Below are 55,214 nucleotides of genomic sequence, written 5' to 3' on the forward strand. Positions count from 1 at the left end.
ATGCCACCGGGGCGGGGCAACCTGCTGACCCGCAAGGCGGGCAAACAGCTGATCCAGGTGTCGTGGATCAACCCCGACTGACGACGGCGGCCGGACGCGCTCCCGGCGGGGTGGGTAGGTTCCACCCCGAGGGCGCGCCCGGCCGGCCGGGCGCGGGCGAACATTGCTGTGTTGTCTTCGGGAGCTGCTGGTGACGGTCCGGGTTGCGGTGGACTTCGGGACGTCGAGCACCTGCGTCGTCGCCTCGGTGAACGGGCGCGACCCGCAGGTCGTGGTGATCGACGGCCAGCCGCTGATGTCGTCGGCGGTGTTCGCGGCGGCGGACGGCACGCTGTTCGTCGGCCAGGAGGCCGAGCGGCAGGCGGCCGTCGATCCGTCGCGGTACGAGCCGAACCCGAAGCGCCGGATCGACGAAGGCGAGCTGCTGCTCGGCGACAGCGTCCTGCGCGTCACCGACGTCGTGCACGCCGTGCTGGGCCGCGCGGTCGCCGAGGCGCGCCGGCTGGCCGGCGAGGCCGAGGTCGACCTGCTGGTGCTGACCCACCCCGCGGACTGGGGTGCCATCCGCACCCGGCTGCTGCGGCAGGCGGCGGGCGGGCTGGCGCGCGAGGTCGCGCTGGTGCCCGAGCCGGTCGCGGCGGCGGTCTACCACGCGGCTACGTTCGCGCCGCAGGACGTGACGAACGACCGCACCGTCGAGTTCAGCGGCCGCCCCGGCGACGCGCTCGCGGTGCTGGACCTCGGCGGCGGCACGGTCGACGTCAGCGTCGTGCGGCGGCTGCCGCCGGACGCCGCGCGCGACCGGGCCGGCCGTCCGCAGCGCGGCGGCTTCCAGGTGCTCGCGACCCGGGGCGACCCCGCGTTCGGCGGCGCGGACATCGACCAGGCGCTGCTGGAGCACATCGGCTCGCTCGTGGCCGGTGCGGACCAGGACGCGTGGCGGCAGCTCGTCGAAGGGCGCGAGCTGGTCGACCGGCGCCGCCGCCGCGTCCTGCGCCAGGACGTGCGGGGCGCCAAGGAAACGCTGTCGCGGCACGCCTACACCGACGTGCCGATGCCGCCGCCGTTCGCCGACGCGCACGTCACGCGCGAAGACCTGGAGCGGCTGATCGCGGCGCCGCTCGGCCGCGCGGTGGAGCTGACGGTCGCGGCGATCGGCGACGCCGGGCTGCGGCCGAAGCAGCTCACGGCGATCTTCCTGGTCGGCGGGTCGAGCCGGATCCCGATGATCTCCAGGCTAGTGCACGAACGCACCGGCGTCGTGCCGACGAGCCTCGACCAGCCCGAGACGGTCGTCGCCCGCGGCGCGCTGCGGGCGGTGCTGGTCGATCCGGACCGCACGGGCGCCCTGCCCGGCGAAGCCATGGCACGCCTCGGCGCGGTCCCCGGCGGGGCCCTCAGCCCGGCCGCGCAGCGCACGGAGGTCGTCCGCCCCGGCGACGTCGCCCCGCGCCCCGCGGACCAGCGCCCGGCGCCGCCGCGCACACCGGCCGCCGTGCCGGTCCCGCCCGGGCCGGCCGGGTTCCCGAACCGCGCGGCCCCGCCGTCGCCGCCCCACGGGCAGCCGGCGGCCCGGCCGTGGACCCCGCCCGCCGGCCAGCCCGCCCAAAGCCCGCCGCCCGGCCACCGCCCCGGCGGCGCGACCGCGCAGCCGGAGCAGAAGAGCCGCAAGAAGCTGTGGGTGACCGCCGGCGTCGCCGTGGTCGTCGTGGCCGCGCTCGTCGCCGGTTTCCTGGTGTTCAAGAACTCGGGCGGCCAGGCGGAGACCGGCCGGACGCTTTCGCAGTACGACTTCAAGTTCGTCTCGCCCGAAGACTGGGTGCAGACCGACGACCGGGTCGCCGACCGGCAGGTCGTCGTCCACCCGCAGGAGTCCCGTGACGGCAACGATCTCCTGGTGGCGCAGGAGTTCGTCATGGACTACGACGCGACAGCGGACCCGCAGAAGCTGGTGGACTACCTCCGGAGCGGCGCGGAAAAGAAACCCGACCAGTACAGCGCGTTCAACCCGAGCCTGTCGTACGCGGGCAAGACGGTGATCGGCTACCACGAGGTCAAGGAGGACCGGCCCGACCTCCAGGTCGACTGGTACGTCGTCGCGAAGGGCCGGATCCGCGTCCACGTCGGCTGCCAGTACGCCACGGCGCAGCTGCGCGACCGGGTCGCCGCCGCGTGCACGCAGGCCGTGCGCACGGTCGAGATCCTCGGCTGAGAGAAAGGGGGGCACCCGGTGCCGTCCGAAGAGTTCGACAGCGCCGCGGCCGCCTTCCGGCGCACCGGCGAAGACGCGGTGACGCACGCCCGGCGCGTCGCCGGCACGGCGAAGGCGCGCACCTACCGGCACCACAGCGAAAACGCCGAACTGCTGAAGCGCAGCGGCCGCGGCGCGAAGTCCGGCGACCCGACGCCGGGAACGCTGCGCGCCGCCGCCGAACGGTTCCGCCGCGCCCGCGGGTTGTCGGTGCCGGCGGTTCCCGATCCCGCCGATTCGGTTCCTTCGCGTTCGCAATCCACCGCGCGTGCCCCTCGAACGGGTGACGAGGACGAAGACTTTTCCCAGATGCGAATCATGAAACGCGACGGCTGAACGCCGTCGGCGATTGCTGTGCGTGTGCTAACTCCGCTGGTGGGGAACGCTTTTTCGGGTGATGCTTCGCCGAGTCGGGGAGTTCGCGCAATACCCGTCGCGATCGGTTCCCGGGACGAGCGTTCACGCAAGCAACTACTTGCGGGCAAAGCACGACAAGGGGGAACCGGACGTGGCAGGGTCTGCGTCGTAGGGCCGTACAACGAACAAGACCCGGTACGGACAACCACGCTTACGAAGGGGGTTCCACCATGAGTGGATTCCAGGGAACACCGCAGCAGTTCACCGATGCCGAAGGCCGCGTGACCGAGGTCCGCACCGGCATGGACCAGAACCTCGCGACGCTGCGCGACCGCATCGAGGCCACCCGCGCCGGCTGGCAGGGCGAGGCGCAGAAGGCGTTCGACCACGTGATGATGCGGTTCGACGACGACGCCCGTCAGATGAACCAGGCGCTGCAGCGCATCGCCGACCTGCTCCGCGAGGCCGGTTCGAAGTACGAGCGTTCCGAGCAGCAGCAGCAGGAGACCATCGCGGCCCTGAACAAGGGCTTCGAGGCGCTCGGCTGAGCTCGATCCCTGAACTTTCCTTTCCCACACTCAAACTTTCTCAGCACAGAAGGAGCACATCATGCCTGATGGCGCCGGCATTGTCGTCAATTACGCCACCATCCACGCGGCCGCCGAGGACTGCAAGGCCACCGGCGGCGAGCTGCAGGCCGCTTTCGACCGCCTGAAGGACGACCTGAACCCGCTGGTCACCACCTGGACCGGTAACGCGAAGGAGTCCTACGACCAGGCGCAGCGCACCTGGGACCAGAAGTTCGAGGACCTGAAGCAGGTTCTGGCGCAGATCGCCGCCGCCCTGCCGCAGATCGCCGACGGCTACCAGAGCACGGACAACGCCGTCGAAGGCCTGTTCTGAGCCGGTAGTCCCGGAAACCACGGCGGGCCCGCACTCCGGTGCGGGGCCCGCCGTTTTCTGTTGCGCGGCAACGGAAACTCAGTGCGGCGCGCCGACCTCGTACTCGGGCCGGTCGTTGAGCACCCGCACGGTGACCTTCTTGTCCTGCCCGCCGATCTTCACGGTGCAGTCGAACGTCGTGCCGTTCTCGGCGGCTTCGTTCGCCGGGCACTGCGCGTTCGTCACGTCGGGCTCGCCGTAGCTTTCGTTGAGGACCTTGACCACACCGTCCTCAAGGGACTGTTGCTCGAGCACGTCGCCGCGGAACGCGCCCAGCAACCAGGCCAGCCCGCCGCCGACGGCGAGCACCAGGACCGCGGCGCCGGCGATCAGCAACGGCTTCTTCGACTTCGGCTTCTTCTGCGGCTCCGCCGCGAACGCGCCCAGGCCGCCGTACTGCGCCGGCTGGAACCCGCCGCCGTACTGCTGCTGCGGGAACTGCGCCGGCTGCCCGCCGCCGGGCGTGCCGGGCTGCTGCGGCGTCGGCTGGGAGGGCGGCTGCCACGGCCCGCTGTGCTGCCCCGGCTGCCACGGTCCCGAAAACGACCCGGAACCCTGCTGCGCGGGAGCCCACTGGCCGGTGTAGGAACCGGAAACCGCGCCGGGGTCGGCGTTCTGCTGCCACTGCCCGGCGTGCGGGCCGGTCGCGTGCTGCTGCTCGCCCTCCGGCCGGTTCGACGGGGGCTGCCACCACTGCGGGCCGGGCGGCTGGGTCATCGGAAATCACCTCGGGTCGTGGTCACGCGTCAGCTGCCCTGCGCTTCGCCGAGCCGGCGGTAGAAGTCGTTCATCGCCGCCCGGTCGGGCAGCACCGTGATCTGCGACGCGTCCGGCAGCTTCGGCATGTCCTGCAGGCTCGCCTTGCCGGTGAACCGGAAGTCGTACTTGAGCTCCAGGTTGTGGCCGTCGCCGGAGAACTTGGCGTCCATCACGAACGAGACCAGGCTGCCGTCGGGGTTCAGGGTGATCGTGGTCGGCACCATGGCCTTCTTCAGCTCCGGACCGACCTGGTCGACCAGGCTCTGCGGCAGGATCTCGACCTTGTTCTTCACGAAGATCCCGAACGGCACGTTCACGGTCAGCGCGGTCTTCCCGTCGCCGAGGCTCTTCGCGCCGCGGACCGCGCGCTTGTCCGCCTGGTAGGCGTCCACGGTCGAGTCCGCCATCCGGCACGGGGTCAGCACGCCGCCCCAGACGCACGGCTGGACCAGGCCGGCCTCCGGCTTCGGCATCGACACCCAGGCCGTCGGCGAGACGCCCTTCTGGACGTACACCGGGCCGAGGTAGGTGTACTCGACCGCGCCGTCGGCGGGCGTGTACGTGTCGATGATCTCGTCCGGGTTCTTCTGCGATCGGTGCCGCACCGCCCGGCTCTCCGGGCTGCCGGTGCGAGCCGACGTCACGGTGCTGTGGATCCACTTGTCGTCGAACTTGAAGTAGGCGTCCAGCGAGTTCGTGACGTCGCGGGTGTCGGTGATGGCGTCGCCGAGCTTGCCGATGATCTGCTCGAACTTGGCGCCGACGTAGTCCGCCGCGTCGTCGCCCTTCGGCAGGGCGGTGCCCGCCTTCGCCGTGCCGCAGGCGCTGACCAGGGCCAGGATGGCGCCCAGGACGAAGATCGCCGTCGGTCGTCTGCTCATGCGCGTCCCCTGCTCGGATGGTGCCGCCCGGATCGTCTCATCCTCGCGTGTCGGGGCGACGCGTGCAGGCACTTCGACGGGAAAACCGGGTAGAGTCCGGCTGCGCCCGGGCCGGTCGGAGCCTGAGAGGGGCGCTTCAACCCACCCCCGATGCACGGGTACGGTGGGCGGGCGGGTATCTTTACATGTCGTTGTGCGCTGCGGCGCGTAAGCGCTAGGCCCGCACAGAACCCACACGCAATGTTGACGACGAGGTAGACCCTTGCCCACGTACAGCCCCAAGCCCGGCGATCTCACTCGTGCCTGGCACGTGATCGACGCCGAGGATGTCGTGCTCGGAAGGCTGGCGACCGAGGTCGCCACGCTGCTGCGCGGCAAGCACAAGCCGACCTACGCCCCGCACGTGGACACCGGTGACTTCGTCATCATCGTCAACGCCGAGAAGGTCGCGCTCACCGGTAACAAGCGCGAGCAGAAGTTCGCGTACCGGCACAGCGGTTACCCGGGCGGTCTGCGGAAGCGCTCGTTCGGCGAGCTGCTCGACACCAAGCCCGAGCACCTGGTCGAGAAGGTCGTCAAGGGCATGCTGCCGAAGAACAAGCTCGGCCGCGCCCAGGCGAAGAAGCTGAAGGTGTATGCCGGCCCGCAGCACCCGCACGCCGCGCAGCAGCCGCAGGCGCGCGAGATCACCAAGATCGCGCAGGTCGCGCAGTGAGTGAGGAACAGTCTGTGACCAGCACCGAGACCGAGACCCCCGAGGTCGTCGAGGCCACCGAGGCGACCGAGACCGGCGCCGTCGCGACCAGCGAGACCCCGGTCGCCACCAGCGAGTCCGCTGCCGCGCCGCGCCCGTCGCGGGCCGCCGGCGGCAACGCGCAGACCGTCGGCCGCCGCAAGGAGGCCGTCGTCCGCGTGCGGGTCGTCCCGGGCACCGGCCAGTTCAAGCTCAACGGCCGCACCCTCGAGGAGTACTTCCCGAACAAGGTGCACCAGCAGCTCATCAAGGACCCGCTGGTCCTGGTCGAGAAGCCGGACTCGTTCGACATCTTCGCCAACCTGCACGGTGGCGGCGTCTCGGGTCAGGCGGGCGCGCTGCGCCTGGCGATCGCCCGTGCGCTCATCGAGGTCGACGCCGACGACCGCCCGGCCCTCAAGAAGGCCGGCTTCCTCACCCGTGACGCGCGCGCCACGGAGCGGAAGAAGTACGGCCTCAAGAAGGCCCGCAAGGCCCCGCAGTACAGCAAGCGCTGATCGCGCCTCTGGCGCAACCCACCGGAGCGCCCATCCGTCCATCGGATGGGCGCTCCGGTGTTTTCAAGATCGGGCGTTTTTCCGGGGTCCTGTTCTTTTCCGGGGGCTGTGTCGTATCCCCGCCTGGGAGCGACACTCGGGGGTGGAACAACGCGGTCCGTCAGGGTCGCTAGGTTGTCGTGGCGGTTCCACTGGGTGACCGCACTGAGGAGGTCCATCGATGGCACGCCTGTTCGGTACCGACGGGGTACGTGGCCTGGCCAACGGCGAGCTGACGCCGGAGCTCGCGCTGGCGCTGGCGGCCAGCGCCGCCCGCGTGCTCGCCGCGCACGACCGCTCGCACCGGCCGGTCGCGGTCGTCGGCCGCGACCCGCGCGCCAGCGGCGAGATGCTCGAGGCCGCCGTTGTCGCGGGCCTCACGTCCGCCGGGGCCGACGTCCTGCGCGTCGGCGTCCTGCCGACGCCCGCCGTCGCCTACCTGGTCGGTTCGCTCGAGGCCGACCTGGGCGTGATGATCTCCGCGTCGCACAACCCGATGCCCGACAACGGCATCAAGCTCTTCGCCGCGGGCGGGCACAAGCTCCCCGACGGCATCGAGGACGAGATCGAGGCCGGCCTCGCGGCGGGCAAGGTCCGCCCGACCGGTGCCGGTGTGGGCCGCGTCCACGACGTCGACGACGCCCTGGACCGCTACGCCACCCACCTGCTCGGCGCGACGCCGCACTCGCTCGCCGGGCTGAAGGTCGTCGTCGACTGCGCGAACGGCGCGTCGTCGGCCGCCGCTCCCGAGGTCTACCGCCGCGCCGGTGCCGAGGTCGTCGCGCTGCACGCGGAGCCCGACGGCATCAACATCAACGAGCACTGCGGCTCGAACCACCCCGAGAAGCTGCGCGAGGCGGTCGTCGCGCACGGCGCCGACCTGGGCATCGCCCACGACGGCGACGCCGACCGCTGCGTGGCCGTCGACTCCGCGGGCGAGCTCGTGGACGGCGACCAGATCATGGCCGTGCTGGCCCTCGCGCTGGCCGAGTCCGGCGAGCTGACCAAGGACACGCTGGTCGCGACCGTGATGAGCAACCTCGGCCTGCACCTGGCGATGAAGGCCCACGGCGTGCACGTCGTCACGACGGCGGTGGGCGACCGGTACGTCCTCGAGGAGCTGCGCGCGAGCGGCTACGCGCTGGGCGGCGAGCAGTCCGGCCACGTCGTGCTGCCGGCCCACGCGACCACGGGCGACGGCCTGCTGACGGCGCTGCGCCTGATGAGCCGCATGGCCGAGACGGGCAAGTCGCTGGCGGACCTGGCCGCGGTGATGAACCGGCTGCCGCAGGTCCTGGTGAACGTCCCGGTCGCGGACAAGGCGGCGGTCGCCGGCTCGTCCGAGGTCCGCGACGCGGTCGGCGCGGTCGAGGCCGAGCTGGGCGAGGAGGGCCGGGTGCTGCTGCGCCCGTCCGGCACCGAGCAGCTGGTCCGCGTGATGGTCGAGGCCCCGGCCCAGTCGACGGCCCAGGCCGCGGCCGACCGCCTGGCCGGCGTCGTCTCAGCGGTTTCCTGACCGGGTGACCACGGCCTTCGCCAGGCCGTGGAACACCGGGTGGGTCTTCCACGTCACCTCGCCGACCCCGCAGCCGCCGTCGAGGTGCTCGGCCAACGCCGTGAGCGCGGCCTCGCCCTCGGCCAGCGCGACTCCCGATCCCGGGCAGGCGTGCCGGCCCAGTCCGAACGGCAACCCGTCGGCCAGCGACACCGCGAGCGGCCCGTCCGGCCCGAACCGCAGGACGTACCGGGCCGGGCACACCGTCGTCACCAGGTCACGGACACTCCGCGGCCCCGAAGTCGCGAGTTCGAGACCCGCGCACGCCAGGAAGTTCAACGAGTTCTCGTAGGCCGCGTGCGCCAGCACGACGGCGTTGAGCGCCAGCTCGTCCTCGTCGAGCCGCCCGGCCGCGTGGGCCTCCCGCAACGCCGTCAGCCCGCCCGGCCCGGCCGGGGTCCGGCTCAGCTGCACCGCGAGCCGGAACGCCGCCGCCTGGCCGGCCCGGTCCGCGCCGCCGAAGACGTCGAGGTTCGCCGTCGTCGCCTCCAGGCGGTCCAGGAAGGCGTCGTCCAGGTCGACCCCGAGCACCGCCGACGTCACCAAGCCCGCCACGGGCCGCGCGAAGTCGCGGACGAGGTCGAACGACGGCCCCAGCCCGGCCACCACGGCCTCGATCCCGGCGAGCACCGGCGCCGGCAGGGGCTCCAGCCCGGCGATGATCTCCCGCAGCACCCCGCGGACCCGCGTGTGGCCGTCGCCGTCGCGCAGCAGCACGCTCGGCGAGCCGCCGCCGGGATCCGACGTCAGCTCGGGGGAGCGCAGGGCCCGCGCGCACGCGTCGCGGCCGGAGACCACGCCGATCCCCTGCCGCTCGAAGTCGTCCATCGCTTCGACACGGTAGGGCAGGATGGGCGCGTGCCGCCCGCAGCCGTCCCGGAAGAGGTCCTGACCACCCCGTTCACGGACCACCTGCTCCGCAACGCCGCCGCCGACCGGCCCGCGTTCACGTGCCGCACCTTCCCCGGCCCCGCCGACCACACCCTGACCTGGCCTCAGGTGCTCGCGCGCGTCCGCGGTGTCGCGCGGGAGCTGCGGCGCCGCACGCGGCCGGGCGACCGCGTGGCGATCGTCGCCCGGCAGGACCTCGGGTACGTCGTCGCCTTCCTCGGCACGCTCTACGCGGGGCGGATCGCGGTGCCGCTGTCGGTCCCGACCGGCCGGACCGGCCGCGCGCGGATCGACTCGGCGTTCGCGGACGCCACCCCGGCGGCCTGCCTGACCTCGAAGGACCTCCTGGACAAGCTCCCGCCGGTCACCGCTCTGGTCGTCGAGGACATCGAACCCGACGACGCCGAGCCGCCCGCCGAGGTGGCGATGAGCGACCCGGCGTACCTGCAGTACACGTCGGGCTCGACGAGCCGCCCGGCCGGCGCGGTGATCTCGCACCGCGCGCTGGTGGCCGCCTGCTGGCAGACGACGGAGTGCTACCACGCCGACGCGTCGACCAACCTGGCCGGCTGGGTGCCGTTCTTCCACGACATGGGCCTGGTCCTGCTCATCGGCACCCCGGTCTTCCTGGGCGCGCACTCGGTGTTCTTCACGCCGATGGAGTTCGTGCGCGACCCGCTGCGCTGGATCCGCCTGCTCGCCGAGCACCCCGGCGCGATCACCGCCGCGCCGAACTTCGCCTTCGACCTGACCGCGGAGGCCGCGGGCGAGCTGGCGGACGTCGACCTCTCGCACGTCAACTCCGTGCTCAACGGCAGCGAGCCGATCCGCGCGGCCAGCCTCGACGCCTTCCACCACGCCTTCGCGCGGTTCGGGCTGCCGCGCACCGCGCTCAAGCCGTGCTACGGCCTGGCCGAGGCGACGGTGTTCGTCGCGAGCGCGGGCGACGAGGGCCCGACGGTCACGGCGTTCGACGACGGCGAGCCGCGCGTCTCGGTGGGGCGGCCGTACGGCCAGCGGATCCGCATTGTCGACAAAGAGATCCAGGTGGCCGGCCCGAACGTCGCCGACGGCTACTGGGGCCGGCCGGACCGCGGCGACACCTTCACCGGCGACGGCTGGCTCCGCACCGGCGACCTCGGGTTCGTCCACGATGGACAGCTGTACGTCACCGGGCGGCTGAAGGACCTGATCATCGTCGACGGCCGCAACCACCACCCGCAGGACATCGAGGCCACCGTCGAGGCCGCCCACCCCGCCATCCGGGCGGCGCGCGTCGCCGCGTTCGCCGTGCGGGACGGCGGCGGCGAGGGCGTCGCGGTGGTGGCCGGCTGCACGGCGCCCGGCGCCGACGTCGAGACGGCCGTCCGGCGGGCCGTGTCCGCGGGGCACGACCTGCCGCTGCGCGCCCTCTGGCTGGTCCCGCCGGGCGCGGTGCCGCGGACCTCCAGCGGCAAGGTGTCCCGCGCCGCGGCCCGCGACCGGTGGTGGGGCGAGAATGGGCGCCATGGATGACGCGGGCGCCTACGCCGACGAGATCCGCAAGATCGTCTGCACCGCGCTGGAGATCCCGCCGGAGCGGCTCGGCGACACGACCCCGTTCGACGACATCGGCATGACGTCCCGGCAGCGCGTCCAGCTGCTCGCCCGGGTCGAGGTGCGCTACGGCGTGTCGGTGGACCTGGACGAGCTCGACCGGCTGGTGGACGTCCGCGGCGTCGCCGAAGTGATCTCCGAGGCGGTCGCCGCGCAGCGACCCACCGGCTGAGTGCACTTCGGCGAAGCCCAGGTAGGCCGCTCGACCGAACGCTAGACTCTGTGTGCATCTGCGACGGCACCGAACGGCGGCCGGGCGCGTCACAGTCCGGAAACCCGAACAGGGACTGTGGGATCGAAGGGGGCAGCGACCATGCCAAACGGTTATGAAGCGAGTTCGGAGGCGATGACGCGGGCGCAGGTCCGTCTGGCGGACGCCGCCGACGACCCGGCGACCGAGGCGTCGAAGGTCGCGCCGACCGAGATCATCGCCGGGGACTTCGGTCGCGTGCACCAGGAGAGCTTCGGCAAGTACAAGTCGGGCATCGACCAGATCGGCGCCGGCATGACCGGGCTGTCGAACGCGCTGATGAACCTCAGCTCCGGGATCGGCGCCGCGGGCTCCAAGTACAGCGCGCAGGAGCAGGACGCCGGCGCGCGGGCGAACGCGGCGGGGAGCAAGTAATGGCCGACTGGGCGGAAATCAAGAAGGTCCTCGACGACCCGAACGTCTCCATGGAGACGAAAACGGAGCTCATGGAGGAGTACGACCGCAACACCTTCAACTTCAACGAAGAAGAAGAGAAGTACGCCAAGCAGTACATCGAGAACTACTCCGACGACGGCGGCGACTACCGGGTCTTCGAAAACGACGACACCGACGAAATCCTCGCGCGGGCGAAGCAGGAGTCGGCGGCCAAGGGCAAGGAGCAGCAGGCCCAGACCGACCGCAAGAACCAGGCGAAGAAGAACCTCGACGGCATCGCGACCCCCACCCTGGGCGCCGGCGCGAAGACGTCGGACGAACTGCTCGACCAGGGCAACGTCACGGTCGACTTCCTGGCCCAGTGGACCGACGAGATCTGGAACAAGATCAAGGGCGGGTCGGGCCACATCGACTCGCAGAAGGACATCAAGGACAAGTTCCACGAGAACCGCGGCATCCAGTTCCAGAAGTTCCTCACCGAGGCCGACGACCTGAGCAAGGCCCACAAGGTCGTCGAGGACACGCTGGGCAAGAGCGACACCGAGCTCCAGACCCTCTTCGGGGAGTGGAAGGGCAAGGGCGCGAACGCGGCGGAGATCAAGTACGACGAGACGGTCAAGCCGCACGCCCAGGAGCTGTCGAAGCAGATCGACGGCGCCGCGAAGCTGATTCCGCAGACCGTGACGCACGTCTACGACGCCGTCAAGAAGAAGGTCGACGAGGTCCTGCAGCTGCACCGCACGACCATCGCCCAGGCCGACATCAACATGGCCCGCGACGTCCTCAAGATCGCCAACGGCGAGACCGAGGAGTTCGACGACTTCATGAAGGTCGCCGGCTGGGTCGACGCCGTCAACGCGAAGAACGGCAACCAGACCAACCTCGCCGAGCGGCTGCAGAACGACGACTGCGGCTTCAACGACGAGAACAAGGAGTACGGCCGCAACGTCTGCCGCTACTGGCGCGACGGCGCCTTCACGACCGAGTACCAGGGCCTGATCAACGCCTTCAACGGCTCCTGCAAGTCCGCCAAGGACACGATCGACCAGCAGTTCGGCGCGCTCGCGCGGTTCATGGACGGCTACCGCAACCAGCTCACCGAGGCCAAGAGCGACCCCGGCAAGGGCACCGACGACGGCGGCGGCGACAAGGGCAAGAAGGACGACGGCGGGGGCAAGGGCGGCGGCACGGGCGGCGGCACCGGGGGCGGGACCGGCGGCGGCACGGGCGGTGGCACGGGCGGCGGGGGCAGCACGACGCCGTCGGCGACCGAGCCGCCCAAGACCGAGGACCCGGCGAAGCCCGAGGACGGCAAGAACCCGATCACCGGCAAGCCCCTCGAGGTCGACCCGGACACCGGCAAGCCGTACCCGATCGACCCGACGACCGGCGAGGCCATCAAGGACATGGACGACACCGACACGGTGTCGGTCAAGAAGGGCGACAACACGATCGAGATGTCCGAGCCCGACAAGGAGGGCAAGCAGGACATCTCCGTGGACGACGGCCACGGCCACAAGAAGGACTACCACCTCGACTGGGGTGACGACGACAAGGCCGAGGCGGGCAAGGACGGCAAGGACGCGGCCAAGGACGGCAGCTTCGGCCCGCAGGGCTCGCAGGCGGCGGTCAAGGAGGGCCAGCCCTCCGCCGACGGCAGCTACAAGCCGGGCCCGGACGGCAAGATCCACATCCAGGACGGCAACCTCAAGATCACGGCCGAGCGGCCGGAGGGGCCGGACGGCCCGACGATCGTGACCGTCGACGACGGCAAGGGCGAGCCGACGACGTACACGCTCGACGAGAAGGACGACCCGAAGGCGAGCGACCTCAAGACCGACCCGGCGTCCGACACGGGCAAGCCGGGTGCGGTCGGCGCGGACATCCGGCACGACCGGGGCGCGGAGTCGGCGCTGACGAAGGACCCGGCGCCGGACAACCCCGACCCGGGCTTCACGCGGGGCGCGTCGAGCGAGGGCGGCTTCGTCGCCCCGGGTGGGCAGGACTTCTCCGGCGACTTCGGCGGCAGCGTCGGCGCGGAGCCGGCGGTGGCCACGGCCGACGCGGGTGTCGGCGGCGGCGACTCCGGGGTGGCCGGCGGTGGCGGCGGCGACGCGACGACCACGGCGGGGGCGAGCGACTTCGGGTCCGCCGTCACCGGCGGCGGGTCCGCGGACTTCGCCGGCGCGGTGTCGCTCGACCCGGGCGCGCAGACCGGCAGCGACACGTCAATCCCGATGTCCGACGGCGCCGGGCTGGGTGCGACCCCGGTCGACCCGGGCGCGCACGCCGCGGCCGCGAGCTCGTCGGGCGGCATGAGCGGGATGTCCGGCATGGGGGGCATGGGCATGATGGGTGGCGGCATGGGCGCCGCGCCGGGTGGTGGCGGTGGCGACCAGCAGCGCGGGCCCAGCCAGTACCGCATCGAGGGCGGCGTGTTCGAGACGAGCGGCGCCAAGGGCCGGATCAGCGGCTCGCTCGACGACGAGGGTGACCGTTCGATCCGGTACGACCGGTGACGAGGGCTGAGGAGGGGCGATGACCAGCGCCGAAGACCGGTACCGCGCGGCGATCTCGACGATGGACGCCGCGGCGCGGGAGCAGGACGAGCAGCGGGGCTTGCGCGAACGCCGTGTCGCCGAAGCCGAAACGCAGGCCCGCGAGGGGCTGAAGAACGAGCTGGCGGCCGCGCAGAAGTACGCCGAGCACATGGACGAGCTCAACAAGCGCAAGCAGAGCGCGGGTGGCTGGGCGACGGAGAAGACACTGGCCGACAAGGGCCGCGAGTCCCTGATGGAGTTCGGCGTCGAGGACGAGGAGGCCGACACCGGCCGCACGCCCTACCCGACGCCGAGCTACGGGACCCCGCTCCCGGCCGCGGTGGCACCGCCCGCACCGGAGCCTCCCGCGCCGCCGGCGCCGGAGCCGCCGAAGCGGGGCCGCCACGCGCGTCAGCCCGACGACGAGGACGACTTCTCCAGCACCAGCTGGCTGGTCTGACCCGCGCGCGTCAGTGCGCGGGTTCTTCCTCGCGCTCGATGGGGGCGCGCTTGACGTCCGCTTCGAGGAGGGGCCGGTACTTGTCGGTGCCGGTCAGGTGGGTGAGGAAGAACGCGGTGAACAGGGCCCGCGTGAGCTGTTGGGTCTTGCGGTGCGGCTTGCCGTGCATGATCAGCTGCGACCAGTGCTTGCCCTCGGTGACGCCCAGGTGGGTCGCCTTGCCGAGGGTGCGCAGCTGGACGTCTTCGCCGCCCCAGGCGTCGGTGATGGCCTCGGCGTGCCCGACCTTCGGGGCGACGAGGTCCTCTTCGGCGGCGAGGTGCAGGCCGGGGACGGTGATGGCCTTGGCCGCCTCGGTGGCGGGCGGCATCGTCTGAGCGGCGGTGATGGTGGCGACGGCCTTGATGCGCGGGTTTTCGGCCTGGGCGTCCTGAGCCGCGGCGAGGACGGCGGAGCCACCCCCGGTGGAGTGCCCGGCGAGGCCGAGCTTGGCCGGGTCGACGCTGATGCCGTCCGGCCCGAGCCGCACGGTGGTGACGACGTCGAGGGTGGTCAGCAGATCGGCGGCGAGCAACCGGTGCGACGGCAGCGGGCCTTTTTGCGTGGCCGGAGCGGCGGCGACGATGCCCCAGCTGGCGAGGTGGTGCAGCAGCTGCCGGTACCGATCGGGCGGCTGCAGCCACCCGTGCCCGAAGGCAAGAGCGGGCAACCCGAGCCCGGCGCGTGGTGTGTAGACGACGCCGGGCAGCCCGACCAGGGCAAGGTTGCCCCGCAGGACCTCGTGCGGACCCGGGTGCGTCAACTCCGCGAGCAGCTGCTTGGGCTTGCTGGCCATGCGGGAACCCTAGCGCCCGACCGCTGGTGAGGCGCGCCCGCCGCCCGGCGCGCCGCGGCGGCCCGGCCGGCGAGGTCATGAACGACTCGTTCAGGTCGCCGGACGCCATGAACGACCCTTTCATGACGTTCCGCCCGGGTCGGCTCACGTCGTGCCGGGCCGGGCTGCCGACGCGGTGAACGACCCGTTCATGTCATCGGGCGCGCTGAACGACCCGTTCATGACGTTCCGGCCGGTCACCGCCGCCCGCCCCGGGGGCACTGAGTCCCGAACCCGGTAGCCGGAGAGCGGAACCAGCACTCCACCCAGCCCCCTCCCACCACCCCGATCCGTAGTCACAATCGGGCGCCGGGGTGGCGGGACAACGACCGCGCCACGAACGCCCACGTGTGGGTGACACGGCATTGGTCCGAACCATGTCCACCGCCGTTGACGCAGGTCAAACCCGCTTTCCGGACCCCGTCAACCCGCCGAACATCCCTCGTTAGGCTGGTCCCCGTGTGTGGAATCGTGGGATATGTCGGGCACCGCCCGGCTCTGGACGTCGTCCTCGGCGGGCTCCGGCGCATGGAGTACCGCGGTTACGACTCGGCCGGGATCGCCGTGCTGGACGGTGGCGAACTGACCGTCGAGCGCAAGGCTGGCCGCCTCGCCAACCTGGAAGCCGAGCTCGACGAGGTCGGCCGGGACCGCTTCACCGGCACCGCCGGCATGGGCCACACCCGCTGGGCCACCCACGGCGCGCCGATCGACCGCAACTCGCACCCGCACCGGGACGCCTCGCAGCGCGTCGCCGTCGTGCACAACGGCATCATCGAAAACTTCGCCACCCTCCGCGCCGAGCTGGAAGCCGACGGCGTCGAGATGGCCAGTGACACCGACAGCGAGACCGCCGCCCACCTCGTCGCTCGCGCCTACACCGAAGGCGACTCCAAGGGCGACCTCGCCGCCAGCGTCGCCGCCGTCTGCCGGCGGCTCGAAGGCGCCTTCACCCTCGTCGTGACGCACGCCGACCAGCCGGACACCATCGTCGCCGCGCGGCGGTCGTCGCCGCTGGTCGTCGGGGTCGGGGAGGGCGAGCACTTCGTCGCCTCGGACGTCGCCGCCTTCATCGAGCACACCCGCGAGGCCGTCGAACTGGGCCAGGACCAGCTCGTCGTCATCACGCGCGAGGGCTACGAGGTCACCGACTTCCACGGCGACGCCGCCCAGGCCAAGCCGTTCACCGTCGACTGGGACCTCTCCGCCGCCGAAAAGGGCGGCCACGAGTACTTCATGCTCAAGGAGATCGAGGAGCAGCCGGAGGCGCTGGCCAACACGCTGCGCGGCCACTTCGAGTCCGGCCGGATCATCCTCGACGAGCAGCGCATCTCCGACCAAGACCTGCGCGACGTCGACAAGGTGTTCGTCGTCGCCTGCGGGTCGGCCTACCACTCCGGCCTGGTCGCCAAGTACGCCATCGAGCACTGGACGCGGTTGCCCGTCGAGGTCGAGTTGGCGAGCGAGTTCCGCTACCGCGATCCGGTCCTCGACCGCGACACGCTCGTCGTCGCCGTGAGCCAGTCCGGCGAGACGGCGGACACGCTCGAAGCCGTCCGGCACGCACGGGAGCAGAAAGCGCGCGTCCTGGCCGTCTGCAACACCAACGGCGCGCAGATCCCGCGTGAGTCCGACGCCGTCCTCTACACCCACGCCGGCCCCGAGATCGGCGTCGCGTCGACCAAGGCGTTCCTCGCCCAGATCGCGGCCAACTACCTGGTCGGCCTGGCGCTGGCGCAGGCCCGCGGCACGAAGTATCCGGACGAGGTCGCCCGCGAGTTCGCCGAGCTCGAGGCCATGCCCGCGGCCGTCCAAAAGGTACTGTCCACAGTGGATCAGGTGCGCGACCTCGGCCGCCGGATCGCGGACTCGAAGGCCGTCCTCTTCCTCGGCCGCCACGTCGGCTTCCCGGTCGCCCTCGAAGGCGCGCTGAAGCTCAAGGAACTCGCGTACATGCACGCCGAGGGCTTCGCGGCCGGCGAGCTCAAGCACGGCCCGATCGCGCTGATCGAAGACGGCCTGCCGGTCGTCGTCGTGATGCCGTCGCCCAAGGGGCGCGCGGTGCTGCACTCGAAGCTGGTGTCGAACATCAGCGAGATCCAGGCGCGCGGCGCCCGCACGATCGTGATCGCCGAAGAGGGCGACGAGACGGTCCGGCCGTTCGCCGACGAGCTCATCGAGGTCCCCGCGGTGCCGACGCTGCTGCAGCCGCTGGTCTCCACGGTGCCGCTGCAGGTCCTCGCCGCGGAGATCGCCCGCGCCCGCGGGTACGACGTCGACAAGCCGCGTAACCTGGCGAAGTCCGTGACTGTCGAGTAGCGGGAGGCCTTCGCCGTGCAGGGAATCTGGACCACGGAACGGATTCGCGAGGCGGAGGCCAGGGCGTTCGCCGTCACGCCGGAAGGCGAGCTGATGCGGCGGGCGTCGTTCGGGCTCGCGGTGCACATCGCGGACTTGCTCGAAGACCACACTGGTGGCGTCTCCGGCCACCGGGTCGTGCTGCTGGTCGGCTCCGGCGACAACGGTGGCGACGCCCTGTGGGCCGGGGCGTTCCTGCGCCGCCGCGGAGTGGCCGTCACGGCGATCCTGCTCAAGCCCGAGAAGGCGCACCCCGCGGGCCTGAAGGCCCTGAAGCGAGCGGGCGGCCGGGTCGTGTCCGCCGAGGACGGTCCACAGTGGATCGAACGCGCGGACGTCGTGGTCGACGGCATCGTCGGGATCTCCGGCAAAGGCGCCCTGCGCCCGGACGCCGCCCGGCTCGTCGAGCTGGTCGAGGCACCGATCGTCGCGGTGGACCTGCCGAGCGGCGTCGACCCGGACACCGGCGCGGTCGACGGCCCCGCGGTGCGGGCGGCCAAGACCGTCACCTTCGGCGCGCTGAAGCCGGTGCACGCGCTCGCGCCCGCCCACTGCGGCGAAGTCGTCCTGGTCGACATCGGCCTCGAGCTGGCGGACCCGGACCTGCGCCGGCTCGACATCGTGGACGTCGCCGCGGCGTGGCCGATCCCCGGACCGGAGGACGACAAGTACAGCCAGGGCGTGGTCGGCATCGCGGCGGGCTCGGCGACGTACCCGGGCGCGGCGGTGCTGGCGGCGGGCTCGGCCGTCCGCGCGACGGCGGGCATGGTCCGCTACGCCGGCCACGCGGCCGACGTCGTCCGGGCGCAGTGGCCGGAGATCATCGCGACGGGCACGGTCGCGGACGCGGGCCGCGTCCAGGCGTGGGCGGTCGGCCCGGGCATCGGCACGGGTTCGGAGGGCCGCGACGTCCTGCGGCACGTGCTGGGTCAGGGCGTCCCGGTGTGCGCGGACGCCGACGCGACGACGATCATCGCGAAGTCCCCGGAGGTCCTGGACGCGCGTGACCCGGACACGCCGCTGGTCCTGACCCCGCACGCGGGCGAGTACGAGCGGCTGATGGGCCGCAAGCCGGGCGCGGACCGCGTGACGGCGGCGCGCGAAGCGGCGAAGAAGTACGACGCGGTGGTGCTGCTGAAGGGGCACGTCACGGTGATCGCGGCCCCGGACGGCCGCGTCGCGCTGAACAAGCCGCACGGCGCCTGGCTGGCGACGGCGGGCTCAGGCGACGTGCTCTCAGGCCTGGTCGGCTCCCTCCTGGCCGCGGGCCTGGACCCCTGGCTGGCCGCGGCGGCCGCGGCGCACGTCCACTCCCTGGCGGGCGCGATCGCGGCCCAGAACGCCCCGACCTCGGCCTCGGCCCTGGTCCACGCGATCCCAGAGGCCCTCCGCTCGATCCGCTCCCTCACGCCCTGAACGTCACTTTCTCTACGAAAGTGATCCGGAGTTCCCGCTCCGGGTCCACTTTCGGGTGAAAGTGTTGGCTGGTTGCGAGAAGAGATATCGAGTTTTCTGTTAACTCTGGGCGATAAATCTGGTAAGAATGCCGTGTGAGCGGCGGCACAGCACCCGGAGACCGGAAGACCCGGCCGTCCGACGCCGTCGTCGAACAGCGGCGGCAGGACATCCTCGACCACGTCATCGAGCACGGCGAAGCCCGCATCGACGACCTGACCAGCCGGTTCAAGGTCAGCCTCATGACCATGCACCGCGACCTCGACGACCTCGCCGAGCGTCGCCTCCTGCGCAAGCTGCGCGGCAAGGTCGAGGCCTACCCCGCGCTCACCATCGAGACCGCCGCCCGCTTCCGCGACACCCTCCACCACGACGAGAAGGACGCTCTCGGCGAGGCCGCCGCGAAGCACGTCCAGCCCGGGCAGACCGTCTTCGTCGACGACTCCACGACCCTCCTCCCGTTGGTCAAGCGCCTGGCCGAGATCGACGCCCTCACCGTCGTCACGAACTCGCTGCACGCCGCGCGCCTGCTGGGCCCGAACAACGACGTCGTGCTCGCCGGCGGCCGGTACTCGCCCGAGTACGACTCCTGCGCCGGCCCCGAAGTCCTCAACCTGCTGGACTCGATCCGCGCCGACGTCTCGTTCGTCTCGGTGACGGCCGTCGCCGTCGGGCGGCTCTTCCACCCCGACCGCGACTACGCCGAACTCAAGAAGGCGGCCCTCAAAGTCGCCAACCAGAACGTCCTCGTCGTCGACCACTCGAAGTTCGGCCGGACCGCCACCTACGCGCACGGTGACGTCGGCGACTACGACCTGCTGATCACCGGCGAAGCCACGCCCACCGAGGAGATCGAGGCCGCGCTCAACGCGGGCACCGCGATCGAGATCGTCGAACACGTCGCAGAGGGGCAGCCCTATGACAGCTGAACTGGTCGCCGGCATCGACTCGTCCACGCAGTCGACCAAGGTCGTCGTGTGCGACGCCGAAACCGGCGAAATCGTCCGTACCGGCCGCGCGCCGCATCCCGAGGGCACCGAGGTCGACCCCGCCGCTTGGTGGGACGCCTTCCAAGAGGCCACCCGGGGCCTGCTCGACGACGTCAAGGCCATCGGCGTCGGCGGTCAGCAGCACGGCATGGTGACCCTCGACGAAGCCGGCGAGGTCGTCCGGCCCGCGCTGCTGTGGAACGACACCCGGTCCGCGCGCTCGGCCCTCGACCTCGTCGACGAGCTCGGCGGGCCGTCGGTCTGGGCGAAGTCCGTCGGCTCGGTGCCGGTCGCCAGCTTCACCGTGACGAAGCTGCGCTGGCTGGCCGACAACGAGCCCGAGCTCGCCGACCGCGTCGCCCGCGTGCTGCTCCCGCACGACTGGCTGACCTGGAAGCTCACCGGCGGCGACCCGGTCACCGACCGCGGTGACGCGTCCGGCACCGGCTACTTCTCGCCGTCCGACAACGCCTACCGCCTCGACGTCCTGAGCCACGCCTTCGGCGGCCGGACACCGGAGCTGCCCACCGTGCTCGGCCCGGCCGACGCCGCCGGCCACACCCCGGACGGTGTGCTCGTCTCGGCGGGCACGGGCGACAACATGGCCGCCGCGCTCGGGCTCGAACTGCGGGCCGGGGACGTCGTCGTCTCGCTCGGCACCAGCGGCACCGTGTTCGGCGTCGCCGAGGCCGGCGCGGCCGACGCGTCCGGCGAGGTCGCCGGGTTCGCCGACGCCACCGGCCGCTTCCTGCCGCTCGCCTGCACGCTCAACGCCGCCCGCGTCCTCACCGCGACGGCGTCGATGCTCGGCGCGACGCTGGGCGAGTTCGACCGGCTCGCCCTGACCGCCGAACCGGGTTCCGGGGGCCTGGCCTTCCTGCCCTACCTGGACGGCGAGCGCACCCCGAACCTCCCCGGCGCGACCGGCTCCCTGAGCGGTCTGACCAGGGACAACATGACTCCGCAGAACCTCGCGCGCAGCGCCGTCGAAGGCATGCTCTGCGGCCTCGCCGCCGGGCTCGACGCGGTGCGCGCGCACGGTCTCGACGTCCGGCGCGTGCTGCTGATCGGCGGCGGCGCGCAGTCGGCCGCCGTCCGCGCGGTCGCGCCGCTGGTGTTCGGCGTGCCCGTGCAGCTGCCCGAAGTCGCCGAGTACGTCGCCATCGGGGCGGCGCGCCAGGCGGCGTGGGCCCTGACTTCCAGTGCGGAACCCCCGTCCTGGCAGAAAAACAAGAAAGCGCTCGAGCTGGACGAGCCGACCGAGGCGCAGCGCGCCGAGGGCCACCGGATCCAGCAGCGCCACCTCGAAGCCCGCGAAGCGGCTTACGGGGTCCGGCGGAATCTCGGAGAGGACTGACCGATGGCTTCCATCACCTACGACAAGGCGACCCGGCGCTACCCGGGTTCGGAGCGCCCCGCGGTCGACGCGCTGGACCTGGAGATCGCCGACGGCGAGTTCCTGGTGCTGGTCGGCCCGTCCGGCTGCGGCAAGTCGACCAGCCTGCGCATGCTCGCCGGCCTCGAGGACATCGACGACGGCGCCGTCTGGATCGGCGACCGCGACGTCACGCAGCTGCCGCCGCGCTCGCGCGACATCGCGATGGTGTTCCAGAACTACGCGCTGTACCCGCACATGACGGTCGCCCAGAACATGGGCTTCGCGCTGAAGATCGCCGGCCGCCCCGCGTCCGAGATCAAGCAGAAGGTCCTCGAGGCCGCGAAGCTGCTGGACATCGAGCAGTACCTCGACCGCAAGCCGAAGGCGCTCTCCGGCGGTCAGCGCCAGCGCGTCGCGATGGGCCGCGCGATCGTCCGCGAGCCGCAGGTCTTCCTGATGGACGAGCCGCTGTCGAACCTCGACGCGAAGCTGCGTGTTTCGACGCGTACGCAGATCGCCGCGCTGCAGCGCCGCCTCGGCGTCACGACGGTGTACGTCACGCACGACCAGGTCGAGGCCATGACGATGGGTGACCGCGTCGCGGTGCTCTCGGACGGCCTGCTGCAGCAGTGCGACACCCCGCGCGCCCTGTACGACCGGCCCGCGAACGCTTTCGTCGCCGGGTTCATCGGCTCGCCCGCCATGAACCTCGTCACGGCGAAGCTGACGGCCGACGGCGCCGAGGTCGGTGGCGCGCGCGTGCCGCTGACCCGCGAGACCATCGCCGCCGCCGACGGCGACACCGTGACCCTCGGCTTCCGGCCGGAGGCCCTCGAGGTCGCCACCGGTGATGGCACCCTGCCGGTCAAGGTGGACCTGGTCGAGGAGCTCGGCTCGGACGCCTACGTCTACGGCAAGCTCGCCGAGACCGACGCGGCCGACAACAAGTCGAACGTCGTCGCCCGGGTCGACCCGCGCACGCCGCCCGCCATGGGCGACACGCTCAACCTGCGGATCCGCCCCGACGAGCTGCACGTGTTCTCGGCCACGTCCGGGCTGCGCCTGCCCTGACCTCGGGTCATGGGAAACTGGGAGTCGCCATGACTCCCAGTTTTCCCCGCGCCCAGGTCGACATCGATCTCGACGCGATCCGCCACAACCTCACCTTGCTGGGCGCCCGCGCGCCCGGCGCCGAAGTGATGGCCGTGGTGAAGGCCGATGCCTACGGCCACGGCGCGCTGCCGGTGGCGCGCGCCGCGGTCGAGGCCGGGGCGAGCTGGCTCGGGACCTGCTCGCTCGGCGAAGCCCTCGCCCTGCGCGAAGCCGGCATCACGACCCGGCTGTTCAGCTGGCTGGACACCCCGGACGTCGACTTCGCGCCCGGCATCGAAGCCGGCGTCGACCTGGCGGCCAGCTCCCTGGGTGAGCTACGCCGCATCGCCGCCGCCGCTCCGGTGGGTACCCGGGCGCGTGTGCACCTCAAAATCGACACCGGGCTCTCGCGCAACGGCTGCCCGCCGGCCGCCTGGGCCGAGCTGGTCGAAGCGGCGGCCGCCGAACCGCGGGTCGAAGTCGTCGCCATCTGGTCCCACCTCGCGTGCGCGGACGAGCCGGACCACCCGGCGACGGATCTGCAGGCCAAGCGGTTCGCCGAGGCCTACGACGTCGCTCGCGCCGCCGGCCTCGACCCGAAGCGGCACCTCGCGAACTCCGCGGCCCTGCTCACCCGGCCGGACCTGCACTTCGACGTCGTCCGGCCCGGCATCGCGATGTACGGGCTGAACCCCGTGCCGCAGCCCGAAGACCTGCGCCCGGCCATGACGTTCCGGTCCGCGGTCGCGCTGGTCAAGCGCGTCGAAGCCGGCGAATCGGTGTCCTACGGGCACACCTGGACGGCCTCGCGCGACACGAACCTCGCGCTGGTCCCGGCCGGCTACGCCGACGGCGTCCCGCGGTCGCTGTCCGGCCGGATGGACGTCTGGCTCGGCGGGCAGCGGCGGCCGGTCGCCGGGCGCGTCTGCATGGACCAGCTGGTCGTCGACTGCGGGGACTACGAACCCGCCGCCGGCGACGAGGTCGTCCTGTTCGGGCAAGGCACGCACGGCGAGCCGACGGCCCGGGAATGGGCCGACAAGCTGGGCACCATCGACTACGAGATCGTGACTTCGATGTACCGCCCGCGCGTGCGGCGCCGGTATCTGGGGGACCGCTCGTGACACCTTCACGACGACTGCTGGCCATCGCCGGCGGGGTCGGGGCCGTCGCCACCGGGACCGCCGCCGCCGCTATCGTCGCCGCGCAGCAGCGGCGGCACAGTGAGGATCCGTACGTGGACGAGCCGCTGGGGGAGCTGAAGCCCGACCGCGCCTCGACGGTCGCGGCCGAGGACGGTACGCCGCTTTCGGTCGAGGAGATCGACCCGGAGGACGGCGGCGAACCGGAACTGACCGTCGTGGGGGTGCACGGCTTCGCGCTTTCGCGGCGCTGCTGGCACTTCCAGCGCCGTGACCTCGCTTCGTTGACGCTGCCGCGCGTGCGTCAGGTGTACTACGACCACCGCGGCCACGGCCTGTCCGGCGCGGCGTCCGCGGAGAACTCGACGATCGAGCAGCTGGCCCGGGACCTCGACTGCGTGCTGCGGTCGGTGGTGCCGGAGGGGCCCATCGTGCTGATGGGGCACTCGATGGGCGGCATGGTCATCATGGAGCTGGCCGCGGAGTTCCCCGAGCTGTTCGAAGACCGCGTCTGCGGGGTCGCCTTCATCGCGACGGCGGCGGGCGAAGTCGGCGCACGCGGGTTGCCGCGTTCGCTGCTTTCGAAGTACAACCCGCTGACGCGCGCGGCCGGCGGGCTCGCGGGCTGGCAGCCGGGGCTGGTCGAGTTCGTCCGCGCGGCGGGCGGGCAGCTGACACGCCAAGCCGTGCGGCGGCTGGCGTTCGGCAGCCGCGACGTCGCGCCCCGGCTCGTCGACTTCATGCTCGAAATGCTGGAAGTGACGCCGGTGCGCGGGCTCGTGAACTTCGTCGACACGCTCGGCAGCCACAACCGCTACGCCGCGCTGGCCGGCCTGAAGCACGCGGAAGTGCTGGTCATCGGTGGTGATTCGGACCGGTTCACGCCCTTCTCGCACGCCGAGCGGATCGCGGCCGAGCTACCCGACGCGGAGCTGGTGCGCGTCCGCGGCGCCGGCCACATGGTCCAGCTCGAGCAGCCCGAGCTGGTGAACAGCCATCTGATCGATCTCCTGCAACGCTGTTCCGGTGCGGACGGCGAATCCTCGTCCCGGCGAACCTGGTGGTGGCAGCGTTGAGTTTCGTTTTTCCCACGCCCGAAGAGACCATGGACTTCGGGCGCGTGCTCGGCCGCGCGCTGCGCGCCGGTGACCTGGTGCTGCTGGCCGGGCCGCTCGGCGCGGGCAAGACGACGCTGACGCGCGGCATCGCGGACGGCTTGGGTGTCGGCGGCCGGGTCAGTTCCCCGACGTTCGTGCTGGCCCGCGTCCACCCGGCGGGGGCGTCCGGGGTGCCGCTGGTGCACGTGGACGCGTACCGGCTCGGCGGGGATCTGTCCCAGCTGGACGACCTGGACCTGGACACGGACCTCGAGCGCTCGGCGATCGTGGTCGAGTGGGGTGAGGGTTCGGCCGAGCGGCTGTCGGAGGACTACCTGGTGGTTCGCCTGGACCGCCGCGAGGACGACGTCCGCGAGGTGACCCTGGAACCGCACGGCACCTGGGCCGACCGCGTCCCGGAGCTGGTGCGGGCGTAAGTCCGCACCAGCGCCGGGATTCCCGTCGGCCGCTCAGCCGCCGTTGTACTGCTGGTAGGCCGGTGCCCGGAACGCCCTGGTGCCGGCGCCCGCGATCTTGTCGACCGCGCGCAGGAACTTCGGCCCCATCTTCGCGGTGGCCTGCCGGACCGGGTGCGTGGCCCCGAAGTCCTCCGGGTTCGCCTGGCCGTGCGCGAACATCGAGTAGATCACCACCGGCTTGCCCGCGGCGTCGAACATGATCCCCGCCTCGTTGCGGCCGTCGTTCAGCCAGCCCGCCTTCGTGGCGATCCTCGCCCGGTCGGCGGACGACATCTCACGGCGGATGCCGTCGGTGAACGCCACCTGCGACCGCAGGATGGACAGCAGGTACTCCGTCGACGCCGGGCTCAGCAAGGTGCCCGCGACCAGCGCCTTCAGCAGGTCGTGGGTCTCGCGCGGAGTGGTCTGGCCGAGGAAGTAGCGGTTCGGGTTGGCCACCGGCGTGACCTGGGTCTTGGGGAAGCCCTTGCTCACCAGGATCTGGTTGATCTCGGCCGCCGGGACCACGAGCCCCACCAGCCGGACGCACGTGTCGTCCGAAACCGTGAGGAACAGCGACAGGACGTGGCCCAGCGTGAACGCGCTCGGGTACGCCTTGTCCAGGATGATGATGCCGTCACCACCCGGCACGACGATGCTTTCCGGCACCTGGACCTGCTGGTCCAGCGTGAGCAGGCCACGGTCGATCTTGTCCATCAAGGTGACCGCGACGGCCACCTTGTTGACGCTGTACGCCTCGACGACCTCGTCGGACGCCACGTCGACGGCCACCTGGTCGGCCACGCTGATGTAGGAGTTCCAGATGCCGCCCGCCTCAGCGGCCGCGTCGTCGTAGACGCGCTTCACCTTCTGCCTGGCCCGGTCCGGTGTGGCCGGGCTGGCCTCGATGTCTGCTTCCTGCGCGAACGCGGGAGTGCCGGTCAGAACGCTGCCGGCGACGACAGCGGTTCCCAACCCGAACGCCGCTCGCCTGTTGAGTCGATACCCCATCGCAAGATCCAACCATGGATGGAGCCACCAAAACGTCGTGGATGAGAAACAGTGTTCTAACCCTGTTTCGCACTCACGACCGCGCGGGCCACCCCCAGGTCCACCAGGTCCTGGGGCCGCAGGTGCAGTTGGTTGGCGATGTCCGGGACCTCCGAAGCCGGCCGCTTGAGGATCGCCGCCGCGGCCTCCGGGGACGTCACCGAGAAGTACGCGTCCGGTGCCACCCACGTCGAACCCAGCGCCGCGAACGCCAACGCTCCACCTGAGCCGCCCTCGCCGATCACCAAGGTCGTCACCGGGATCGACGCCGTCGCGACCGCTTCGAACATCGCCGCGATCGCGCCGCCCGCGCCCGCCTGCTCGGCCGCCGCGTCGTTCGCCGCGCCCGGGGTGTCGACCAGCGTCAGCACCGGGATCCCCAGGCGGGACGCCAGTTGCACCAGCCGCGCCGCCGTGCGGAAGCCCGCGGGCGACGTCGGCGTGCCGCACTGGGCCGCGTACGCGATCGTCCGGCCGTCGCGCCAGCCGAAGCCGCACGCCACCCCCGGATCGACGCCGCCGGCCCGGTCGCCGCTGACGTCTTCACGCCAGTCGAAGTACGCGTCCAGGTACTCGACCGCCCGCGGCCGCCGGGGAGACCGCGCGGCCTGCACGGCTTCCCAGCCCGTCGAAGGCAGCGAAGCCGGCCGAAGCGCGGTGGGCGGGGGCGCCGCCGCCGTCGAGCGCGCCGTCAGCAGCCGCAGCCACCGCTCCAGCGTCACGCCGAGTTCGTCCGGCGAAACGATCGCGTCGACCTGGCCCCACTCGAGCTTGGCTTCGGCGGTGTACGCCTCCGGCGAGCCGGCCGGACGCACCCGCGAGCCCGCGAAGCCGACCTGCGCGTCCGGCAGCGCGAGGATGACGTCCGCGCCCGCGCCGAGCGTCGCCCAGCCGCCGCCCGTCGTCGGGTCGCGCAGCACCGAAATCTGCGGAATGCCCATCGACCGCGTCAACGCCGCTGCCCGCGCCACCCGCTGGAGCTGCATCAGCGCGCGCATGCCCTGCTGCATCCGGCTACCGCCGGTCGAAATCAGCGAGACCACCGGGAGCCGCGCGTCGCGCGCGTGTGCGAAGGCCGCCTCGATCCGGTCGCCGGTGCGCTGTCCGAGGGACCCGCCGAGGAACCCGAACTCGAACGCGATCAGCACGGCCTCGACGTCGCCGATCTTCGCCGTCCCGCAGACGACCGACTCCTTCTCACCGGTGCGCTCCTCCGCGGCCGCCCGCGCGGAGCGGTAACCGGGCCAGTGGATCGGCCCGTCGGCCGGCTCGTCCCGCAACGGCGTGGGGAACTCCGTGAACCCGTTCGCGATCGCGCCGACGATCTCGCGCGCCGGCTGCCTAGGCACCGAGCGCCCGCTTCATGACCTTGCCCATGTCGTTGCGCGGCAACGCGTCCAGGTAGCGGACGACCCGCGGGCGCTTGTGCGGCGCGAGCAGCTTCGCGACGTGGTCGGCGAGTTCGCCGGACGACGGCGGTTCTCCCGACGGCACGATCCACGCGACGATCCGCTCACCGAGGTCGTCGTCCGGCTCGCCGGTGACGGCGGCTTCGGCGACGCCGGGGTGTTCGAGCAGCGCGTTCTCGATCTCGCCCGCGCCGATCTTGTAGCCACCGCTCTTGATCAGGTCGGTCGCCTTGCGCCCGACGATCTTCACGTAGCCGTCGGCGTCGCGCGTGGCCATGTCGCCGGTGCGGAACCAGCCGCCGTCGAACGCCGCCGCGGTCGCGTCCGGGCGGTTGAGGTATTCGGTGAACAGGTTCGGCCCGCGCACCTGGATCTCGCCGACGGTCTCGACGTCCTCGATCACCTCGCCGGCCTCGCCGACCAGCCGCAGTTCGACACCCCGCAGCGGGACGCCGACCGTGCCGGGCTTGCGCTCGCCGTCGGCTCGGACGCTCGTGTTCATCAGCGTCTCGGTCATGCCGTACCGCTCGACGACCTGCTGGCCGGTCGCCGCGGTGATCCGCTGGTGGTCGTGCACCGGCAGCGCGGCGGACCCTGAAACCAGCAGCCGCGCGGTCTTGAGCGCGTCCGCCAGCGCGGTGTCCGTGCCGACTTCGCCGGCGATCCGGTGGTACATAGTAGGGACGCCGAACAGCATGGTCGCGCCGTTCGCGAGTTCGCGCGCGACGCCCGCGGTGGAGAACCGGCCGAGGTGGCGGACCGAGCCGCCGCGGCGCAGCGGGCCGAGGATGCCGAGGATCAGGCCGTGCACGTGGAACAGGGGAAGCGCGTGCACGAGGACGTCGTTCGCGGTCCACTCCCAGGCGTCTTCGAGCGCGTCGAGCGTGGTCGCGAGCGCACGGCGGGGGAGGACGACGCCCTTCGGCGGCCCGGTGGTCCCGGACGTGTAGACGATCAGCGCAGGCGTCTCGGGGTCCGGTTCGTCGGCGAGCGGCGTCTGCTCGCCGACGAGCGGGATGTCCCGCCGCGGCAGGCCGGCCAGGCCCGCGGGCAGCTCGACGCCGGGTTCGGCGAGCACCAGCTGGGGCTCGCTGTCGGCGAGGATGTGCGCGAGCTCGCGTTCGCCGATCTTCGGGTTGAGCGGCACGGCCGGGACGCCGGCGAGCAGCGCGGCGACGACGGCGACGCTGGTGTGGATGGTCGGGGTCGCCCAGACCGCGACGCGGCCGCGGGGCAGCTCGGCGGCGAGGCTGCCGGCGACGGCGGCGAGGTCGGCGTAGGTGAGGACGTGGTCGCCGAAGCGGAGGGCTTCTTCGGCGGATCCGTCGGCGAGGGTGGGGAACAACGGGGCGGGCACCGCGGGGACCTCCCAGAGTCGGACTCCATCCGCACGTTACCGTGCGGTTCGATCCCCTGCAGCGAGGTGTCGAAGACCCTGGTCGTACGCTTGCTCACCGTGTTGGTACTGGCGATCGATACCTCGACCCCGGCGGTGACCGCGGGTGTCGTCGCGGTGGACGACAGCGGGGTCGAGACGCGCGGAGACCGCGTCACGGTCGACCCCCGCGCCCACGGCGAACTGATCACGCCGCACGCGCTGGCCGCCGCCGAAGAAGCCGGGGTCGCCCTCAAGGACCTCGACGCGATCGTCGTCGGCGTCGGCCCCGGTCCGTTCACCGGCCTGCGCGCCGGGATGGCCACCGCCGCCGCCTTCGGGCACGCGCTCGGCCTGCCGGTGTACCCGGTCTGCAGCCTCGACGCGCTCGCCGCCGACGTCGCCCCGGGCGGCAGCGCTTTCCTCGTCCTCACCGACGCGCGCCGCCGCGAGGTCTACTGGGCGGCCTACGACGCCGCCGGCGCCCGCACCGACGGCCCGCACGTCCAGCGCCCGGCCGACCTCGAGACCGACGTCGAGGTCGCGGCCGGCGACGGCGCCCTGCTGTACGCCGACGCGCTCGACGTCCGGCCGATCGAGCCGCGCTTCCCGTCGCCCGCCGGGCTGGTGAAGGCCGCCCGCGCCGCGTTGCTCGCGAAGGAAACGCCGGCGCCGCTGACGCCCCTGTACCTGCGCCGTCCCGACGCCGCCGAGCCCGCGGCGCCGAAACGGGTGACCACGCCGTGAGACTCGAGCCGCTGCGCCGACGGGACATCGCCCGGTGCGTCGAGATCGAGCAGATCCTGTTCCCCGGCGACGACCCGTGGAGCTCGCGCGCCTTCCACTCCGAGCTGGACGCGGGCAACTTCTACCTGGCCGCGCGCCCGGACGAGGGCGACGAGCTGCTGGGCTACGCCGGCCTGGCCGTGGTCGGGCGGCGCCGCGGCGAGTACGAGGCGACCGTGCACACCATCGGCGTCGCGCCCGAGTACCAGGGCCGGGGCATCGGCAAGGCACTGCTGCGGGCGCTGCTGGAGCGGGCCGACGAGTTCGAGGCGCCGGTGTTCCTCGAGGTCCGCACGGACAACGAGACGGCTCTCGCGCTGTACGAGAGCCACGGCTTCGAACGGCTCGGCATCCGGAAGCGCTACTACCAGCCCTCCGGCGCCGACGCGTACACGATGGTCCGCCCCGCGCGGACGCGAGACGAGGTGGCGGGCTGATGTCACGCATCATCATGGGCATCGAGAGCTCGTGCGACGAGACCGGCGTCGGCCTGGTCCGCCTGCACGACGACGGCACGGTCGAGCTGCTCGCCGACGAGGTCGCCTCCAGCGTCGAGCAGCACGCCCGCTTCGGCGGCGTCGTGCCCGAGGTGGCGAGCCGCGCGCACTTGGAAGCGATGGTTCCGACGACTTCGCGCGCGTTCGAGAAAGCCGGCCTTTCACTGTCCGATGTGGACGCTATCGCGGTGACGGCCGGGCCGGGCCTGGCGGGGGCGCTGCTCGTCGGCGTCTCGGCGGCGAAGGCGTACGCGACGGCGCTCGACGTGCCGTTGTACGGCGTCAACCACCTGGCCGGGCACATCGCGGTGGACACGTTGCAGCACGGGCCGCTGCCCACGCCGTGCTTGGCGCTGCTGGTGTCCGGTGGGCACACGCAGCTGCTGCGCGTCGACGACATCGCGTCGGAGATCACCGAGTTGGGGTCCACTGTGGACGATGCGGCGGGCGAGGCGTACGACAAGGTCGCGCGCGTGCTCGGCCTGCCGTACCCGGGTGGGCCGCCGATCGACAAGGCCGCGAAGAACGGCGATCCGGCGGCTATCGCGTTCCCGCGTGGTATGACGGGGCCGCGTGATGCCAAGAACGACTTTTCGTTCTCCGGGTTGAAGACTGCGGTTGCGCGGTGGGTCGAAGGCGCTTCGCGGCGTGGTGAGGAGATTCCGGTGGACGATGTCGCGGCGTCGTTCCAGGAGGCAGTTGCGGATGTGCTGACGATGAAGGCGGTTCGTGCGGCCAAGGAGCAAGGGATCGGCACCATTGTGATTTCCGGTGGGGTGGCGGCGAACTCGCGGTTGTCTTCGCTGGCCGCGGAGCGGTGTGCGGCGGCGGGGATCGAGCTGCGGGTGCCGCGGCCTCGGCTGTGCACGGACAACGGTGCGATGATTGCGGCCTTGGGGGCGCATGTGGTTGCGGCCAAGCGGCCTACTGCTCCGCTGGACTTCAGTGCTAACCCGGCTCTCCCGGTGAACGTGGTCTCCCTCTAGTTCCACCCCGCCCAAATGACATGAACGACTCTTTCATGTCGTCTGGTGACAGGGTCTCGGCAAAGTCAGGTCAGCGCGGCCGATCCGGTCGCCCGCACGTCATGAACGGGTCGTTCACCTCGTCAGACGACGTGAACGACCCTTTCATGACATCGCCGCGACGCCGGGCAGACCGCGCGGCCACGACTTTGCCGGAGCCCTGTCGTCTGGTGACGTGAATGACTCATTCATGTCACCAGACGACAGGAATGAGTCATTCATGTCGTTTCGGTCAGGGCTGGCTGATCGCCACCCCGCTCGCCCATTGTGACTACGGCCGGCGGCACCGCGTCAAGGCGGGAAAGATGCCTTGACCCGGCACCGCCGGCCGTGTTCTGGCTTCGGATCGGGGTTGCGGGGGGTCTGGGTTCCGTATTGCTGGGGTGCGTGTTCGTCCGTCAGGAAGCCGCTGCGTGCTTGTGCGCCGGGGCGCCCACGCCCAGCAGCTCCTCGATCGCCGCGACCGCCAGGGCCGCCGCATTTCCCTCGCCGTAAGGGTTTCCGACCTGTGCCGGTCGCAGCTCGCCGCTCAACAAGCGCGCTGCCGTGTCCGCGATGCGGGATGTCTCCGTGCCCACCAGCCATGCGCACCCTGCCTCGACGACCTCCATCCGCTCGGTGACGTCCCGCAGGACCAGCACCGGCGTCCCGAAGGTTGGTGCTTCCTCTTGGATGCCGCCGGAATCCGTCAGTACCAGCGATGCCAGGCGCAGCGCGCGGACCAGGTCCGGGTACTCCAGCGGGTCCGTTATCGTCACCCGGGGCAGGCCGGCCAACGCCGCCTCCACCTGAGTGCGGACCTGTGGGTTCGGGTGCGCCGGGAACAGCACCTGCACGTCCGGGTGCTCGGCCACGATCAGCTGCACCGCCGCCAGCGTTCGCTCCAGCGGCTCGCCCCACGACTCGCGCCGGTGGGATGTCACGAGCACCAGCCGCTCGGCCGCTTCCGCGATCTCCATCTCCAGCAACGCCAGCGCCGTGTCGCGGGCCGGGAGGTCGCGCGCCGCGATCTCCAGCACCGCGTCGACCACCGTGTTGCCCGTCACCGCGATTCGTTGCCGCGCAACGCCTTCCGCGCGCAGCTCGGCCGCCGCGCCGAGGGTCGGCGCCAGGTGCAGCGCCGCCAGCCGGGACACCATCTGCCGCGCGCCCTCCTCCGGGAACGGCGCGGTGAGGTCGTGCGTGCGCAGCCCGGCTTCCAGGTGCACCACCGGGATGCCCAGCCAGAACGCGGCGAGCGCGCCCGCGAGCGTCGTCGTGGTGTCGCCCTGGACGACGAGCGCGGCCGGCGCGTGCCGGCGCAGGACGTCGTCGAGCGCGGGCAGCAGGCCCGCGACGAGCTCCGCCTGACCGCCGGTCACGCGCGGCGGCACGGCCAGCCATTCGTCCACGACCAGGCCGAACGGCGTCAGCGCCTGCTCGACCATGCCCGCGTGCTGCCCGCTGTGGACCAGGATCGGCCGCAACGCGGGGTGCGCCTCCAGCGCCAGCGCCAGCGGCGCGAGCTTCAGCGCTTCCGGCCGCGTCCCGGCCAGCAACATCACATCCACCCCGTGGTGCCCCTTCTCCACATAGTCCAGTGTCCAGGAAAAAGCTGACCGCGGGGCCGCCGGCGTGCGAGGGGCACACGCCGGCGGCCCCCTTTTCACTCCCGCGCCTGGGAGAGACGGCGGTTGCGGCGGTGGACGGCGATCAGCGCGACGGTCCCGAGCAGGACCAGGAGCACACCGACGGCCAGCCACCACCCGACGTCGGCACCGGTGGCGGCGAGGGTGCCCACCCCGCCACCGGCCACGCCGACGCCCGCGCCCGGCATCTTGTACATGCGGGCCTCGCTCAGGCCCGCGCGGAGCGGCGGCGGTAGATGCGCGTGCCGACCGGCACCGCGACGGCGCCGAGCAGCCCGAGCCCGATCCACAGGCCCGCCCCGGACGCCAGCGGCATCGGCGGCGCGGCCGGGCCGCAGGTCGCCGACGACACGACCACGTCACCCGAGCCCAGCGCGTTGAGGCCCTCGCCGAGCAGCTTCACGTGGACGGCGTTGACCGTGAGGCTGCCGTCCTGGTTCTTCACCTGCTCGTTGAGGATGATCGTCGCGACGTTGAGCGCGCCGAGCCCGACCTTGATCTGCGTGTTCGCGGCCGGGGTGGCGTCGACCTTGCCGACGCTGCCGAGGTTCGCGCCGACCAGCTTCGTGCTGCCCTCGACGCCCTTCTGCGTCGCGGTGCAGACGGCCTCGACGACCTTGATGCCGACGTCGCCGAGGGCCGCCTTCAGCAGCGGCAGCCCGACGTCGGCGGTGCTCGCCTTCGCCGTCACCGCACCGGAGTTCTCGTCGCGCTTGGCCTCGGTGTTGACCGCGCCGGCGGTGAGGATGCCGGGCAGGTCGACCTTCGCGAGGCTGTTGCTGGTCGGGCCCGCGGTGTTGGCGGCTGCGAACGGGCCCGCCTGCACCGCCTGCTGCCCGAGCAGCTTGACGTCGACCTTGACGCCGTACGCGGATCCGTCGCCGGGCGCGGCCGAAGCGGGGGCCGCGCCGGCGAGCACGACGCTCGCCACGACCGCGGCGAGCAGGCCGCCGCGGCGCACGAGGGAGCTCTTCTTCAACTGATCCTCCGAAATTAGCTGGGTTTCCCTGGAGTTCGCGTGACGGTGGCGCGGATCGAACCGGCTTGCCTCGACTCGGCACGCGAATCGACTATCGCGAAGAGCGGCCCGAATAGCACACAAAATTTCCCGAATCACCGGATCGGGTATTCCGCGACGCCGTTTGCGCTGGTCGGCGCGACATCACTCGAACGGCGTAACAAGTTCGGCGAAGAACCAGCCGAATGGGGCGCTCTTTCCATCCCTCCGGGTGGAAAGGCACTGCACACATGTCCTACGCTCCCTCGGGGTCCGCAGTTCGACCGAAGAATCCACACCGAGAGGAACGTCGTGGCCGTAGCGAGCGCTCCGAACTCAGGAATGGCACGGTTTCCGCTGGTCGCGGCGCTCGGCGCGCTCGCGGCCGCAGGGGTCGTGGTGGTGCTGGCCGAGCGGTTCTACCGCGAGCTGGAAGTACGCCTCGCGGGGATGATCCTCGATCTGTTCACTACATCGGGTGTTTATGTCGCCCCCGATCGGGAGTCCGTTTACTTTGGGTTGACGAGCACTGCTCCGTTCGGGTTGAGAATGACTCCGGAATGCTCCTCGGCGTTCCTTTTGCTCCCGCTGCTCGTTGTGACCATGGTCATGTTGTATTTCCGGCCGTCGAATGCGAAACGCCTGTTCTTTTCCCTCGGCATTTCCGCGCTCGTCGTCGTGCTGGTGAACCAGCTGCGCATTCTCACGATCGTCGGGCTGGTCCACTGGCTCGGTACCGACGAGGGCTACTACTGGGGCCACACGCTGCTAGGTTCGATGGTCAGCGTGTTCGGCGGCGCCGTCTCGATCGTCCTGTTCGTCTGGCTCGCCACGCGGAAGAAGAAGGCATGAGCGTCAAGGTCCTGCTGGCGATCACGCAGGCGTTCGCGCTCACGATGAGCGTGGCGTTCCTGGTGTACGTCGTGGTCATCGTGGTGCCGTACCTGCGCCGCAAGCCCGGTCCGGCCGGCGACCCGGCGGACTTCACGTGGCACTTCTTCGTGCCGTGCCGCGACGAGCAGACGGTGATCCGCGAGACGATCCGCTACCTGCGCACCACGTTCCGCAAGGCGCACGTCTGGGTCGTCGACGACGACTCGGAGGACCGCACCGCCCGCGTCGTCCGGATGCTGTGGCGGCGCCACGGCGGCTACGACCCGTACCTGCACCTGGTGCCGCGCGTGCGGCCCGAGGCCCGGACGGGCAAGGGCGACGCGCTCAACGCCGCCTACCGGGCGCTCAACGACTGGATGGGCCCGGACGTCGCGCGGGACGACGTCGTCGTGGTGGTCGTCGACGCCGACGGCCGCCCGGCCCCGAACTGCCTGGAGGTCTGCGCGGCCGACCACCTCTTCGGCGACCCGGAGATCGGCGCGGTCCAGCTCGACGTGTGGATGAGCAACGTCGAGACGCCGCCGCCGTCGCGCAACCCCGTCGGCCGCTGGTTCGGCCTGAAGCTCGCCCAGCTGCAGGACCTCGAGTTCCGGACGGCGATCGCGGCGATCCAGACCTCCCGCGGCTTCACCGGCACGATCTCGATGGGCGGCAACGGCCAGTTCACCCGGCTCACCGCGCTCGACTCCATCGCGGGCGCGACCGAAGAGCCGTGGCGCGGCTCGCTGCTGGAGGACTTCGAGCTCGGCGTCCACCTGCTGACGGCGGGCTGGCGCACCGGGTTCACCCCGGACTCCCATGTGGCACAGGAGGGTCTGTACAGCCTGCGCCGGTTCCTGGTGCAGCGCACGCGGTGGGGCCAGGGCACCATGCAGTGCGCCCGCTACCTGCGCCGGATCTGGGATTCGCCGCACGTCAGCACGCTCGGCGCGGCGGAGATGATGTACTACCTCGCCCAGCCGTGGCTGCAGCTGCTCGGCTCGCTGCTGTACCCGATCCCGTTCGTCCTGCTGGTGGTGAGCACCGCGGGCGACCCGGCGCAGATGTGGACGTGGTTCACCGGCGGCGCCTGGATCCTGTTCGCCATCTACGGCTCGTTCGGGCTGCTGCCGTTCCTCGTCTGGGGCCCGATCTACCAGCTGAAGTGCCTGCGCAGCAGGAACGTCCTGCGCGGCATCGGGCTCGGGTTCGCGTACGCGGCCTACATCTACACGTTCTACGTGACGTCGTGGCGCGCGCTGTTCCGGCTCGTCCGCGGCCGCAACGGCTGGGCGAAGACGCGCCGCAACACCGAGCAGTCGGCGGGGGCGAAGGTCGCGCTCGACGCGTGAGCACTTACCTCCGGGGTGAGTTTCTGGTTAGGTTCTCACCGTCTGGCACCTGAACCCTGGGGGTTTATGCCCATGTCCGTCCGTTCCCTCCCGAGATCGGCGGCGCTGGTCGCCGCCGTCACGCTGCTGACCGGCCTGGCCGCCGTACCGGCCCAGGCCGCCAGCCGCGATCAGCGGCAACGCGACTTCGCGGCCGCCGCCGCCGAGTTCGGCGTCCCCGAGAACGTCCTGCTCGGCGTCTCCTACCTGGAGTCGCGCTGGGACTTCAACGCCGGCACGCCCAGCACGTCGGCCGGCTACGGCCCGATGCACCTCACCGACGTGCGCGAGGCCGGGGTGGCGACCAGCCACCACGACGAAGGCACCGAAGACCCGCGCGGCGACGACGCGCGCCCCGCGCTGCACCCGCAGGCCGGGCCCGCCGCGCCGCCGTCCGGGCTGCAGACCGTCGACGAAGCGGCGAAGCTCGTCGGCACCGACGCCGCGACCCTGCGTACCGACGCCACCCAGAACATCCGCGGCGGCGCCGCCCTGCTCGCCAAGTACCACGCCGGCCAGACGGACTGGTACGCCGCCGTCGCGAAGTACAGCGGCTCCACCGGGGACGCCGCGCAGACGTTCGCCGACGAGGTCTACGAGACCATCAAGAGCGGCGTGGCCCGGACCACCGACGACGGCCAGCAGGTCACCCTCGCTGCTTCGCCGGACCTGCGGACGCCGGCGCACGGCGGGAACCCCGCGAACGTCGAATGCCCCCGGACCGTCGCCTGCGAATCCGTCCCGGCGCCCTACCAGGAGCTGCCGAACGACGACTACGGCAACCACGACCTCGCCGACCGGCCGAGCAGCCAGAAGATCGACCACATCGTCATCCACGACACCGAGGGCTACTGGGACAACGTCCTCGACCTCGCCCAGGACCCGACGTACGTGAGCTGGCACTACACGATCCGCTCCAACGACGGCCTGATCGCGCAGCACGTGCCGACCAAGGACGTCGCCTGGCACGCCGGCAACTGGTACGTCAACGCGAAGTCCATCGGCATCGAGCACGAGGGCTTCGCCGCGAAGGGCACCTGGTACACCGAGGCGATGTACCGGTCGAGCGCGAAGCTCGTCGGCTACCTTGCGCGCAAGTACGGCATCCCGCTCGACCGCGCGCACATCATCGGCCACGACAACGTGCCGGGCACGATCCCGTCGACGATCAAGGGCATGCACTGGGACCCGGGCCCGTACTGGGACTGGTCGCACTACTTCGACCTGCTGGGCGCGCCGCTCGGCGGGTTCGGCCTGCCGGGCTCGTCGCTGGTCACGATCGACCCGGACTTCGCGAAGAACCAGCCCGCGTTCACCGGCTGCGACAGTCCCGGAACACCCTGCGCGCCAAGGGGTTCCGAGGCCGTGGTGCTGCACTCGGAGCCGAGTGAATCTTCGCCGCTGCTGAAGGACATCGGCCTGCACACCGACGGTTCGCCGTCCACAATGGACGTGTCGGACGTGGGCAGCCGCGTCGCGACCGGGCAGCAGTACGCGGTCGCCGGCGTCAGCGGCGACTGGACGGCGATCTGGTACCTCGGCCAGAAGGGCTGGTTCCACAATCCGCGCGGGGCGCACGTGGCCAAGCCCGCGATCGGCTGGGTGGTGACACCGAAGCCGGGGCTGGCGACGGTACCGGTGTTCGGGCGCGCGTACCCGGAGCCGGAGGCCTACCCGGCGAACGTGCCGGTGCAGGCGATCACGCCGCTGCCGTACACGTTGTCGGCGGGCCAGAAGTACTCGTCGGCCGGCACGGTCGGGTCGGAGTACTACTACGCGGTGACGTTCGACCCGGCGGACCACGTGGTGGTCAAGGGCAAGCTGAAGTACGTCCAGATCCAGTTCGGGCACCGGATCGCGTTCGTCAAGGCGGACGACGTCCGGATCCTCCCGGCGTTCTAGCCCGGCGCGGGGGCGGCGGGTTCAGCCCCGCCGGCGCCGATCCGGTCGCTCCGGCGTTCGACCAGGACGACGTCACGCCACCGGTCGCGGTGCCGGCCGAGGCGCTGCCGGGTGCCGACCTCGCGGAACCCGGCCCGCTCGTGCAGCTTCCGGCTCGCCGTGTTCTCCGGGAAGATCCCGCTCTGGATCGTCCAGATCCCGGCGTCTTCCGTCGACGCGATCAGCGTCGTGAGCAGCGCTTGGCCGATCCCGCGGCCGCGCGCGTCCGGATGGACGTAGACGCCGTGCTCGACAACCCCGCTGTAGACGCACCGGGACGATACGGCGGTGACCGCGGTCCAGCCGAGGACGTCTCCGGCGGGGTCGAGGGCGACGAACCGGTGTGCCGGCAGGTGGGCGGCGTCCCAGGCCGGCCAATCGGGTGCGGTGGTTTCGAAACTCGCGTCCCCGGTGTCGAGTCCGGCCTGGAGGATCGCCAGGACTTGCCCGGCGTGGGCGGCCGTCATGGGGACGACGCGGACCGGTGCCGGGCGGACGGCGCGGACGATCGCCGAGTTCAGCTTGTCGCCGACTTCGTGGGTGATCCGGACCTCGATGTCCGCCAGCCCGGCGTCGCGGAGCAGCGCGCGGTAGCGCTCGGCGGTGAGCGCGTCGCCGAGGCATTCGGCGGTGGCGGCCGCGCGTTCGGCGTCGGTGAGCGTGCCGGCGGCCAGGATGTCGGTGATCCCGAGGCGCCCGCCGGGGCGCAGGACGCGGGCGATCTCGGCGAACACGGCGGGCTTGTCGGGGGAGAGCGTGATGACGCAGTTGGAGATGACGACGTCGACCGAGGCGTCCGGCAGCGGGATCCGTTCGATGGTGCCGTGGACGAACTCGGCGTTGGTGACGCCGGCCCGCTCGGCGTGGCGGCGGGCGAGGGTGAGCATCTCGTCGGTCACGTCGAGGCCGATCGCGCGGCCGGTCGGGCCGACCCGCCGCGCGGACAGCAGGACGTCGAGCCCACCGCCGGAGCCGAGGTCGAGCACGGTTTCCCCGGGCCGCAGGTCGGCGACGGCCACCGGGTTGCCGCAGCCGAGGCTGGTCGCGGTCACCTCGGCGGGCGCGTCTTCGCCGGCGTAGTGGACGGCGCCGAGCCGGTCGGTGTCGGCGATCAGGCCGGTGCTTTCCCCGGCCAGCGCCCGGCGGGCGGCGTCGGCGTAGCGGTCGAGGCTCACGGGCACACCTCCGCGAACGTGACGGCGGCGCGCCCCATGACGACGTCGGCGGCCGTCGGGAAGCAGGACACGCAGCGCTGGTTGACCCGGTAGAGCCGGGCGGTGCCGCGCGGTTCGGCGAGGACGAACCGGGCTTCGGTGAGGATCTTCAGGTGGGCGGACACGGTGGACTGCCCGACGTCGACGTGATCGACGATCTCCCCGACGGTCATCGGCGTGCCGGCGGCGGCCAGCAGGTTGAGGATCTGCACCCGGGTCGGGTCGGCCAGCGCCCGGAACCAGCCGGCGTAGGTCTCAGCGGTGGCGCGGTCCAGCACGGCGACTCCTTTCATCGTTCATCGACGATAAACGATTGAGGGTCAGCCGGCAACCAGTTCGGCGAGCAGGGCGCGGACCCGGCGGTCGATCTCGTCCCGGATCGGCCGGACGTGCTCGGCGGACTGCCCGGCGGGGTCGTCGAGCTGCCAGTCGAGGTAGCGCTTGCCCGGGAAGATCGGGCACGCGTCGCCGCAGCCCATGGTGATCACGACGTCGGCGGCCTCGACCGCGTCGGTGGTCAGGCGCTTGGGGAACTCGCGGGAGACGTCGATCCCGAGTTCGGCCATGACCGCCACCACGGCCGGGTTGAGCTCGCTCGCCGGAGCCGATCCGGCGGAGCGGACGGTGACGCGGCCGGCGGCGTGGTGGTCGAGCAGCGCGGCGGCCATCTGGGAGCGGCCGGCGTTGTGGACGCAGACGAACAGGACTTCGGGGGTGTTCACGGGGTGACCTCCACCGGGGAACGGCGGCGCAGCGCCAGGGACACGTACACGAGCGCGACGAGCACGGGGACTTCGATCAGCGGCCCGACGACCCCGGCCAGCGCCTGCCCGCTGGTCGCGCCGAACGTCGCGATGGCCACGGCGATGGCGAGCTCGAAGTTGTTGCCCGCCGCGGTGAACGCCAGCGTCGTGGTGCGCTCGTACGACAGGCCGACCGCGCGGCCGAACGCGTACGACCCGGCCCACATCAGTCCGAAGTAGACGAGCAACGGCACCGCGATGCGGACGACGTCGAGTGGCCGCGCGGTGATCTGCTCTCCCTGCAGGGCAAAGAGAACCACGATGGTGAACAGCAATCCGTAGAGCGCGGCCGGGCCGATCTTCGGCAGGAACTTCGACTCGTACCAGTCGCGGCCCTTCGCGCGTTCGCCGAGCCGGCGGGTGAGGTAGCCGGCCGCGAGCGGGATGCCGAGGAAGATCAGCACGCTTTTCGCGATCTGCCACCCGGAGACGGCGAGATCGGCTTGCGGGAGGCCGAGCCACCCGGGCAGGACCGTGAGGTAGAACCAGCCCAGGAGCCCGAACGCGACGACCTGGAACACCGAGTTCAGCGCGACCAGCACGGCGGCGGCTTCCCGGTCGCCGCCCGCGAGGTCGTTCCAGATGATCACCATCGCGATGCAGCGGGCGAGGCCGACGATGATCAGCCCGGTCCGGTACTCGGGCAGGTCGGGCAGCAGCAGCCAGGCCAGGGCGAACATCAGCGCCGGGCCGATCAGCCAGTTCAGCACCAGCGACGGCCACAGCAGCCGCCGGTCGCGGGTGACGGTGCCGAGCCGGTCGTAGCGGACCTTCGCCAGCACCGGGTACATCATGACCAGCAGCCCGAGGGCGATCGGCAGCGAGATCCCGTCGACCTGCACGGCGGTCATCGCCGTTTTCAAGCCGGGGCCCGCCAGCAGTCCCGTGACCATCGCCGCCGCGATCCACACGGGCAGGAACCGGTCCAGAGTGGACAGCCGCCCGGCGACCGTGCCGGTCACGCCGGAACGCCGGGGACGAGCACGGCCGAGAGCCGGGCCAGCACCTCGGGGTGGACGCGGTAGTAGACCCAGGTGCCGCGGCGTTCGCCGGTGATCAGCCCGGACTCGCGCAGGACCTTCAGGTGGTGGGAGATCGTCGGGCCGGTCAGGTCGAAGGCGTCGGTCAGGTCGCACACGCACGCCTCGCCGCCGGCGTGGGAGGCGATCAGCGACAGCAGCCGCAGCCGGACGGGGTCCGCCATGGCCTTGAACAGCTTCGACAGCTCCACGGCCTGGTCCTCGCTCAGCGGCTCGCGGGCCAGCGGGGAGCAGCAGGCGTCCATCGCGACGAGCGGCAGCTGTTTCGGCATGTGTCTATCTTGACATTCTTCTAAGTAGAGAGCAATCTAAGTTCCTGTTTCGATGAACGTCTATCCAAGGAGGACGCGATGGCACGGGTACAGCTCGCACTGCGGGTCGGGGACCTCGAAGGCTCGATCGACTTCTACTCGAAGCTGTTCGGCACCGCGCCGGCCAAGCTCCGGCCCGGGTACGCCAACTTCGCCGTCGCCGAGCCCGCGCTCAAGCTCGTGCTCCTGGAGGGCGAGCCCGGCCAGGCGACGGTCATGGACCACCTCGGCGTCGAGGTCGAGTCGACCGACGAGGTCAGCGAGGCCAGCAAGCGTCTCACTGGTGAGGGGCTGGAGACGCTGACGGAGGACAACACGACGTGCTGCTACGCCGTCCAGGACAAGGTATGGGTGCACGGTCCCGGCCAGGAGCCCTGGGAGGTCTACACGGTCAAGGCCGATTCGCGGACGTTCGGTGCGGACAGCGCGGCCCTCACGGCCACCTGCTGCACTTCCGACGCCGCTCGGCCGGAGGGCTGCTGTTCCTGACCTTCACTGATCGAGCGCCAGCTGCCGGCGGTGGAAGTCGAAGTGCCGCGTCGGGAACCGGTACACGTCGGCCAAGGTCATGTAGTCCCGGAAGAACGGGTCCCACCGGGTCGGGTAGTGCATGCCGCGGGCGAGGTCGTCGTCGGTCTCGCGGTCCAGACGGCGGTGCAGCGCCGCGACGGTCCGGTCGAAAAGCGCCCGCATCCACCGCTTCGGCAGCAGCGTGCCGCCGAGCCACGAGCCGGCGAAGTTGACCGCGTCGAACGGCACCGTCCCGGCGTTCAGCAACCGGGCGAACCCGCGGCTCGCGCCGTCGGGCAGCTGGTCGAACAGCCGCACCAGCCCCGACAGGGCCCGGATGATCAGGTAGCCGAGCAGCATGTGGAACAGCAGCTGGCGGTTGGTCCACCGGGTACCCGCGCTGGGGCGCCGCAGGTCGCTGTCGGTCGCGCTGTCCAGCAGCTCGTGAAAGGTCCTGCGCGCCTGCTCCAGCTCCGCGTGAACGGCCGTCTTGTCCACGGTCGCAGTGTCCGCCGGTTCCGTGGGGAAGGCCAGGGGCCCGCGTGACCGGCCTTGCGGCCCCTGGTCGTCGGTGCTGGTCGGCGGCTCGGCGAAAGGTGCCGGTCAGAGCACTTCCGGGGGCATTCCACACGCCCGTGACCACCCTCCTTGCACGACTGGCACTCACGTGGCTAGAGTGCTAATCGCACGGCCCGACAGCCCCGGCACCCGCGACGGCGGGGGTGGTAGAGCCGTAACCACATCCTGCCAACGCTTTCGACGACCGTGGAGGTCAACCCGGTGAGCGTGAACATCAAGCCGCTCGAGGACAAGATCGTTGTCCAGACGAGCGAGGCCGAGGAGACGACCGCTTCCGGCCTCGTCATCCCCGACACCGCCAAGGAGAAGCCCCAGGAGGGCAAGGTTCTGGCCGTGGGCCCGGGCCGGATCGACGACAAGGGCAACCGCGTCCCGCTGGACGTGAACGTCGGTGACGTCGTCATCTACTCGAAGTACGGCGGCACCGAGGTCAAGTACAACGGTGAGGACTACCTGATCCTGTCCGCCCGCGACGTGCTGGCCGTCATCAACTGACGTCCGCTCGCAGCGCAATGACGCCCCGGGCCCCGCAGCAAGCCGGGGAGCGGGGCGTTCTTGCGTTCAACGAAAGGTAAGCGGAACACGCTATGCCCAAGCAGATCAGTTTCGACGAGGACGCTCGTCGCGCGCTGGAGCGCGGGGTGAACAAGCTCGCCGACGCGGTCAAGGTCACCCTCGGCCCGCGCGGTCGCCACGTCGTGCTCGACAAGAAGTTCGGCGGCCCGACCATCACCCTCGACGGCGTGACCGTCGCCCGTGAGATCGAGCTCGACGACCCGTTCGAGAACCTCGGCGCGCAGCTCGCCAAGAGCGTCGCCACCAAGACCAACGACGTCGCCGGGGACGGCACCACGACCGCCACCGTGCTCGCGCAGTCGCTGGTGAAGGTCGGCCTGCGCAACGTCGCGGCCGGCGCCAACCCGACCGCGATCGGCCGTGGCATCGAGGCCGCCGCGGAGAAGGTCATCGAGGTCCTCAAGGCCAAGGCCACCCCGGTCAAGGGCCGCGAGAACATCGCCCAGGTCGGCACCGTGACCTCCCGTGACGCCAACATCGGTGCCCTGCTCGGCGAAGCCGTCGAGAAGGTCGGCGAGGACGGCGTCATCACCATCGAGGAGTCGTCGACCCTGGCGACCGAGCTGGTGATCACCGAGGGCGTCCAGTTCGACAAGGGCTTCCTCTCGGCGCACTTCGCGACCAACCCGGAGGAGCAGAAGGCGATCCTCGAGGACGCCTACGTCCTGCTGCACCGCGAGAAGATCTCGGCGCTGGCCGACCTGCTGCCGGTGCTGGAGAAGGTCGTCGAGGCCAAGAAGCCGCTGCTGATCATCGCCGAGGACGTCGACGGCGAGGCGCTGTCCACCCTCGTGGTGAACTCGCTGCGCAAGACCATCACCGCCGTCGCGGTCAAGGCGCCGTTCTTCGGCGACCGCCGCAAGGCGTTCCTGGACGACCTCGCGGTCGTCACCGGCGGTGAGGTCATCTCCGCCGAGATCGGCCGCAAGCTGTCCGACGTCGACCTCGGCGCGCTGGGCAAGGCCCGCCGGATCGTCGTCACCAAGGACGACACCACGATCGTCGACGGCGCCGGCACCAAGGACGCCATCTCCGGGCGGGTCGCGCAGATCCGCAAGGAGATCGAGACGACCGACTCCGACTGGGACCGCGAGAAGCTGCAGGAGCGGCTCGCGAAGCTCGGCGGCGGCGTGGCGGTCATCAAGGTCGGCGCGGCCACCGAGACCGAGCTGAACGAGCGCAAGCACCGCATCGAGGACGCCGTGGCTTCGACCAAGGCGGCCGTCGAGGAGGGCATCCTGCCCGGCGGTGGTTCGGCGCTGGTCCACGCGGTCAAGGAGCTCGAAGGCGGCCTGGGCCTGGAAGGTGACGAGGCCACCGGCGTGCGCATCGTCAAGGACGCGCTGTCCGCCCCGCTGTTCTGGATCGCGACCAACGCGGGCCACGAGGGCGCGGTCATCGTCAACAAGGTGCAGGAGCAGAGCTGGGGGCAGGGCTTCAACGCCGCCACCGGCGAGCTGACCGACCTGCTGGCCGCCGGCATCGTCGACCCGGTCAAGGTGACCCGGTCCGCGGTGGCGAACGCCGCTTCGATCGCGCGTCTCGTGCTGACGACGGAGTCGTCGGTCGTCGAGAAGCCGGCCGAGGAGGAGCCCGCCGCGGCGGGCCACGGCCACTCGCACTAGGTCCGGCGAAAGCGGGGCGGCACCCGGTGCCGCCCCGCTTTCTTTTGGTGGCACAGTCGTGCCCCGGACAGCACGGAGGGCGGCACCCCACCCGGTGCCGCCCTCCGATGTCTGTGGGGCGCTCAGCCGCCGGACATGCTGAGCGCGCGTTTGTCGGACTTGATGAGGTGCTCGCGTTCCGATTCCGAGAGCCCGCCCCAGATGCCGTAGGGCTCGTGCACCGCCAGCGCGTGGCTGCGGCACATCTCCAAGACCGGGCAGCTCAGGCAGACGGCTTTCGCTCTGGCCTCCCGTCGGGCCCGCGCCGGGCCGCGCTCGCCGTCCGGGTGAAAGAAGGACGCGCTGTCCATCCCCCGGCACGACCCTTCGAGCTGCCAGTCCCACATGTCGGCGTTGGGTCCTGGGAGCCTGCGCGTGTCTGCCATCCTGACCGCCTCCGTCAATCGGTCGATGCCGCTAGCTGCTCTGCTGTGGTGCCGATACTCCATTCGGTGCAACGGGCGTAACGTTAGAAGCGCGCCAATAGTTGTTCAAGCGATCCGGCCCGATTCAGCCGTTAGGCATCCCCCGGATGTGTGAGCAGGGATTTCGCCTCCGGTTGCCGACCCCGCGGTCTGCCTGGATATTGAGGCTCGTGGGAGCTGGGTCGGGCACCGAAGAACCCACCCTGCCGGTGGCCTCGGTCGCCCGCCGGCTCGGGGTCGCGCCGTCCACCCTCCGAACCTGGGACCGCCGCTACGGGCTCGGCCCGAGCCGGCACACCGACGGCCGTCACCGTCGCTACGGCACCTCCGATATCGGCCGGCTCGAACTGATGCAGCGCGCGTTGCTGAGCGGCGCGTCGACGGCCGAGGCGGCGCGCTACGCACTCGAGCAGATGCCGCGCTCGGGACCGCCGCAGCCGGAGGAGCCTTCGGAGCCGGCCGGCGCGGCAGCGGCCGACGACGGTCTCGAGGTCCGTTCCCGCCTCGCCCGCCGGTTGAGCACGGCGGCGCTGGCGATGGACGTCGGCGCGGTCCAGCGCATGCTCGCGGACACGATCGCCGAGCTGGGCGTCCTCCCGGCGTGGACGGGCGTGATCGAGCCGGTCCTGTCGGCCCTGGGGGCGCGCTGGCGCGGCGCGAGCGCGGGGGCGGAGGTCGAGTACCTGCTGGCGGAGTGCGTGTTCGCGGCGCTGGTCCGGGCGACGCCGGTGCTGGACGAGCCGCGCAACACGCGCCCGGTGCTGCTGGGCTGCGTCCCGGAGGAGCGCGACACGATGCCGATGTACGCGCTGGCGGCGTCCCTGGCCGGCCGCCGCATCGGGGCGCAGCTGTTCGGGGTGCCGCTGCCGGCGGAGGTGCTGGCGGTGGCGGTGAGGCGAAGCGCGCCGGCGGCGGTGGTGCTGTGGGCGCACCGGCGGGGCGTGGCGGACACGCGGTTGTTCGCGCGGGTGTCCCGGGGGCGGCAGCGGAGCCGGTTGTTCGCGTGCGGGCCGGGGTGGGACCCGGCGGGGTTGCCGGACAAGGTGGAGCTGCTGACGGACCTGCCGGGCGCAGCGGACCGCATCGAGCACGTCCTGGTGGGCTTGAGCCGGTAGCCGGGGCCGGCGGCGCCGGTGCGCTCGTCGCGGGGCGATCCGCGCGGGGACTTCATGAACGACCCTTTCACCGCGTCGGACGTGGCCGCGCGGTCTGCCCGGCGGCGTCGCGGCGATGTCATGAAAGGGTCGTTCATGTCGTCTGACGAGGTGAACGACCCGTTCATGACGTGCGGGCGACCGGATCGGCCGCGCTGACCTGCCTGGGCCGGGACCCTGGGGTCGGACGTGGTGAAAGGGTCGTTCATGTCGTCTGACGAGGTGAACGACCCGTTCATGACGTGCGGGCGACCGGATCGGCCGCGCTGACCTGACTTTGCCGGGACCCTGGGGTCGGACGTGGTGAAAGGGTCGTTCATGTGCCGTCCGCCATGGCCTGCCGGCTGGCGAGAAGCAGTGGCCCGGGGAGTCCAAGTCAGTTGTCCACAACCTCGAACCCCATGTGGACAACTCCGGCGCCCGGAGCGCGATCCGCCGGGTTCGTCGCACCTCGCCGATAGACTGGACCGGGGTCAGCCCCCAGGGATGGGTGGGGCGTGGTCGTCCCGGGCGGTGGGCGCGACTCCGGCCACTTCGATCAGGTTTCTGTCGGTGGGAACCGCTAGAAAGGACGGGTGCACGAACCCGCCCTGAGGGCCGCCGCGTTCGGGAGTGATCCGCTGCCCGATCCCGCCGTCACGCGCGGGCGCGGCACCCCGCGGGAACGGCTGCTCTCCGCCATCGTGCTCGGCGCCCAGGGCCGGTACGCCGCCGCGGCCGCCCTCCTCGACGCCCTCCGGCGCGACAGCGACCCCGTGACGGCCTCCCTCGCCGCCAGCACCCTCGGTGCCCACCGGCGGCAGCTGGGCGGCCACCGGCAAGCCCGGGCCCTCGACGGCGAGGCCTTCGCCAAGGTCGTCACCGAAACGACCGACCACGACTCCGACGGCCTCGACGCCGCCGGTGCGCGGGCCGATGCCCTGCTCGGCCTGGCCGCCGACAACCTCGCCCTGGGCCGGCAGCGAGCCGCGCGAAGGTTCGCCGCCGCGGCCGCCGGCCAGCACGCCGGGTGGCGGGCCTGCGTCCGCGGGGGCTGGGTCGGCGCCGAGATCGAGCTCGCCGCTGGTCAGGGCGCCGCCGCCGTGGCGCCCGCCGAGCGGGCTTTCGAAACCGCCGTCGCGCGGGGGGCGCGGCGGCACGCCGTGAAATCCGGGATTGTGCTGGCCGTCGCGCTGGGGGCCGCCGGTCGTCCCGATCACCGGAAGATTTCGGACGGTCTTGTCGGAAACGCATTGGCGACCGCCGAGGAATGCGAACTGCTTTCACTTTTGTGGCCGGCGGCGCTCGTCATGGCCGACCTGCGCCCAGGACACGCCGAGGAGTATCGATTCAGAGTGGCCGAGGTATTGCACGCAGTGTTACGAAGCGCAGACCCTTGCGGGAGGAGGATCGCGGGGGAATCGCCATGGGTGCCCGCACCGGGTGGTTGAGCCGTCGGAATGGGCTGTTCCGGCATCCGGGCTAAGAAACTTCAAAAAAAGCCACCGGATCGTGTCAAGGTTCGGGCTAAAGCGTCCGATAGGGGAAGTGGAATGTCACCCGGCTGCAGGAAGGAAACCCCGTGACGACGGTCTTGATCTGCGACGACCGACGCAGTGTCCGTGAAGGGCTCACCCGAGTGATGTCCGCGGTCCCTGGGGTCAGTCGCATCGACTGCGTAGCGCACGGTGACGAGCTGCTGGCCCGGTACTCCCGTCAGCCCGTCGACGTCGTGCTGGTCGGGACGCAACGCGCGGTCCCGACAGGTGTCGAAGCCACTCGACGGCTCGTCTCCGCCAACCCCCAGGCGAACGTCATCGTCTTCGGCGCCCCGGACGACGCGGGCAGCATCGCCGCCGCGATCGCCGGCGGTGCCCGCGGCTACCTCCGCTGGGACGCGTCCCGGCCGGAGCTGGTCGCCGCGCTGGCCCACACCCTGGCGAGCACCTCGGTGCCCGCGCCCCGTCAGCCGTCCGACCCGGGCGTCCAGCTGACCGAGCGCGAGCTTCAGGTGCTCCGCGGGATGAGCCAGGGCAAGAGCAACGGCCAGATCGGCCGCGAGCTCTACCTGTCCGAGGACACGGTGAAGACCCACGCCCGGCGGCTGTTCCGGAAGCTCGGCGTGCGCGACCGCGCGCAGGCCGTGGCCCACGGCTTCCGCCGCGGCCTGGTCAGCTGACCTGTCGCTCTCCCCGTTCCTGACACGGCCGGTTTACAGGTGACGACGGGCCAGGGCGCACCGCCCTGGCCCGTACCTGTGTGGTCCCCATCACACTCCGGCGCCCACTCGGGCAGCCCCCGAGGCGGATCCCCGCCTCGGACACCGTCCCTCCGACGGATCTCGTACCCGTGATGCCGCTCGCTCGTTGAATCGGTGAAGTAGACCGCGGGTCTGCACGATAATCCGTATTTCCGCGCCTCACGGGGCCGCGGCACGCCCGGGAGCACCGCGCGCGCCGCTCCGCTGGGGGCCGCAGGTACGGTAGCGGTCTCCGGTGCGCGGTGGAGGCGACCACGGGCCGGGTTCTTTGCCCACCTACACGTAACACTGGGACTGTTGTCTGCGATGGCCAATGTGGGGGATGGACTGGATGAGCCGGTCGCCGCTGCTGTCGAGGGAGATCCCCAGGCAGTGGAGCGGCTGCTGGCTGCTATCCGTCCACTGGTAGTGCGGTATTGCCGCGCTCGGGTTGGCAGGCAGGAGCGATCCTTCGCTTCGGCGGACGACGTTGCGCAGGAGGTGTGTCTCGCGGTGCTAACGGCATTGCCCTCGTACCGCGATCAAGGACGCCCGTTCCTGGCGTTCGTCTACGGGATCGCCCAGCACAAGGTGGCCGACGCGCACCGCGCGGCGGCGCGCAACCGAGCCGAGCCGGTGGCCGAGATCCCCGACGAGGTCGAAGGCGGGGTGGGCCCCGAGCAGCGGGCGCTGCAAGGTGAGCTGAACGAGCGGATGTCCCAGTTGTTGCAGGTGCTGCCGGACAAGCAGCGGGAGATCGTGGTGTTGCGCGTGGTCGTCGGCCTGTCGGCGGAGGAGACCGCGGACGCGGTCGGCTCCACGCCCGGCGCCGTCCGCGTCGCCCAGCACCGCGCCCTCGCGCGGCTGAGAAAGGTCCTGGCCGCGGAGGAGGTGATCTGAGTGACCGGTCACGACAAGGGTTACGAGCCCGACGACGTGTTCGGTAGTGGCTTGTCCTCGTCGGAGGCGGAGTTCGCCGCCGACCTGTCGGCCGTCCAGGCGGACGACGCGCTGCTCGACGCCCTCGGCGGGTCCGACCCGGCGCTGGCCGACGGCCTCGGCGACCAGGAGCTCAACGCGTTGCTGGTGGCGTGGCGAAGAGACATCGACAGCGAGCCACTGGCCGAGCTGGTCGACGTCGACACCGCCGTGCGGACCGTCACCACCGCGAGTCTCGCGAAACAGCACGCCTCGAGCGGACGCCGCCGCAGGCTGCTCGTCCCGGTCGCCGTCGCCGCCGCCGTGCTGGCGATCGCGTTCACCGGCACCGGGCTGGCCGCGCGCTCCGCGCAACCGGGCGACACCCTCTGGGGCCTCGCGAAGGTCCTGTATTCCGATCACACCCGCTCGGTCGAGGCCGCCGCGAACGCGAAGCTCGATCTCGAGAAGGCGAACCTGGCCATCGCCGGCGGCAACCTCGACGCCGCGCGCGAAGCCCTCGACGCGGCGCAGGCCGCGCTGTCGCAGGTCAGCGACGAGGACAACCGCGACCAGCTGATGGAGCAGCACCGGCAGCTCGCCGCCCAGCTCCAGAACCCGGACGCGCCGGTCCAGGGCCCGACCCAGACGACCCCGACGCAGGTGCCGCCCGGCGTCTCGTCGGTGCAGGTGCCGCCGGCCGGCTCGGCGACGTCCATCCCGGGCAGCGGCAGCGGCACCACCAGCCTGCCGGGGACCGCGACGCCGACCCCGACGCCCCCGCCGCCGACCACCACCCCGCCGCCGACCACCGAGGTCCCGCCGACCACGACGGCCGCGAGTGGCAACGACCCGGGCACGAACACCGGGCGCAGCGAGGCCGCCGTCGGCGAGCAGAGCGTCGGCGAGGGTCAGTAGGACCACAGCGAAAAGGCCCTGGTGAGGAAACTCACCAGGGCCTTTTTCAGTGGTTCAGTAGGCGCTTTCGTTGGCCGTCACGCCGTCGGCGAAGCCCCGGCAGTAGTCCCAGCTCACGTAGTCGCCGGGGTTCGGGTCGTAGGCCGGCTCGTGCGGGCGCATCCGCCCGTCGGCCAGCAGCTGCTCCAGGCTGGCCCGCAGCAGGTGCCAGTCGTGGTAGTGCGGTTCGTCGCACTCACCGCAGTCGACGACGATCCCGCGGACCCCGCGGGGCTCGAGGAGCGCCTGGTAGACGGCCAGATCGGAGAGGTCGGCCAGCAGCTCGGTGCGTTCGGAATCGCTGATCGGCTCGTCCAGCCGGTCCTCGGGGTCTCCGAAAGCGCGGGCCGGGTCGTCCGGGTCGTCCGCGAACGGGTCTGGAGGCAGGACATCGTGCGCCACGGCCTGCACGGTACCGGGCGGTCCCGGCGGCTCGCCCACCACCCGGGGCGGGGGCGCGCGGCGGATATCATGAGGGGAAGGCTCCGAGTCGCCAGTTGATCTTGATCGAACACAGCGACCCCGCTCATCCCGCGCCAGGAAGGCCCTTCACCCGCTATGACCAGCGAAGGCATCACCGCCCCCGTTCCGGCCAAGTTCGCCATGCTCGGCCTGACCTTCGACGACGTGCTGCTGCTGCCGGCGGAATCGGACGTGGTCCCCAGCGCGGTCGACACGAGCACCCGGCTGACCCGGAACATCACCCTCGGCATCCCGCTCGTGTCCGCCGCGATGGACACCGTCACCGAGGCGCGGATGGCGATCGCCATGGCCCGCCAGGGCGGCATCGGCGTGCTCCAGCGCAACCTGCCGATCGACGAGCAGGCCGCCGCGGTCGAGGTGGTCAAGCGGTCCGAGGCCGGCATGGTCACCGACCCGGTCACCTGCGCGCCCGACGCCACGCTGGCCGAGGTCGACGCGCTGTGCGCGAAGTTCCGCATCTCCGGCGTGCCGGTCACCGACGCGTCCGGCGCGCTGGTGGGCATCATCACCAACCGCGACATGCGGTTCGAGGTCGACCACAGCCGCCCGGTGTCCGAGGTCATGACGAAGGCGCCGCTGGTCACCGCCCAGGTCGGCGTCTCCGCGGACGCCGCGCTGGGCCTGCTGCGCCGGCACAAGATCGAGAAGCTGCCGATCGTCGACGGCGCGGGCAAGCTGCGCGGCCTGATCACGGTCAAGGACTTCGTGAAGACCGAGCAGTACCCGAAGGCGACGAAGGACCCGGACGGCCGCCTCATCGTCGGCGCCGCGGTCGGCGTCGGCCCGGACGGCCACAAGCGCGCGATGGCGCTGGCCGACGCGGGTGTGGACGTCCTGATGGTCGACACCGCGCACGGCCACTCCCGCGCGGTCGTCGACACGGTCTCGCTGCTGAAGAAGGAGCTCGGCGACTCGGTCGACATCGTCGGCGGCAACGTCGCGACGCGGGCGGGCGCGCAGGCGCTGGTCGACGCGGGCGCGGACGGCGTCAAGGTCGGCGTCGGCCCGGGCTCGATCTGCACCACCCGGATCGTCGCGGGCGTCGGCGTCCCGCAGATCTCCGCGATCTTCGAGGCCGACCAGGCGTGCCGCCCGGCCGGCGTCCCGGTGATCGGCGACGGCGGCATCCAGTACTCCGGCGACATCGCGAAGGCGATCGCGTCCGGCGCGTCCACGGTGATGCTGGGCAGCCTGCTGGCCGGCACCGCCGAGTCGCCCGGCGACCTGATCCTGGTCAACGGCAAGCAGTTCAAGGTCTACCGCGGCATGGGCTCACTCGGCGCGATGCAGTCGCGGGGCCAGGCGAAGTCGTACTCCAAGGACCGCTACGCCCAGGACGACGTGCTGAGCGAGGACAAGCTGGTCCCCGAGGGCATCGAAGGCCGGATCCCGTTCCGCGGGCCGCTGGCCAACGTCGTGCACCAGCTCGTCGGCGGCCTGCGCTCCGGCATGGGCTACGCGGGCGCGAACACGATCGCGGAACTGCAGGAGGCCCAGCTGGTCCGGATCACCGCGGCCGGCCTCAAGGAGAGCCACCCGCACGACATCACGATGACCGTCGAGGCGCCGAACTACACGACCCGGTAGTCCGCCCCTTCGAGCATTACGCTCCTGGTCATGGGCCGCGAAACTCGGCCCATGACCAGGATTCCCCGCACCGTGGTCGCCGTGGCGACCGCCGCCTTGCTCGGCGTCGGTGGTGGCGTCGCCGCGTCGGCGGCTTCAGTCCCAACGCAGGCCCAAGCGCCATCGCCCGGCGAGCTGTGGAAGCGCACCGAGCTGTACTTCGGCACCGGCAAGCCGGACGGCACCGAGGTGACCGACAAGGAGTTCGCCGCCTTCTCCGACCTCGAGATCACCCCGGCCTTCCCGGACGGCTTCACCCGCCTCGACGGCAGCGGCCAGTGGCGCGGCGCGTCCGGCGCGATCGTGCGGGAGCACACCCATGTGGTCGTCCTGCTCTACCCGTTCGCCGACCGGGACGCCGAGCGGGAGATCGAAGGCCTGCGCGCCGACTACGAAAAGCAGTTCCAGCAGGAGTCGGTACTGCGTTCGGACTCCGTGGAGAAGGTCTCTTTCTGAGTTCTCGTGACCTAGCGTGCTTACGGTAATCGGTCTATCGCCTTGCGTGCCCGTCGTGGTGTGCACTGAAGGGCATGACGGTCGGCCGCTTCACGCAAGTGCTGCGCAAGGTCTTCTTCACGGCCGTCGCGCTCGTGTCGCTGTTCCTCGGCGGCGTCGTCTGCCTCATGTGCCAGGTGCTGGCCGGCCGCGACGCGCCCACCTACCGCGCCGAAGGGCACGTCGTGTCCCACGAGCGGGGGGCGCTCCCGGTGGGCGGTGACGAGGACGCCGTCAGCCACACCATCGCGGTCGACGCGGGGAACCGGCTCTACCGGATCACCGCGGTCGGCCCCGGCCTGGACCTGCCCGCCGGGCAGCCGGTCGCGCTCGACGTCTCCACCGCGGACGGCAGCATCGCCTACCTCCTCGCCGGCGGCGCCGTGATCGACCTGCGCCCCGGCGTGGTCCGGCCAGTGCTGCTGATCTGCGCGGCCCTCCTCGCGCTGGGCGCGGTGTACTTCGGCGCGGTCCGGCTGCACGTCTACCCACCGGTCGCGACCTGGCTGGCCCTGGCGCTGGGTGCCCTGCTGGCGCCGGTCGCCGTCTTCGTGCGGGTATGAGAGCGCCCCAAGGCCGCCTTGGGGCGCTGGCCACCGGTCAAAAGTAGGCGCCGGTCGCGCTTCCAACCCCCGTGCGCAGGTCACCCATGCGGACTAGCGACAATGGGGCACGGCAGATTGTCGTCGTCGGAGGAGGCTTCACGTGCGGGACCTGGTCGAGATCGGGATGGGCCGCACCGCGCGGCGGGCGTATGACCTCGACGACGTCGAGATCGTGCCGTCGCGGCGGACCCGGTCGTCTTCGGTGGTGTCCACCTCCTGGCAGATCGACGCCTACCGCTTCGACCTGCCGCTCGTCACGCACCCGACGGACGCGATCGTCTCGCCCGGCACCGCGGTCGCCGTCGGCGAGCTGGGCGGCCTGGGCGTGCTCAACGCCGAGGGCCTCTGGGCGCGGCACGCCAACGTCGAGGACGCCATCTTCCAGCTGGTCCGCGCGGCCGAAGACCTCGAGGACCCGACCGCGGTCGGCCGCGTGCTGCAGGAGCTGCACGCCGCGCCCATCCGGCTCGACCTGCTGACCGAGGCCATCAAGACCGTCCGCGAGTCCGGCGTCACGGTGGCCGCGCGCGTCAGCCCGCAGCACGCCGCCGAGCTGACCCCGGACCTGATCGCGGCCGGCGTCGAGATCCTGGTCGTGCAGGGCACGATCATCTCCGCCGAGCACGTGCAGCGCGATGCCGAGCCGCTGAACCTCAAGGAGTTCATCGGCCGCCTCGACGTGCCGGTGATCGCCGGCGGCGTCAGCGACTACCGCACGGCGATGCACCTGATGCGCACCGGCGCCGCCGGCGTCATCGTCGGGCACGGCTACACGCCCGGCGTCACCAGCACCGACCGCGTCCTCGGCATCGGCGTCCCGATGGCCACGGCGATCATCGACGCCGCGGCCGCCCGCCGCGACTACCTCGACGAGACCGGCGGCCGGTACGTGCACGTGCTCGCCGACGGCGGCATGACGGTGTCGGGCGACATCGCGAAGGCCATCGCGTGCGGCGCGGACGCCGTCATGCTCGGTTCCCCGCTGGCCGCCGCGTCGGACGCGCCCGGGCAGGGCCTCTACTGGACGGCGGCGGCCGCGCACCCGTCACTGCCGCGCTCGCGCGTGGCGGCCGGGCCGGACTACGCCGTCGACCTCAAGACCCTGCTGTTCGGGCCGTCGTCCGACGCGGAAGGCGTGGTGAACCTCTTCGGGGCGCTTCGCCGGGCGATGGCGAAGACGGGCTACTCGGACCTCAAGGAGTTCCAGCGGGTGGGCCTCACCGTCCGGCGGTGAGGTGGTCGAGGAACGCGGCGAACGCGGTCGCGGAGTAGACGAGGATCGGCCGGGGCACCGGCTGCTTGGTGTCCCGCACGCCGACGACGCCGGGACCGGCGCCGATCTCGACGCAGGCGTTCTCCTCGAAGTGGCTGTGGCTCGACTTGCGCCAACCGGTGAGCTGCTGGGGGATCATCGTGGTCCCTCCCGGAAATCGTGTCCCGCCGACGGGTCTCGCCGACGTGGACATCGAGCACTTTGATAATTACCCACGATCATCTCTCGCGATGCGCCAAAACGGGTGACTGGCCGGTAACTTACCTCTGGTCAGAACCTGGACCCCGGGTTACGCTCCAGGTGTGACTGCCAGTAACACCACCACCAGTGCGGGTGGCCCCGACTACGACGTCGTCGTGGTGGGTTCGGGGTTCGGCGGC

General features: G+C 71.5%; 58 protein-coding genes (1 of these 58 running past the window's edge). 39 read left to right on the forward strand and 19 right to left on the reverse strand.

The genetic code is table 11. The annotated features are described in order from the left end of the window. Positions 1-190 precede the first annotated feature (190 nt). From ABFJ78_RS28730 to ABFJ78_RS28745, 4 genes are all read left to right on the forward strand, one after another. Positions 191-2,212, forward strand: a complete 2,022-nt coding sequence (locus tag ABFJ78_RS28730) for a type VII secretion-associated protein (protein WP_436389713.1) — start codon at positions 191-193, stop codon at positions 2,210-2,212. A gap of 18 nt (positions 2,213-2,230) precedes the next feature. Beyond that, positions 2,231-2,587 (forward strand): hypothetical protein, encoded by a 357-nt coding sequence (locus ABFJ78_RS28735; protein ID WP_436389714.1) that lies wholly within the window; start codon positions 2,231-2,233, stop codon positions 2,585-2,587. Between the two features lie 251 nt (positions 2,588-2,838). Further along, positions 2,839-3,156, forward strand: coding sequence for a WXG100 family type VII secretion target (locus ABFJ78_RS28740; RefSeq protein ID WP_372672304.1), 318 nt, complete (start codon positions 2,839-2,841; stop codon positions 3,154-3,156). Positions 3,157-3,217: 61 nt separating this feature from the next. Then, positions 3,218-3,511: a WXG100 family type VII secretion target gene (locus ABFJ78_RS28745; RefSeq protein ID WP_372672305.1), complete on the forward strand. Its 294-nt coding sequence runs from the start codon at positions 3,218-3,220 to the stop codon at positions 3,509-3,511. 78 nt (positions 3,512-3,589) lie between these two features. Here ABFJ78_RS28745 and ABFJ78_RS28750 read toward each other — a convergent pair whose 3' ends face one another. After that, entirely contained in the window at positions 3,590-4,267 is a 678-nt protein-coding gene (locus ABFJ78_RS28750; protein ID WP_436389715.1) for a DUF4333 domain-containing protein, read from the reverse strand. A 29-nt stretch (positions 4,268-4,296) separates the two neighbouring features. After that, positions 4,297-5,190: a hypothetical protein gene (locus ABFJ78_RS28755; protein WP_436389716.1), complete on the reverse strand. Its 894-nt coding sequence runs from the start codon at positions 5,188-5,190 to the stop codon at positions 4,297-4,299. Positions 5,191-5,452: 262 nt separating this feature from the next. Here ABFJ78_RS28755 and rplM point away from each other — a divergent pair, with 262 nt between their 5' ends. The 3 genes from rplM (at position 5,453) to glmM (ending at position 7,996) form a co-directional block, all read left to right on the forward strand. After that, on the forward strand, positions 5,453-5,905 hold the full coding sequence (rplM, locus tag ABFJ78_RS28760; RefSeq protein WP_086679273.1) for a 50S ribosomal protein L13: 453 nt from the start codon (positions 5,453-5,455) through the stop codon (positions 5,903-5,905). A gap of 14 nt (positions 5,906-5,919) precedes the next feature. Beyond that, positions 5,920-6,441 carry a 30S ribosomal protein S9 gene (gene rpsI / locus ABFJ78_RS28765; RefSeq protein ID WP_364284751.1) on the forward strand — a complete coding sequence of 174 codons (522 nt, stop codon included), beginning with the start codon at positions 5,920-5,922 and terminating at the stop codon, positions 6,439-6,441. 220 nt (positions 6,442-6,661) lie between these two features. Then, positions 6,662-7,996, forward strand: coding sequence for a phosphoglucosamine mutase (glmM, locus tag ABFJ78_RS28770; RefSeq protein WP_436389717.1), 1,335 nt, complete (start codon positions 6,662-6,664; stop codon positions 7,994-7,996). Here glmM and ABFJ78_RS28775 read toward each other — a convergent pair. Next, positions 7,982-8,863, reverse strand: coding sequence for a cytochrome P450 (locus tag ABFJ78_RS28775; RefSeq protein ID WP_436389718.1), 882 nt, complete (start codon positions 8,861-8,863; stop codon positions 7,982-7,984). The two genes, glmM and ABFJ78_RS28775, sit on opposite strands and share 15 nt — an antisense overlap. A 30-nt stretch (positions 8,864-8,893) precedes the next feature. Here ABFJ78_RS28775 and ABFJ78_RS28780 point away from each other — a divergent pair, with 30 nt between their 5' ends. From ABFJ78_RS28780 to ABFJ78_RS28800, 5 genes are all read left to right on the forward strand, one after another. Continuing rightward, positions 8,894-10,441 (forward strand): fatty acyl-AMP ligase, encoded by a 1,548-nt coding sequence (locus tag ABFJ78_RS28780; RefSeq protein ID WP_436389719.1) that lies wholly within the window; start codon positions 8,894-8,896, stop codon positions 10,439-10,441. Continuing rightward, positions 10,434-10,694 carry an acyl carrier protein gene (locus ABFJ78_RS28785; protein WP_372672311.1) on the forward strand — a complete coding sequence of 87 codons (261 nt, stop codon included), beginning with the start codon at positions 10,434-10,436 and terminating at the stop codon, positions 10,692-10,694. The genes ABFJ78_RS28780 and ABFJ78_RS28785 overlap by 8 nt, the downstream gene beginning before the upstream one ends. Positions 10,695-10,835: 141 nt before the next feature. Next, positions 10,836-11,147 carry a hypothetical protein gene (locus ABFJ78_RS28790; RefSeq protein WP_436389720.1) on the forward strand — a complete coding sequence of 104 codons (312 nt, stop codon included), beginning with the start codon at positions 10,836-10,838 and terminating at the stop codon, positions 11,145-11,147. Next, positions 11,147-13,687, forward strand: coding sequence for a WXG100 family type VII secretion target (locus tag ABFJ78_RS28795; protein ID WP_436389721.1), 2,541 nt, complete (start codon positions 11,147-11,149; stop codon positions 13,685-13,687). Before ABFJ78_RS28790 ends, ABFJ78_RS28795 begins: the two co-directional genes overlap by 1 nt. A gap of 19 nt (positions 13,688-13,706) precedes the next feature. Then, positions 13,707-14,168: a hypothetical protein gene (locus ABFJ78_RS28800; protein WP_436389722.1), complete on the forward strand. Its 462-nt coding sequence runs from the start codon at positions 13,707-13,709 to the stop codon at positions 14,166-14,168. Between the two features lie 10 nt (positions 14,169-14,178). Here the strand turns inward: ABFJ78_RS28800 and ABFJ78_RS28805 are convergent, their stop codons facing one another. After that, on the reverse strand, positions 14,179-15,003 hold the full coding sequence (locus ABFJ78_RS28805; protein ID WP_436389723.1) for a dienelactone hydrolase family protein: 825 nt from the start codon (positions 15,001-15,003) through the stop codon (positions 14,179-14,181). Between the two features lie 498 nt (positions 15,004-15,501). Here ABFJ78_RS28805 and glmS point away from each other — a divergent pair, with 498 nt between their 5' ends. The 8 genes from glmS (at position 15,502) to tsaE (ending at position 24,990) form a co-directional block, all read left to right on the forward strand. Next, positions 15,502-17,361, forward strand: coding sequence for a glutamine--fructose-6-phosphate transaminase (isomerizing) (gene glmS / locus ABFJ78_RS28810; RefSeq protein WP_436389724.1), 1,860 nt, complete (start codon positions 15,502-15,504; stop codon positions 17,359-17,361). A gap of 15 nt (positions 17,362-17,376) precedes the next feature. Further along, positions 17,377-18,816, forward strand: a complete 1,440-nt coding sequence (locus ABFJ78_RS28815) for an NAD(P)H-hydrate dehydratase (protein ID WP_436389725.1) — start codon at positions 17,377-17,379, stop codon at positions 18,814-18,816. 134 nt (positions 18,817-18,950) lie between these two features. Continuing rightward, complete coding sequence (locus ABFJ78_RS28820; protein WP_436389726.1) at positions 18,951-19,784, forward strand: DeoR/GlpR family DNA-binding transcription regulator; 834 nt, start codon at positions 18,951-18,953, stop codon at positions 19,782-19,784. Beyond that, on the forward strand, positions 19,774-21,201 hold the full coding sequence (gene xylB, locus ABFJ78_RS28825) for a xylulokinase (RefSeq protein WP_436389727.1): 1,428 nt from the start codon (positions 19,774-19,776) through the stop codon (positions 21,199-21,201). Before ABFJ78_RS28820 ends, xylB begins: the two co-directional genes overlap by 11 nt. Before the next feature lie 3 nt (positions 21,202-21,204). Beyond that, positions 21,205-22,293 (forward strand): ABC transporter ATP-binding protein, encoded by a 1,089-nt coding sequence (locus tag ABFJ78_RS28830; protein ID WP_372672320.1) that lies wholly within the window; start codon positions 21,205-21,207, stop codon positions 22,291-22,293. A gap of 29 nt (positions 22,294-22,322) precedes the next feature. Continuing rightward, the gene (alr, locus tag ABFJ78_RS28835) at positions 22,323-23,438 is read left to right on the forward strand and encodes an alanine racemase (RefSeq protein WP_436389728.1); all 1,116 of its coding nucleotides are present in this window, start codon (positions 22,323-22,325) and stop codon (positions 23,436-23,438) included. After that, positions 23,435-24,532: an alpha/beta fold hydrolase gene (locus ABFJ78_RS28840; RefSeq protein ID WP_436389729.1), complete on the forward strand. Its 1,098-nt coding sequence runs from the start codon at positions 23,435-23,437 to the stop codon at positions 24,530-24,532. Before alr ends, ABFJ78_RS28840 begins: the two co-directional genes overlap by 4 nt. Then, positions 24,529-24,990 carry a tRNA (adenosine(37)-N6)-threonylcarbamoyltransferase complex ATPase subunit type 1 TsaE gene (gene tsaE, locus ABFJ78_RS28845; protein ID WP_436389730.1) on the forward strand — a complete coding sequence of 154 codons (462 nt, stop codon included), beginning with the start codon at positions 24,529-24,531 and terminating at the stop codon, positions 24,988-24,990. The genes ABFJ78_RS28840 and tsaE overlap by 4 nt, the downstream gene beginning before the upstream one ends. Before the next feature lie 33 nt (positions 24,991-25,023). Here the strand turns inward: tsaE and ABFJ78_RS28850 are convergent, their stop codons facing one another. From ABFJ78_RS28850 to ABFJ78_RS28860, 3 genes are all read right to left on the reverse strand, one after another. Further along, positions 25,024-25,986, reverse strand: coding sequence for a serine hydrolase (locus ABFJ78_RS28850; RefSeq protein ID WP_436390149.1), 963 nt, complete (start codon positions 25,984-25,986; stop codon positions 25,024-25,026). Positions 25,987-26,078: 92 nt separating this feature from the next. Then, a complete protein-coding gene (locus ABFJ78_RS28855; RefSeq protein WP_436389731.1) occupies positions 26,079-27,410 on the reverse strand; it encodes a carboxyl transferase domain-containing protein in 1,332 nt (443 codons plus the stop codon). Beyond that, entirely contained in the window at positions 27,403-28,827 is a 1,425-nt protein-coding gene (locus ABFJ78_RS28860) for an acyl-CoA synthetase (RefSeq protein ID WP_436389732.1), read from the reverse strand. The genes ABFJ78_RS28855 and ABFJ78_RS28860 overlap by 8 nt, the downstream gene beginning before the upstream one ends. 99 nt (positions 28,828-28,926) lie before the next feature. Between ABFJ78_RS28860 and tsaB the strand changes: the two genes are divergently transcribed. Genes tsaB through tsaD form a run of 3 tightly spaced genes read left to right on the forward strand, consistent with a single transcriptional unit; the run spans position 28,927 to position 31,114 of the window. After that, positions 28,927-29,592, forward strand: a complete 666-nt coding sequence (gene tsaB, locus ABFJ78_RS28865; protein ID WP_436389733.1) for a tRNA (adenosine(37)-N6)-threonylcarbamoyltransferase complex dimerization subunit type 1 TsaB — start codon at positions 28,927-28,929, stop codon at positions 29,590-29,592. After that, positions 29,589-30,068 carry a ribosomal protein S18-alanine N-acetyltransferase gene (rimI, locus tag ABFJ78_RS28870; protein ID WP_436389734.1) on the forward strand — a complete coding sequence of 160 codons (480 nt, stop codon included), beginning with the start codon at positions 29,589-29,591 and terminating at the stop codon, positions 30,066-30,068. The genes tsaB and rimI overlap by 4 nt, the downstream gene beginning before the upstream one ends. Next, a complete protein-coding gene (tsaD, locus tag ABFJ78_RS28875) occupies positions 30,068-31,114 on the forward strand; it encodes a tRNA (adenosine(37)-N6)-threonylcarbamoyltransferase complex transferase subunit TsaD (RefSeq protein WP_436389735.1) in 1,047 nt (348 codons plus the stop codon). Before rimI ends, tsaD begins: the two co-directional genes overlap by 1 nt. Positions 31,115-31,551: 437 nt before the next feature. On the opposite strand, the gene wecB is transcribed toward tsaD, so the two are convergent. The 3 genes from wecB to ABFJ78_RS28890 form a co-directional block, all read right to left on the reverse strand. Then, positions 31,552-32,703 (reverse strand): non-hydrolyzing UDP-N-acetylglucosamine 2-epimerase, encoded by a 1,152-nt coding sequence (wecB, locus tag ABFJ78_RS28880; RefSeq protein ID WP_436389736.1) that lies wholly within the window; start codon positions 32,701-32,703, stop codon positions 31,552-31,554. A 95-nt stretch (positions 32,704-32,798) separates the two neighbouring features. Next, positions 32,799-32,978: an LPXTG cell wall anchor domain-containing protein gene (locus ABFJ78_RS28885; RefSeq protein ID WP_086672860.1), complete on the reverse strand. Its 180-nt coding sequence runs from the start codon at positions 32,976-32,978 to the stop codon at positions 32,799-32,801. An 11-nt stretch (positions 32,979-32,989) separates the two neighbouring features. Beyond that, on the reverse strand, positions 32,990-33,760 hold the full coding sequence (locus ABFJ78_RS28890; RefSeq protein ID WP_436389737.1) for a choice-of-anchor P family protein: 771 nt from the start codon (positions 33,758-33,760) through the stop codon (positions 32,990-32,992). 360 nt (positions 33,761-34,120) lie between these two features. Between ABFJ78_RS28890 and xrtP the strand changes: the two genes are divergently transcribed. The 3 genes from xrtP to ABFJ78_RS28905 all read left to right on the forward strand — a co-directional run bounded on the left by xrtP (position 34,121) and on the right by ABFJ78_RS28905 (position 37,944). Beyond that, positions 34,121-34,630, forward strand: a complete 510-nt coding sequence (gene xrtP / locus ABFJ78_RS28895) for an exosortase P (RefSeq protein WP_436390150.1) — start codon at positions 34,121-34,123, stop codon at positions 34,628-34,630. Then, the gene (locus ABFJ78_RS28900; RefSeq protein ID WP_436389738.1) at positions 34,627-36,003 is read left to right on the forward strand and encodes a glycosyltransferase family 2 protein; all 1,377 of its coding nucleotides are present in this window, start codon (positions 34,627-34,629) and stop codon (positions 36,001-36,003) included. Before xrtP ends, ABFJ78_RS28900 begins: the two co-directional genes overlap by 4 nt. Before the next feature lie 66 nt (positions 36,004-36,069). Then, positions 36,070-37,944, forward strand: coding sequence for an N-acetylmuramoyl-L-alanine amidase (locus ABFJ78_RS28905; protein WP_436389739.1), 1,875 nt, complete (start codon positions 36,070-36,072; stop codon positions 37,942-37,944). Here ABFJ78_RS28905 and ABFJ78_RS28910 read toward each other — a convergent pair. The 5 genes from ABFJ78_RS28910 to ABFJ78_RS28930 are packed head-to-tail and all read right to left on the reverse strand — an operon-like array spanning position 37,941 to position 41,312. After that, positions 37,941-39,158 (reverse strand): GNAT family N-acetyltransferase, encoded by a 1,218-nt coding sequence (locus ABFJ78_RS28910; RefSeq protein WP_436389740.1) that lies wholly within the window; start codon positions 39,156-39,158, stop codon positions 37,941-37,943. The genes ABFJ78_RS28905 and ABFJ78_RS28910 overlap by 4 nt on opposite strands. Continuing rightward, entirely contained in the window at positions 39,155-39,490 is a 336-nt protein-coding gene (locus tag ABFJ78_RS28915) for an ArsR/SmtB family transcription factor (protein WP_436389741.1), read from the reverse strand. The genes ABFJ78_RS28910 and ABFJ78_RS28915 overlap by 4 nt, the downstream gene beginning before the upstream one ends. 27 nt (positions 39,491-39,517) lie before the next feature. Next, positions 39,518-39,919: an arsenate reductase ArsC gene (locus ABFJ78_RS28920; RefSeq protein WP_436389742.1), complete on the reverse strand. Its 402-nt coding sequence runs from the start codon at positions 39,917-39,919 to the stop codon at positions 39,518-39,520. Next, complete coding sequence (gene arsB / locus ABFJ78_RS28925) at positions 39,916-40,962, reverse strand: ACR3 family arsenite efflux transporter (RefSeq protein WP_436389743.1); 1,047 nt, start codon at positions 40,960-40,962, stop codon at positions 39,916-39,918. The genes ABFJ78_RS28920 and arsB overlap by 4 nt, the downstream gene beginning before the upstream one ends. Continuing rightward, a complete protein-coding gene (locus ABFJ78_RS28930; protein ID WP_436389744.1) occupies positions 40,959-41,312 on the reverse strand; it encodes a metalloregulator ArsR/SmtB family transcription factor in 354 nt (117 codons plus the stop codon). Before ABFJ78_RS28930 ends, arsB begins: the two co-directional genes overlap by 4 nt. Positions 41,313-41,390: 78 nt before the next feature. On the opposite strand from ABFJ78_RS28930, the gene ABFJ78_RS28935 reads away from it, so the two are divergent. Beyond that, positions 41,391-41,840: an ArsI/CadI family heavy metal resistance metalloenzyme gene (locus tag ABFJ78_RS28935; protein WP_436389745.1), complete on the forward strand. Its 450-nt coding sequence runs from the start codon at positions 41,391-41,393 to the stop codon at positions 41,838-41,840. A 3-nt stretch (positions 41,841-41,843) separates the two neighbouring features. Here ABFJ78_RS28935 and ABFJ78_RS28940 read toward each other — a convergent pair whose 3' ends face one another. Beyond that, a complete protein-coding gene (locus ABFJ78_RS28940) occupies positions 41,844-42,359 on the reverse strand; it encodes a DinB family protein (protein WP_436389746.1) in 516 nt (171 codons plus the stop codon). 282 nt (positions 42,360-42,641) lie between these two features. Between ABFJ78_RS28940 and groES the strand changes: the two genes are divergently transcribed. Further along, on the forward strand, positions 42,642-42,935 hold the full coding sequence (gene groES, locus ABFJ78_RS28945) for a co-chaperone GroES (RefSeq protein ID WP_004559922.1): 294 nt from the start codon (positions 42,642-42,644) through the stop codon (positions 42,933-42,935). Positions 42,936-43,027: 92 nt separating this feature from the next. Continuing rightward, on the forward strand, positions 43,028-44,641 hold the full coding sequence (groL, locus tag ABFJ78_RS28950; protein WP_436389747.1) for a chaperonin GroEL: 1,614 nt from the start codon (positions 43,028-43,030) through the stop codon (positions 44,639-44,641). Between the two features lie 122 nt (positions 44,642-44,763). Here groL and ABFJ78_RS28955 read toward each other — a convergent pair whose 3' ends face one another. Next, entirely contained in the window at positions 44,764-45,066 is a 303-nt protein-coding gene (locus ABFJ78_RS28955) for a WhiB family transcriptional regulator (RefSeq protein ID WP_043792619.1), read from the reverse strand. Between the two features lie 248 nt (positions 45,067-45,314). On the opposite strand from ABFJ78_RS28955, the gene ABFJ78_RS28960 reads away from it, so the two are divergent. From ABFJ78_RS28960 to ABFJ78_RS28980, 5 genes are all read left to right on the forward strand, one after another. Next, on the forward strand, positions 45,315-46,220 hold the full coding sequence (locus tag ABFJ78_RS28960) for a MerR family transcriptional regulator (RefSeq protein ID WP_436390151.1): 906 nt from the start codon (positions 45,315-45,317) through the stop codon (positions 46,218-46,220). 614 nt (positions 46,221-46,834) lie between these two features. Further along, complete coding sequence (locus ABFJ78_RS28965) at positions 46,835-47,689, forward strand: hypothetical protein (RefSeq protein WP_436389748.1); 855 nt, start codon at positions 46,835-46,837, stop codon at positions 47,687-47,689. 131 nt (positions 47,690-47,820) lie between these two features. Next, complete coding sequence (locus tag ABFJ78_RS28970) at positions 47,821-48,417, forward strand: response regulator transcription factor (protein ID WP_003073605.1); 597 nt, start codon at positions 47,821-47,823, stop codon at positions 48,415-48,417. A gap of 387 nt (positions 48,418-48,804) precedes the next feature. After that, the gene (locus ABFJ78_RS28975; protein ID WP_026468912.1) at positions 48,805-49,377 is read left to right on the forward strand and encodes a sigma-70 family RNA polymerase sigma factor; all 573 of its coding nucleotides are present in this window, start codon (positions 48,805-48,807) and stop codon (positions 49,375-49,377) included. Then, entirely contained in the window at positions 49,378-50,313 is a 936-nt protein-coding gene (locus tag ABFJ78_RS28980) for an anti-sigma-D factor RsdA (RefSeq protein ID WP_436389749.1), read from the forward strand. It abuts the gene before it with no gap. 54 nt (positions 50,314-50,367) lie between these two features. Here ABFJ78_RS28980 and ABFJ78_RS28985 read toward each other — a convergent pair whose 3' ends face one another. Beyond that, positions 50,368-50,763 carry a DUF5319 domain-containing protein gene (locus ABFJ78_RS28985; protein ID WP_003073549.1) on the reverse strand — a complete coding sequence of 132 codons (396 nt, stop codon included), beginning with the start codon at positions 50,761-50,763 and terminating at the stop codon, positions 50,368-50,370. 147 nt (positions 50,764-50,910) lie between these two features. Between ABFJ78_RS28985 and guaB the strand changes: the two genes are divergently transcribed. The 4 genes from guaB to ABFJ78_RS29005 all read left to right on the forward strand — a co-directional run bounded on the left by guaB (position 50,911) and on the right by ABFJ78_RS29005 (position 54,795). Next, on the forward strand, positions 50,911-52,422 hold the full coding sequence (guaB, locus tag ABFJ78_RS28990; RefSeq protein WP_436389750.1) for an IMP dehydrogenase: 1,512 nt from the start codon (positions 50,911-50,913) through the stop codon (positions 52,420-52,422). Positions 52,423-52,473: 51 nt separating this feature from the next. Continuing rightward, complete coding sequence (locus ABFJ78_RS28995; RefSeq protein ID WP_436389751.1) at positions 52,474-52,917, forward strand: DUF3574 domain-containing protein; 444 nt, start codon at positions 52,474-52,476, stop codon at positions 52,915-52,917. A 74-nt stretch (positions 52,918-52,991) separates the two neighbouring features. Next, positions 52,992-53,519, forward strand: coding sequence for a hypothetical protein (locus ABFJ78_RS29000; protein ID WP_372672344.1), 528 nt, complete (start codon positions 52,992-52,994; stop codon positions 53,517-53,519). A 142-nt stretch (positions 53,520-53,661) separates the two neighbouring features. Beyond that, positions 53,662-54,795, forward strand: a complete 1,134-nt coding sequence (locus tag ABFJ78_RS29005; protein WP_013222686.1) for a GuaB3 family IMP dehydrogenase-related protein — start codon at positions 53,662-53,664, stop codon at positions 54,793-54,795. Here ABFJ78_RS29005 and ABFJ78_RS29010 read toward each other — a convergent pair. Beyond that, positions 54,779-54,973, reverse strand: a complete 195-nt coding sequence (locus ABFJ78_RS29010; RefSeq protein ID WP_364462339.1) for a DUF397 domain-containing protein — start codon at positions 54,971-54,973, stop codon at positions 54,779-54,781. The two genes, ABFJ78_RS29005 and ABFJ78_RS29010, sit on opposite strands and share 17 nt — an antisense overlap. A 163-nt stretch (positions 54,974-55,136) precedes the next feature. Here ABFJ78_RS29010 and ABFJ78_RS29015 point away from each other — a divergent pair, with 163 nt between their 5' ends. Beyond that, on the forward strand, positions 55,137-55,214 hold the 5' end (the start) of the coding sequence (locus ABFJ78_RS29015; RefSeq protein ID WP_436389752.1) for an FAD-dependent oxidoreductase. The gene runs 1,632 nt beyond the window's last position; only the first 78 of its 1,710 coding nucleotides appear in the window; the start codon lies at positions 55,137-55,139; its stop codon lies beyond the right edge, outside the window.

Origin of the sequence: Amycolatopsis sp. MEPSY49 (assembly GCF_051337345.1) — a bacterium.
Taxonomy (GTDB): Bacteria; Actinomycetota; Actinomycetes; order Mycobacteriales; family Pseudonocardiaceae; genus Amycolatopsis.

What these genes read in the sequence shown, in the direction of transcription:
- guaB (WP_436389750.1), top strand. Translation starts at nt 50,911, where the DNA reads ATGACCAGCGAAGGCATCACCGCCCCCGTTCCGGCCAAGTTCGCCATG.
- ABFJ78_RS28885 (WP_086672860.1), bottom strand. Translation starts at nt 32,978, where the DNA reads ATGTACAAGATGCCGGGCGCGGGCGTCGGCGTGGCCGGTGGCGGGGTG.
- ABFJ78_RS28930 (WP_436389744.1), bottom strand. Translation starts at nt 41,312, where the DNA reads ATGCCGAAACAGCTGCCGCTCGTCGCGATGGACGCCTGCTGCTCCCCG.
- ABFJ78_RS28790 (WP_436389720.1), top strand. Translation starts at nt 10,836, where the DNA reads ATGCCAAACGGTTATGAAGCGAGTTCGGAGGCGATGACGCGGGCGCAG.
- ABFJ78_RS28755 (WP_436389716.1), bottom strand. Translation starts at nt 5,190, where the DNA reads ATGAGCAGACGACCGACGGCGATCTTCGTCCTGGGCGCCATCCTGGCC.
- xrtP (WP_436390150.1), top strand. Translation starts at nt 34,121, where the DNA reads ATGGCACGGTTTCCGCTGGTCGCGGCGCTCGGCGCGCTCGCGGCCGCA.
- ABFJ78_RS28995 (WP_436389751.1), top strand. Translation starts at nt 52,474, where the DNA reads ATGACCAGGATTCCCCGCACCGTGGTCGCCGTGGCGACCGCCGCCTTG.
- ABFJ78_RS28955 (WP_043792619.1), bottom strand. Translation starts at nt 45,066, where the DNA reads ATGGCAGACACGCGCAGGCTCCCAGGACCCAACGCCGACATGTGGGAC.
- ABFJ78_RS28905 (WP_436389739.1), top strand. Translation starts at nt 36,070, where the DNA reads ATGCCCATGTCCGTCCGTTCCCTCCCGAGATCGGCGGCGCTGGTCGCC.
- ABFJ78_RS28805 (WP_436389723.1), bottom strand. Translation starts at nt 15,003, where the DNA reads ATGGCCAGCAAGCCCAAGCAGCTGCTCGCGGAGTTGACGCACCCGGGT.
- ABFJ78_RS28775 (WP_436389718.1), bottom strand. Translation starts at nt 8,863, where the DNA reads ATGGACGACTTCGAGCGGCAGGGGATCGGCGTGGTCTCCGGCCGCGAC.
- alr (WP_436389728.1), top strand. Translation starts at nt 22,323, where the DNA reads ATGACTCCCAGTTTTCCCCGCGCCCAGGTCGACATCGATCTCGACGCG.
- ABFJ78_RS28915 (WP_436389741.1), bottom strand. Translation starts at nt 39,490, where the DNA reads ATGAAAGGAGTCGCCGTGCTGGACCGCGCCACCGCTGAGACCTACGCC.
- ABFJ78_RS28795 (WP_436389721.1), top strand. Translation starts at nt 11,147, where the DNA reads ATGGCCGACTGGGCGGAAATCAAGAAGGTCCTCGACGACCCGAACGTC.
- ABFJ78_RS28745 (WP_372672305.1), top strand. Translation starts at nt 3,218, where the DNA reads ATGCCTGATGGCGCCGGCATTGTCGTCAATTACGCCACCATCCACGCG.
- glmM (WP_436389717.1), top strand. Translation starts at nt 6,662, where the DNA reads ATGGCACGCCTGTTCGGTACCGACGGGGTACGTGGCCTGGCCAACGGC.
- ABFJ78_RS28785 (WP_372672311.1), top strand. Translation starts at nt 10,434, where the DNA reads ATGGATGACGCGGGCGCCTACGCCGACGAGATCCGCAAGATCGTCTGC.
- ABFJ78_RS28740 (WP_372672304.1), top strand. Translation starts at nt 2,839, where the DNA reads ATGAGTGGATTCCAGGGAACACCGCAGCAGTTCACCGATGCCGAAGGC.
- ABFJ78_RS29010 (WP_364462339.1), bottom strand. Translation starts at nt 54,973, where the DNA reads ATGATCCCCCAGCAGCTCACCGGTTGGCGCAAGTCGAGCCACAGCCAC.
- ABFJ78_RS28900 (WP_436389738.1), top strand. Translation starts at nt 34,627, where the DNA reads ATGAGCGTCAAGGTCCTGCTGGCGATCACGCAGGCGTTCGCGCTCACG.
- ABFJ78_RS28800 (WP_436389722.1), top strand. Translation starts at nt 13,707, where the DNA reads ATGACCAGCGCCGAAGACCGGTACCGCGCGGCGATCTCGACGATGGAC.
- xylB (WP_436389727.1), top strand. Translation starts at nt 19,774, where the DNA reads ATGACAGCTGAACTGGTCGCCGGCATCGACTCGTCCACGCAGTCGACC.
- tsaD (WP_436389735.1), top strand. Translation starts at nt 30,068, where the DNA reads ATGTCACGCATCATCATGGGCATCGAGAGCTCGTGCGACGAGACCGGC.
- ABFJ78_RS28830 (WP_372672320.1), top strand. Translation starts at nt 21,205, where the DNA reads ATGGCTTCCATCACCTACGACAAGGCGACCCGGCGCTACCCGGGTTCG.
- ABFJ78_RS28750 (WP_436389715.1), bottom strand. Translation starts at nt 4,267, where the DNA reads ATGACCCAGCCGCCCGGCCCGCAGTGGTGGCAGCCCCCGTCGAACCGG.
- ABFJ78_RS28935 (WP_436389745.1), top strand. Translation starts at nt 41,391, where the DNA reads ATGGCACGGGTACAGCTCGCACTGCGGGTCGGGGACCTCGAAGGCTCG.
- groL (WP_436389747.1), top strand. Translation starts at nt 43,028, where the DNA reads ATGCCCAAGCAGATCAGTTTCGACGAGGACGCTCGTCGCGCGCTGGAG.
- ABFJ78_RS29000 (WP_372672344.1), top strand. Translation starts at nt 52,992, where the DNA reads ATGACGGTCGGCCGCTTCACGCAAGTGCTGCGCAAGGTCTTCTTCACG.
- ABFJ78_RS28975 (WP_026468912.1), top strand. Translation starts at nt 48,805, where the DNA reads ATGGCCAATGTGGGGGATGGACTGGATGAGCCGGTCGCCGCTGCTGTC.